Below are 57,671 nucleotides of genomic sequence, written 5' to 3'. Positions count from 1 at the left end.
CGACGAGCCCACCGGCGAACTCGACTCGCACACCGCGGAGCAGATCTTCGCCGCGTTCCGCACGGCCAACGAGGAACTCCGCACCACGATCGTCATCGTCACCCACGACAAGGCCGTCGCCACCGAGGTCCGCCGCACGGTCGCCATCCGCGACGGGCGCACCTCCACCGAGGTCCTGCGCCGCAGCGAGGTCGACGAGACCACCGGCCACGAGACGGTGGTGGCCCGCGAGTACGCCATGCTCGACCGGGCCGGACGGCTGCAACTGCCCGCCGAGTACACCAGGACGCTGGGCATGCGGGACCGGGTGGCGCTGGACCTGGAGGACGACCACATCACGGTGTGGCCGGACGACAGCGCGGGGTGAGAGGTCCGGGTCGGGTCAGCGGACGCTGAGGCCGAGCCCTGAGAGCCCCGACTGCTGCCGTACGGCGACGGACCCATAGGGGGTGCGCAGCCGCAGCCACGCGCCGGAGGCGAGCAGCGTCACCGGCACACCGGACCCCGGTCGCAGGAAGCCCAGCGACTGCGCCGCGTGCACGGCCCGTACGGGAAGCCCGGTGGTGCCGACCGTGCGGGACCAGATCTCCCGCCCGATCCGATCGAGTTCGGGGCGCGTACGCGCGTCGGGCGCCAACTCCTCCGTGCGCCCCCGGAACTCAGCGACGGCGCCCGCGACGAGCCCCCGCAGCTCCTGCGCTGCCGGCAACCCGCCCACCGCCTGCCACCCCCCGCGGGGCGGCAGCACACCGGCCCACGGCGGCCCGGTCACCGACCCCGGCACGGCGGCCGTCGCGCCCGCCTCGTCGACGGACTCCATCAGCTCACCGGCGGAGACGGTCACATCGAGGGTGGCGTCGAGTCCGTTCTCGTACGGCTTGGCGAGCCGGACCGCGCGGATCGCCAGCACCTCGAAGGACGGCGGCCGCCCGAAGACGGCCAGCGCGGTGCCGGCCGCCTGGAGACGTACCGCGGCTCCACGGTCGTAGTGGAGCAGCCGGGAGAGGAAGGCCGCGAGATCCGCCGCCTCCCCCTCGTCGGCGAGGTGGAGCACCGTCATGCGGCGACGGCCTCCTCCTCGTCGGCGGAGTCGTCCGTGTACTCCTGGAGGAACTCCCTCTCCTCCGCGGTGATCCGGCGCGGCCGCTGTGCCTCGAAGTCGAACGGCACTATCACCGTCGACGCACGGACGTACACCAGGTCGTCGTCCTTCACCTCGTAGGTGAGGGTGAAGGACGCGGCCCTGATCTGCGTGACCCACAGCTCGATGTCCACCGGGCGGTGCCGGTGGACGAGCTGCCGCTTGTAGTCGATCTCGTGGCGGGCCACCACCGACCCCTGCTGGAAGTCCTTGTCCGGGCGGAACAGGAAGTCGATACGTGCCTCCTCCAGATACCGGAGGAACACCACATTGTTGACGTGGCCGTACGCGTCCATGTCCGCCCAGCGCAGTGGGCAGCGGTAGATGTGCCGCAAGATCAGCCCCGGGTCAGCTTCTTGTAGGTGGCACGGTGCGGACGAGCGGCGTCCGCCCCCAGCCGCTCGATCTTGTTCTTCTCGTACGACTCGAAGTTGCCCTCGAACCAGAACCACTTCGACTCACCCTCGTAGGCGAGGATGTGCGTGGCGACACGGTCGAGGAACCACCGGTCGTGGGACACGACGACAGCGCACCCGGGGAACTCGAGAAGAGCGTTCTCGAGGGAGCTGAGCGTCTCGACGTCGAGGTCGTTGGTCGGCTCGTCGAGGAGCAGCAGGTTGCCGCCCTGCTTCAGGGTCAGCGCCAGGTTGAGCCGGTTGCGCTCACCGCCGGAGAGGATACCGGCCGGCTTCTGCTGGTCCGGCCCCTTGAACCCGAAGGCGGACACGTACGCCCGGCTCGGCATCTCGACCTGCCCGACGTTGATGTAGTCGAGCCCGTCGGACACGACCTCCCACAGCGTCTTCTTCGGGTCGATGTTCTCGCGGCTCTGGTCGACGTACGAGATCTTGACGGTGTCGCCGACCTTGATGTCGCCGGAGTCCGGCGTCTCCAGCCCCTGGATCATCTTGAAGAGGGTGGTCTTGCCGGCTCCGTTGGGCCCGATGACCCCGACGATGCCGTTGCGGGGCAGCGTGAAGCTGAGGTTGTCGACGAGGATCTTCTCCCCGAACGCCTTGTTGAGCTGGTCGACCTCGACGACGATGTTGCCGAGCCGCGGCCCCGGCGGGATCTGGATCTCCTCGAAGTCCAGCTTCCGCATCTTCTCGGCCTCGGCGGCCATCTCCTCGTACCGCGCCAGACGCGCCTTGGACTTGGCCTGCCGCCCCTTGGCGTTGGACCGCACCCACTCCAGCTCTTCCTTGAGCCGCTTCTGCCGCTTGGCGTCCTTCTGGCCCTCGACCTTGAGACGGGCCTGCTTGGTCTCCAGGTACGTGGAGTAGTTGCCCTGGTACGGGTAGGCACGCCCGCGGTCGAGCTCGAGGATCCACTCGGCCACGTTGTCGAGGAAGTACCGGTCGTGCGTGATGGCCACGACAGTCCCCGGGTACTTCGCCAGATGCTGCTCCAGCCAGTTCACCGACTCGGCGTCGAGGTGGTTGGTGGGCTCGTCGAGCAGCAGCAGGTCGGGCTGCTCCAGCAGCAGCTTGCAGAGCGCGACGCGGCGCTTCTCACCACCGGAGAGGTTGGTGACGGGCCAGTCGCCGGGCGGGCAGCCCAGCGCGTCCATGGCCTGCTCGAGCTGGGCGTCGAGGTCCCAGGCGTTCGCGTGGTCGAGCTCCTCCTGCAGCTTGCCCATCTCGTCGAGCAGCGCGTCGGAGTAGTCGGTCGCCATCAGCTCGGCGATCTCATTGAACCGGTCGAGCTTGCCCTTGATCTCGGCGACACCCTCCTGGACGTTCTCCAGGACGGTCTTCTCCTCGTTCAGCGGGGGCTCCTGCAGCAGGATGCCGACGCTGTACCCGGGCGACAGGAACGCGTCACCGTTGGAGGGCTGCTCGATGCCCGCCATGATCTTCAGAACGGTCGACTTACCGGCACCGTTCGGCCCGACGACGCCGATCTTCGCCCCCGGGAGGAAGTTCAGGGTGACGTCATCGAGGATCACCTTGTCGCCGTGCGCCTTGCGCGCCTTGCGCATGGTGTAAATGAACTCAGCCAAGAGAAACCGTCCGGCAGCTTGAAATCAGGCAGTGGGCAGATACACCCCATCTTGCCCGACGGCCACCCCCTGGCGGAAACCCGTTAGCTCCGGGGCCGCTGACCTGGGGTTTCGCTGGTGAGGCTGGGACTCGACGTCACTGCCGGTCGTCGGCGTGCGGCTTCGGGGACGTCGGGTGCCCCAGAGTCGATCACGAACCTTGTGCCTCGCTGTACCCCACCAGCCCCAGCCGCTCGCGCAAGCGCGGTGACGCCGGCGCTGTCGCGTGCAGGGTCATCTCCGGCGGAAGTAGGTCATGATCCGACCTATACCGCTCCTAGCGTGGCTGCCGTTCCCCCAAGTTCCACCAGGCCAACGGAAAGGCAGTGACCATGACCACGACCTCCGGAGAGACGCTCACCGGTGAGCGTGCCGATCTGCTGGGCACACTCGCCAAGCATCGGCGGATGCTGCGCGTCACCGTGCGGGAGCTCACGGATGAGCAGGCTGCGGCGCGTACCACGGACAGTGAGCTGTGCCTCGGCGGGATCGTCAAGCACGTCACCGCGGTGGAGCGGATGTGGTGTGACTTCATCTTCGACGGGCCTTCGGCGATCGGTGACTTCACCGCCATGACCGAGGAGGACAGGGCGCGTTGGGCCGACGAGTTCCGGATGCTGCCCGGGGAGACGCTGGCGGGTCTGCTCGACGCGTACGAGGAGGTCGCGCGCCGGACGGACTCGCTGGTCGTCTCGCTGCCGGACTTGGACGCCAGCCAGCCCCTGCCGAAGGCGCCCTGGTGGGAGCCGGGTGAGCGCTGGTCGGCGCGTCGTGTACTGCTGCACATGATCGGGGAGACCGCCCAGCACTCCGGGCACGCCGACATCATCCGCGAGAGCCTCGACGGCGCCCGGACGATGGGCTGAGTCAGCGGGGCGGGAAGGGCGCGAGGGCGCGGTCCCAGTCGTCCGCCGCGGCCCGCAGTGCGGCGCCGTCCAGAGTGATCTCGACGGACGGCTGGAAGATCTCCGGCTCGCCTGGAGGCGCCGCCTCCAGGGACAGGTGCACCCGAATCGTCGCGCCCTCCTCGCCGCGGTCCGCGAGGCTGAAGGCCAGAAGGGGTTCCAGGAAGGAGAGTTCGGGCGTGGTCACGGCCACCGTGCCCGCGGCGACTCCGCGCAGCCAGGTGGAGATGCGGCGGGCCTCGTCGGTCAGCAGACAGGGCTCGGTGAAGGACCAACTGCGCTCAGGTGTGGTCGCCGTGCCCTCGACGACCAGCCAGTTGTCGTCGTACTGGTCGCCGCGGGCCGCGGGGAACTCGTAGCGCAGCGGGCGGAGTGCCAGCTGGTGGGTGTGGTCGGTCAGGAGCATCTGCAGAGGGTGGATGACAGCGCTCAGTCGCGGGCCGCCGCCGTCTCCTTGCGGCGCCCCAGCACCAGCAGCACCGCCCCGCCGATGACCACCAGCCCGATCGCCGTGCCCGCGATCAGCGGGGTCGCGCTGGAGCTGCCCGTCTCCGCCAGGTTGGTGTCCACGGGGCCGCCCGCCGTCACCGGGGTCGGTTCGCTGAGCGTCTGGGTGGTCAGGCCGGTCGTGTCGGCCTGGATGCGGCAGTCGAGGACTCCGGTGAAGCGCTGCCCGGCGATCGTGAAGTCGTAAGACTGGTCCTCCTGGAGCGGGATGGTCACCGTGCGGGTCTCGTCGGCCGCGATGGCGTACTCGGCGCCCATCAGCTCGAAGGTGAAGACCTGGTCGCCCTTGTTGGCGACGGTGATGTCCAGGCCGCCGGCGGTGCAGTTCTTCCGTGCGGAGAGTGCCGGTACGGCGCCCTGGTCCGCCCAGCTCGCGGTCGCCGTCGCCGACACGGTCGAGGCGCTGGAGCCGGCCAGGATCTGCGTCTGGCTGCGGCTCACGGAGGTGAGGGCACGGCCGACCGGAACGGTCGTCGAGGCCAGCACCGTCAGTTCGGCCGACCCGGCGGGGGCGTCGGCGGGCACGTCGAAGAAGAGCCGGCTGCCGTTCGCCGCGGACGAGACCTCCTTGCCGGCCTGGTCCACGATGCGCACCCCGCTGGTGGCGGCGTCCACCGGCGGGACCACCGTGACGGCGCTCGCGTCGGTGCGTACGGTCACCGGGCCGAGCGGCTCGCCGGGGCGGCCCGAGACCGCGGTGGTGTCGAGGGTGAGGGACGCCTTCGGCTCGGGTACGTTCCGCGCGGCCTTCTCGAGGTAGTCCGCGAGCCGCTCCGCCTGCGGGTCCACCGCGTCGACGTCGGCGCCGTCGGAGTAGCGCCAGATCGCCACCTGGGTACCGGCCGCCGCGTCCTGCTCGGTGAGGCCGCCGGTGATGCCCGCCTTCTTCGCCAGCGAGGCGAGATCGTTGACCTGCGGGTAGGAGTTCTGCAGGATCCAGACGATCCGGCCCGCGTTGTCGTTGACGCTGAGCGAGGTGCCGCTCCACGCGGTCTCGTGGTACTTGGCGTCGCGCTGCGTGGGGTTGTGGAGGTCGACGCAGTACGTCTGCAGGGTGCCGCCGCCGTCGACGGACATCTCGAACAGGCCGGCCGAGATCTCATGGTCGCCGTTGGCGCCGTGGAGCACGGCGGCGCCGTATGTCTTCAGGGCGCCCATGGTGGCGATCGCCCCGCCCTGGCCCTGCGTCGTCCCGGCAGCCGCGGCCGGACCGGCGGCGGCCAGCGCGCCGACCGCGAGGAGTCCGGTCACCAGTGTCGCGGCGGCGCGGCCGGGGCCCGGACCTCGCCTGCGTGCGGACGGCGCAGAGAACCAAGAAAACACGCAATTCCCCTTCGAGCAGGACCCGTTGACGTGGGGGGCACGGTCCCACCAGCAGAATCAGAAGCCACAAGAGCTATGTCCGGCATCCTAGAGACGCGGCGCACCGCACTTCTCGGTCAGGTCATCCGATAACCGATCCGACTCGGAATCGTTATCGCCAAGATCGCCCGACGGCCCGCCCGAGCTGGGCTTATCGACAAATCCACCCGATCATTCCGCGGTGAATCCGTCGATAAGCCATGCAACGGCTCACGGGTGGACAGTTCCTGACGTCACGTCACAGCGGCGGCGGGCTCGGGGCGACGCTCGGGGGCGCGCTCCTGCTGCTGCTCCGTACCCTCCGAACTGGCCGCGGCAGTCTCCCAGTTGGGCTCCGGTGCCGCCGCACCCGCGCGGCGGAACATGTCCGTGCCGCGTGCCAGGTCGTGGCCGATCGCCACGGCGTCGATGTCGGCCGACGTCCAGGTCTGGCCCTCTCGCACCTCCGAGCGCACCTTCAGCCGGCCCTGCACGATCACCGGTTCGCCGACCGACACCGAGGCCGCGACATTGACGGCCAGCTGCCGATTGCCCCACACCGTGAAGAAGCTGGTGTGGCCGTCGACCCAGGTGTTCTTCTCGCGGTCCCAGTAGCGCGGGGTCGCCGCGAGCCGGAACCGCACCGACGGTCCCGACGCCGACTCCGAGTACACCGGCCGCGTCGCCACATTCCCCACCGCGCAGATCATCGTCTCGTTCATGGCGGTCCTGCGTCCTTCCCCCGCCCGGTCGTCCGACCCGGGCGGACGCACGTACGGGCCCGTCCCGTACGGCTTCGCCGCGACCGCGTCCGTCACGATCGCCGCGAAGCCAGACTGCCGCCGCGGCGCCGAACCCGCCGAGCGCTGTGGACGGAACCCCGCCCGTGGACAACTCCCTCACCCGAACGAGCGACCAGCCTCCCACCGACCCGACCCGACCCGACCCGTCCGACACGACCAGCCCCGGGCCACCCGACACGACCAGCCCCGTCCCGAAATCCACCTCAGCGCGCCCCTCCCCCCACCCCCACAACCCGCCCGTACTGCTCCCGCACCTCCCGGTACCGCAGCAGCTCCGCCGCCACCGGATCCAGCACCCGCGCCCGCCCACACCCGGCGGCCGCCTCCCGCAGCCGCCGCTCCGCGTCCTGTCCGTACCGCCGGGCCGGGCCGCGTGCCGCCAACCGGCAGCTCCAATCCACCAGCGGGCCCCCGACGATCCCGGCCAGCATCAGCAGCACCGGCACCCCCAGGTTCGGCGCCATGACCCCGACGATCTGCCCCACCAGCCACAGCCCGCCCAAGACCTGGAGGATGGTCATCGACGCCTGCACGAGCACGGCCATCGGCCACCACCCGGGCCGCGGCGGCCGTCCCGGGGGCAGCCCGGCCCGCGAGGCCAGGTCGTCCAGCGCCTCGGGCAGCCCCTGCGCCCCGCGTACGGCGGCCTCGCGCACCGCCTGCGCCCAGGGCGCGGGCAGTCCCGCCGAGGCCCGGTCGGCGACCGTGCGCACCGCCTGCTCCACGCGCTGGCGGGCCGTCGCCTCCTCGTTGGCCTGGGCGCAGGCGCGCAGCCGACCCGTGGGAGGGTCGCGCCGGTCCTGGTACCAGCGCCACAGCCGTAGCCACGGCGTCCCGCACGCGCGGTTGGCGTTGCGCAGCCAGGCACGCTCGGCGGCCTCGCCTGCCGCGGTGGCGCCGACCGCGTCCGCGAGTCGCGCCGCGAACTCGTCCCGGGCCTCCTCACTGAGCCCGGCGCGCCGCCCTGTCGTGTACACGGGCCACAGCCGGGCCGCCGCCGCGTCCACGTCGGCCGAGACCCGGCGGGCGGGGGCGCCGCGCTCGGCGACGAACTGGCCGAGCATTTCGCGCAGTTCACCGACGCCGTCACCGGTGAGGGCGGACAGCGCCAGGACGGTCGCGCCCGGTTCGCCGTACTCGCCGAGCGCGATGCCGTCCTCGTCGAGCAGGCGCCGCAGATCGTCGAGGACCAGGTCGGCGGCCTCGCCGGGCAGCCGGTCGACCTGGTTGAGGACGACGAACATGACCTCCGCGTGCCCGGCCATGGGCCTCAGATAGCGCTCGTGCAGGACGGCGTCGGCGTACTTCTCGGGGTCGACGACCCAGATGACGGCGTCGACGAGCGCCAGGATGCGGTCGACCTGCTCGCGGTGCTGCACGGCCGCCGAGTCGTGGTCGGGCAGGTCGATCAGGACGAGTCCGCGCAGCTGGGCCTCGGCCTCGGGGCTCTGCACCGGGCGCCGCCGCAGCCGTCCCGGGATGCCGAGCCGGTCGATGAGGCTCGCCGCGCCGTCGCTCCAGCTGCACGCGATCGGGGCGGCGGTGGTGGGCCGTCGTACGCCCGTCTCGGAGATCGTCACCCCGGCGAGTGTGTTGAACAGCTGGGACTTGCCGCTGCCCGTGGCCCCCGCGATGGCGACGACGGTGTGCTGCCCGGAGAGCCGCCGCCGGGCCACCGCCTCGTCCAGGACCCGCCCGGCCTCGGCCAGGGTCCGGCTGTCGACGCGGGTGCGGGAGAGCCCGACGAGTTCGCGCAGCGCGTCGAGCCGCGAGCGCAGAGGACCGTCGTACGCCAGCGTGTGCGCGGGCGGTGCCGCCGCGCCCCGGGACTCCACGGCCGGGGCGTGCTCGGCGGCGGTGCCCTCGTTCACCCGGCGGGCGATCAAGCCGTCGTCCCAGGCGCCGGTGGCGTCCGCGGGCGGGGCGACGGCGTCCGTGCGACGTGGGGGGTGGTCGTCGCCCGGTACGCGCGCGTGGGCGGTGTCGCCGTGCACGCGCGCGTGGCGCGCGCCGACCGGGGCGTGCGGCTGGTCGTCCGGTGCGGGGTCGGCGCCGGGCGGCGGTGTCTCGGCGGTGGTCGCCGCCTCCCCCTCCGAGGGCTCAGCGCCGGAACCGCGCTCCTGCGGGGAGTCGCCTTCTTCCCGGGGCTCGTTCTCGAGCGGCTGCTGTGTGTCAGCGGGTTGCCCGGCGCGCTCCGTCGAGCCGTGGTCGTGGTCCTGATCAGTGACGGCGGTCACCGGTCACCTCTCCTTCTGCAGTACGGACAGCGCGGCGATGAGTTCGGCCTGGGGCTCGGCGTGGACGTCGAGGGCGTCGAGCGGGCCGAGGCGGCGCTCGCGCTCGGCGGTCATCACCCGGTCCAGGTGCTCCTTGAGCAGCCGCCCGCCCCGGTCGCGCAGCCGCAGCGCGCCGTGGGCGCCGAGGCGCTCCGCGAGTCCCTCGCCCGCCGAGCGGCCCCGGCGGCCACCGAGCAGGGCGGTGGCGACGAGGGCGGCGACCGCCTCCGGGTCGGGCGCGGTGCCGCGCTCCAGCTCGCGCACCTCGTCCTCGGCGTACTCCTCCAGCTCGCGCCGCCACCGCCGTACGGCCAGCCCGATGCGGCGTTCGACGCCGTCGGGGGCGGCGTCGCGGTCGTCCAGCTCCGGCGCGGCGGCGGCCGGTTCGCGCCGCCACGCCTCGTCGACGCGTTCGTCGGCGGCCGTGACGGCGCACAGCAGGAGTGCGGCGAGGCTCTCCACGAGCGCGTCGAGGAGCTCTCCGGCGGTGCAGTCCAGGGGGAAGGCGCGCCACCGCTTGAGCGCGTCCCCGGCGAGGACGGCGCCGCCCTGGAGCCGGCCGCGCACGCGCGCGTACTCGCTGTCGTAGGCGTTGTCGACGGCGGCGGTGAGGCGCAGGGCGGCCGCGTACTGGGCCGCGGCGGCGCTGGCCAGCTCGGGCATGCGGGACTTGAGGGAGTCGAGGATGCCGTACGCGGTGCGCGCCATGGCGTGCTGGCGGGAGCCGGGGTCCTGGGCGTGGTGGACGAGCCAGGTGCGCAGGGACGCCACGGCGGTGGCGGGGAGCAGGCCGCCGCCCCAGGCGGACTCGGGCAGCTCGGGCACGGTGAAGCGGGGTACGTCGCCGAGGCCGGCCTTGGCGAGGAGGGCGCCGTACTGCCGGGAGACCTCGGAGACGACCTGGTGGGGGACGCGGTCGAGGACGGTGACGAGGGTGGCGTCGTACTCCTTGGCGGTGCGCAGCAGGTGCCAGGGGACGGCGTCGGCGTAGCGGGCGGCGGTGGTGACCATGACCCAGATGTCGGCGGCGCAGATCAACTCGGCGGCGAGGACGCGGTTGTCGGCGACGAGGGAGTCGACGTCGGGCGCGTCGAGGAGGGCGAGGCCGGGCGGGAGGGTGTCGGCGGTCTCGATGCGCAGGACCCGGCGGGGATCCTCGCCCGGCAACAGCAGATCATCGCCGGCGGTGTCCTGCTGGGGCATCCACACGCGCGTGAGGTCGGGCAGGACGCGCATGCCGCTGAACCAGTGGTGGTCCTCCGGGTGGCAGACCAGCACGGGGGTGCGGGTGGTCGGCCGCAGCACGCCGGCCTCGCTGACGCGGCGGCCCACGAGGGAGTTGACCAGCGTGGACTTGCCGGCGCCGGTCGAGCCGCCGACGACGGCCAGAAGCGGCGCTTCGGGCTGTCTGAGCCGGGGCACCAAGTAGTCGTCGAGCTGCGCGAGAAGCTCGTCGCGGTTGGCACGCGCGCGTGGGGCCCCCGCCAGGGGCAGCGGGAAGCGTGCGGCGGCGACACGGTCGCGCAGGGCGGAGAGTGCGTCGAGCAGTTGAGGCCGTACGTCCAAGGTCACCACATGCGAAGAATGCCCAATTTTAGGGGAATTATGAAGCATATGAGCATGCCTGCGCGCCGATAGGACACAAGGGACGGAAGGTACGAGCGGGACACCGGCACAGGCCAGGCATAACGAGTGCACAACACCCGTGGCGCCGGACGTCAAAAGCGGTGCACGATTCGTACCTGCCTGCGATTATCAGGACCGCTTCACCGAACCTCCACATCGAGCCACGGAGGCGAAGCAACAGGGACAAGGATGCGGGAGCCCTATCCTTGTCCCCGGCAACGTCACGGATCGGCCCACACCCGGGCACCACGTACGAGGCCACCACACCCGGCCCCCGTAGCTCAGTGGATAGAGCAGGCGCCTTCTAAGCGCTTGGCCGCAGGTTCGAGTCCTGCCGGGGGCGCAAACGCCCAGTGACCAGCGGAAACGCTGGTCTTTTCTCTTGCCTGGCTCGATGCACATCGCTACCACGCCAAGCGCCTTGACCGTCCATGTCGGCGCCGTGCACCGCGGACAGAGCCGGGGGCGCGCGCCCGCACTCATTCGTGCCCCTCGACGCGCCGGCGCTCGCTCCATCCGGCGAATTGCGTTCCCTACCTCTGGCCCGGATGCCACATGCCCGCTGCACTAGGCCCTGCGCACGACCCGCTCGCCTGCGGACGCAAAGCGCCGACAACAGAACAAAGATCATCACAACTGGCCGCAACCGGGTCCCATCAGACCCACAGGCGGCCATCCGACGGGACACTCGCGCAGCCTCCGCCTGCCACCGAACCGCCACGACCGGAGGCGCCGCGCCGAGGGCGTCCCGCGAACTCACCCGCACCCGTGGGACCTTGGAGGTTTTTGCTTTGGCATTGGCACACTGGACGAAAGCGCTGAGATGGCTGGCCGCCGCGGCGGAGAATCCCCGCGCCTGCCGGCACGACTGGCTGCACGGCAGTACGGGAATCCACCTACTGGCTGCCGGGCGCCTGTGGGACGCGCTGATCGTCCCCCAATGCCTCGGTCTGCGCGCCCTCGCCGTGCTGAACGACCTTCCCGGCGGTGCTCCGGGCCCGGTGCTGCTGGACGGCAGAGCCCGTCTCGCCGGCTTCCTCCTGCCGCCCGATCCCGCCGCCACCTGGGTCGGTGCCGGCACCCGGTACATCACTCGGGGTGGCTGGATCGCCGCGCCCGCGCCGCACTGCCGCTGGGGCGGCCTGCGCTGGCTCGTCCCACCCGACGGCAGCGGCACCCTGACCCTGCCCGCCCTCTTGGAGCTCGCCCTGCAACGTGCCTCGGAGGAACTGTTCCGCGCCCACGGCAGCCCGCAGCACCGGCCGCCGTACCGCCGCAGCAAGAAGAACCCGGCCTCGGTGGACCCGGACGGGACCCGGCCAAGTGGTTCTCGGAAGCGTCAGCCGTAAGTAAGCGCCGGACCACGCCCACCCCTTCCCGGGTACCGAGCACCCGTTCGGGCAGCTGGACCGAGCATGGAGCCAGACATGCGGAACGCATGGTGGAAGCACGGCATCGAGTGGCTCGCGGCGGCTGCCACGGATCCCCGGGCGTGCAAGCGGGAGGGGAACCAGGGAACGGGAACCGCGCTCCTCACAGCCGGCCGGTCATGGGACGTGCTCAGCGTGCCCGAGCACCTCGGCCTCGTCGCGCTGGACATCATGTGGCGCGCCCGACCCGGGGTGCCCGGGCCCACGTTGGCGGACTGCGCGGCCGGCCGGGTGGGCTTCTTCCTACCGCCCGACCCGGCCGGCCACTGGGTGGGGGCCGGAGTGCGTCACGCCGGCCGGGGCTCCTGGGTGGCCGTGCCGCCGCCGCACCGGGCCGGCGGCAGACTGGAATGGATCGTCCCTCCCAACGGGACCGGCGCGCTGCACGCCCCCGACAGGCTGGAGGGGGCCCTGTGCGAGGCCAACCGTGCGCTCGCCGTCGTCGCGCCCGTCGGCGAAGAGTGGGGAACCGCAGCTACGGGCTCGGGCTCCTCACGGTGCCCTGCGGCGATGGCCCACGAGTCGCCCTCGGCGGAGGCCGCGAAGGAAACCCACTGTGTTTCGGTTTGCTCCGGCAGGTACACGCTGGTCGGTTGAGCGTACGAAGGGGACGCGGTGTCGTTCCCGAGAAAGCACCGCGCTGTTTCAGTGCTGTCCATGTCGGTGGAACGTCCCTGCGCCCGTCAACGGTGCGGGGGCCCCGCCCTGGTCGCCCGTCGTCCACCGTATCGAGTGAACGCGTCCCCCACACGGAGGCATACACCAGCCCGAGGACAGTCACCGTCAGCGATCGCGACGCCGAGTCGGCCATGATCCTGGCGGCCCCGTCGATCCCGGTGGTTCGGCGGTGCGGCGACGCACAGGGGCCGGTCACTTTCCGCCTGTGAGGTCCGCACGGGCGGGCGTACCGGCCTCCTCCTGGTGGACCGAGGCGCGAGGTGAGGGGAGTTCGCCGTACTCGCCGTAGGCCCCGTAACGGTCGCCCTTGGGGGCCGGGGCCATGTTGAAGACGGTCCCGAGGATGTGGCCGCCCACGCGCTCCAGCGCATCGGCGGCTGTGCGGACCTGGTCACGGTTGGTCTTCGAGGCGCGTACGACGAGCAGCGCGCCCTGGGCGAGGGGAGCGAGTCCGACGGTGTCGGCGACCGGCAGCAGCGGGGCGGTGTCGACGATCACCACTTCGTAGGTGCTCGCGAGCTCACGCAGGACCTCACCCATGCGTGCGGAGGCGAGCAACTCGGTGGGGTTGGGCGGCACGGGGCCGCTGGCGAGCACCGAGAGCCGGCCGTCCGCCTGCTGCATCACTTCCGCGGCACGCGCCTGCCCGATGAGCACAGTGGTGAGTCCGGCGTCCTGGACGAGGCCGAAGGTCCTGGCCACGCAGGGCCGGCGCAGATCGCAGTCCACCAGGCAGACGGAGACACCCGCCTCGGCGAGGGAGAGCGCCAGGTTCACGGCGGTGTTGGTCTTGCCTTCGCCCGGCACCGAGCTGGTCACCATGATGATGCGCGGACGGTCGTCGACCTGTGCGAACTGCAGATTGGTGCGCAGTTTACGGAATGCCTCGGCGCGCCTGGAGTGCCCGGCGGCGGCGACCAGCGGCTGGCGGGGCGCGTTCCGGTCGTACGGGATGGATCCGAGGCTCGGCAGCCCGGTGAGCTCGCCGAGCGACTGGCTGGTCTTGAGGGTGGTGTCGAGGGTCTCACGCAGGACGACGAGTCCGGCGCCCAGCAGCAGTCCGCCGAACGCTCCGGCGACCATGTTGAGCAGCGGGCGCGGAGAGACGGGTTCGGCGGGCGCGACGGCCTCCTGGGTGAGTCCCAGGGAGACCGGGGAGACTGGTGCGTCCTCCGTGTCCGACGGGCCCGAGGCCGTGCGCGCGGGTGTCTCCAGCCGCTCTACGACAGCGCTGAAACGCCCGGCGACGGCATTGGCGATCCGGGCGGCACGCCGGGGTTCGGTGTCCCGGACGGTGATGTTGATGAGCACGGTGTTGAGCGGCGCCTCGGCGGTGATCCGGGACGCCAGCTCCTCCGGTGTGGTGCGCAGTTTCAGCCGCTGTACCACGGGCCCGGTCACCTGACGAGTCGTCACGATGGCGGCGTACGACTGCACGCGGGCCTGGGAGAAGGTCTGTCCCTGGCTCAGTTGAGTGGTGTCCTCGCTGGTACGGGTGGCGACGAAGAGCTGAGTCCTGGCCTCGTAGACGGGGGTGCTCAGGCTCGTGACGGCGAACGCCGCCCCGCACGCGAGAACCAGGCAGACGACGACGGTCGGCCAGCGTCTGGCAAGAGCCTTCAGGAATCCGTGGAGATCCAACCTGCACCCCTCATAGAACCGAGGAAACCGCCCGAAGAAGACGTTTTGTTCCCTATGTGCACTGCTGAACATAGGGCTTCCCTCACCTCAGTCCAGGTAGCCACCCCCATGTCGGCCCGGCAAACAGCCCGCGGAAGACCGGGCGCTAACCCATCCGGTGGCTTCCTGGCAACGCCGCACCGTTCCGCGGCCATGTGGGCCGACCGGCCGTGTATTCAGTCATGGTCAAGGGCCGACGCCGCTTCGGCCGGAGAAGCGACCCAGGAGAGTGAGGACGTTCATGACGGAGCGTCATATGCGTACGCGCGTCGCACGACGTCCCCCTTCGGCGCGGCAACGTACCCTCCGGAACACGCTGTTGGCCGTCGCCGCGCTCACCCTGGCCGGCGCCGCCTGGATCGGGGTCACGGGAATGCTCGCCCGCTCCGAACTGCTCATGGCCCAGAAGGAACTCCAAGCGCTGCGGCGGTCGGTCGCCCTCGCGCCGGCGTCCGATCAGGCATCCGGCACGTCGCGTGCGTCCGCCGGGGAGCAGGCGATCCGTTCCGCGGCCGCACATGCCGCGCGGGCGCATGCCCTCACCACGGGCCCGGCCTGGTACGCCGCCGCTCAACTGCCGTTCCTCGGCCGCCCGATCGAGACCGTGCGCGGCACCGCGCACGCGGCGGACCGGCTGACCGGCGATGTGCTGGCGCCGCTGGCGCGCGCTCTTCCCGCCGTCACGGCAAGCGGCTCCGGCAGCGTGTCCCAGGCTCTCCTGGCGCTGGAGGAGCACGCTCCGGAGCTGGAGCGGGCCTCACGCGTCGCCGCACAGGCGCGGGCCGACGTCGATCGGCTGCCGGGGTCCACCTGGCTGTCGGCGGCCGACCGGGCGCGTGAGGAGCTCTCGCGGCAGCTCGGCCGCGTCACCCCGGCCATGACCGACGCCGCCGTCGCGGCCAGGCTCCTGCCTCCGATGCTCGGGGAGCACGGAGAGCGGCAGTACTTCCTCGCGTTCCAGAACACCGCCGAGGCACGCGGCACCGGGGGCATCCCGGGGGCCTTCGCCGTGCTGCGGGCCGAGCACGGCCGTCTGGCCTTCACGCGTTTCGGCAACAACACCGAGATGGCCACCGTCCGCGCGGACGTGGATCTCGGAGCGGACTTCGCGGCCCAGTACGGCAGAAGCGCCCCCACGCGCGTCTGGGCCAACTCCAACATGAGCCCGCACTTTCCCTACGCGGCCCGCATCTGGACCGCGGCCTGGCGTCAGCACACCGGCGAGCAGGTCGACGGCGTCATCGCCGTCGATCCCGCCGTGCTGAGCCGGCTCCTGCGCGTCACCGGTGCGGCCCGCATGCCCGACGGCACCGTGCTCACCGCCGACAACGTCGTGGACATCACCGAGCGGGCGAGCTACGCGGCCCACGAGGACACCACCGAGCGCAAGGCGTTCTTCGTGGCGGCCGCCCGCGCCGCCGCCGGACGGCTGATGGATGCGACCGGGAACACGAGTCTGCTGCCCGCGATGCTCGGCGCCGCGTACGAGGCCCAGCGGGACGGGCATCTGAAGGTGTGGAGCGCCCACGCGGCCGAGCAGCGGCTCATCCGGTCACGTCCGTTCTCCGGCGTGGTCCCGGACGCTCCCGGTCCCTTCGCAGGGCTGGTCGTGAACAACGCGGCCGGCTCCAAGCTGGACTACTACCTCGACCGCAGCCTCGTCTGGGCGCCGGACGACTGCCCCGGTGCCCACCGGTCGGTCACCGCGACGGTGACGCTCACCAACCGGGCACCGGCTTCGGGCCTGCCCGACTATGTCACTCTGCGAGTGGACTCCCACGCCCATCGCCCTCGGCCGGGCGACAACAGGCTCCTCGTGTCCTATTACGCCGGCGTCGGCGCGAAGCTGGCCGGAGCCACCCTGGACGGCCGTCCGGTGCAGGTCTCCCCCGGTGTCGAACGCGGCCATCCGGTGTACACCCTCGATCTGGAGCTGCCCGCCCAGTCCCGTCGCACGCTGGTGCTGCGCCTGCTGGAGCCGCACGCGGACCGCGCCCCCGTCTTTCTGCGCCAACCGCTGGTGACACCGCTCAAGGCGACAGTGGGGCAGGGGGGTGTCTGCCGTGTCTGACCAGGTACGAGCCGCGGTGGCGGCCGTGCTGGCGGGGACACTGCTCACCTCGTGCGCGACGGGGGACGCTCCGGAGCACCCCTCGTCCGGCGCTGCCTCCGGGAGCCGGGCAGCGGCCGCCGAGCCGGCCTCCGCGGACGGTGTCCAGCAGTTGCGCGTCAAGGTGCTCGAGACTCTTCCGCACGATCCGCAGGCGTTCACCCAGGGGCTGGAGATGGCCGGCGGAACGCTGTACGAGGGCACCGGTCTGGCCGGGCGGTCCTCGGTGCGGTTCGGCCCGCCCGGCGGGCACCCGACGGTCAGCACGGCGCTGCCCGCGCCGTTGTTCGGCGAGGGAATCACCCTGGTGGGCCAGCGGCTCTGGCAGCTCACCTGGCGCAACCGGATCGCCATCGAACGCGACGCGAGCACGCTCGCGGAGGTGCGTCGTGTCCCGTATCCCGCCGACGGCTGGGGCGTGTGCCACCAGCGGTCCACGAACCGGCTGGTGACGAGCGACGGATCGTCCCGGCTGACGTTCCGGGACACAAGGACGCTCGCCGGGACGGGCGGCATCACCGTCACCCAGAACGGCCGGGAGGTGACGGCGCTGAACGAACTGGAGTGCGTCGGCGAGTCCGTCTACGCCAACGTCCTGCCCACCGACCGGATCGTGCGCGTCGACTCCGCCACCGGTGCGGTGACGGCGAGCATCGACGCCGGCGGCCTGCTCCGCGCGGACGAACGTGTGCAGGGTTCCGCCCTGAACGGCGTCGCCGCCGTCCCCGGTACCGACCAGTTCCTGATCACCGGTAAGTTCTGGCCGAAGACGTTCCGCGTCCGTTTCGTCCCCGCGTAGCGGACCCGCCCGGGGGTCCGGGCAATGCGTCCGACACGGGTCCACCGGTGCTGCTGATCGGGTGAGAGTTCACCGCGGCCCAGCGTCGCGGCCCGCTCCGGCGTCAACCTGCGTACACACTCGGCCTCGTCCCGTTGGAGCGGTTGGAGGGCGAATGTGGTTGTTCGGGGAGACTTTGCCACACACACGTGCGACAGAGCCTGCGCAGGAACGACTCGGCCGGGAGAGTCCACGGGCCCGGCGTCGAACGGTCAAGCCCGCCTGGTACGCGCCGGCCGCGATCGCCGCGGACGCGGTCAGCGCGGCACTGCCGGTATACCTGGCCTTCGGCCTGGCCGACGGAGCGGACCCCGCGGCCTGCGCGGCAGTGGCCACCGTCACTTGGCTGCTGGTGCGCGCCTCACGGGCACGCTACGGCGAGCACGTTCTCGGTGAGCGCGGCAACGCCCGACTCGCGCTGCAGGACTGGCTGGTGCTGGTCGGACTGCTCGCGGTGGTGCGGGCGGCCACGTATGAGGAGTCCCCGTTCCTCGTCGCGCTGGCCGGGCTCCTGCCCTGCGCCCCGATGAGCGCGGCGGGCCACGCACTGATCAGCCGTCACCTGCTCGCCCGACGCCGTCTCGGACGCACCGTCCGCCGGGCCCTGGTGATCGGCGAGGCGGGTGCCATCGACGGCCTGGTGGGCCACCTCGCGAAACGGACCGACCACGAGTTCGTCGTGGTGGGTATGTGCCCGATCGGCGACGAGAACCCCCAGTCGCTCGCCCCGGTCGTCGCCCGCCTCAGCCAGGAGGCACCGCCGCGCCCGTCGGCCGACGCCACCCCCGTGCTGGAGGCGGCCCGACGGCTCGACGTGAACGTGGTTCTCGTCGTACCGGGACTGCACATGACCGGCACCCGCCTGCGACGGCTGTCGTGGGCCGTGCACGGCGACGAGCGCCCGCTGGTGCTCGTGCCGGGCCTCACCGAGGTGGCGCAACGCCGCGTGGACGTCTCGTCGGTCGCCGGGCTCACGATGCTGAAAGTGGCCCCGCCCCTGCGTCGGGGCGCCGCGGCCCTGCTGAAGTCGGTGACGGACCGGCTGGGCGCGGCGCTGCTGATCCTGCTCCTCGCGCCGGTGTTCGCGACGGTGGCCCTCGCCGTGCGCCTGGACTCACCCGGACCCGTGCTGCACCGCCAGACCCGGGTCGGGCAGGGTGGCCAGACCTTCACCATGGCCAAGTTCCGCACCATGGTCGCGAACGCCGATCGGCTGAAGCACCAGCTCGCCGGGTTCAACGAGCACGACGGACGGATGTTCAAGATCCGCCGCGATCCGCGAGTCACCCGGGTCGGCAGGCTGCTGCGCCGCTGTTCCCTGGACGAACTCCCCCAGCTGTTCAATGTGCTGTGGGGGCACATGTCCCTCGTGGGTCCGAGGCCGCCTCTTCCCGACGAGGCCGCCGGTTACGACGAGATGGAGCGGCGCCGGCTGGCGGTCAAACCTGGCCTCACCGGCCTGTGGCAGGTCAGCGGCCGCTCCGACCTGTCGTGGGACGAGACCGTCGCCCTGGACCTGCGCTACGTCGACAACTGGTCCCCCTCCCTGGACCTCGGGGTGCTCTGCCGGACGGTCCGGGCCGTCGTCTCCGGCACCGGCGCCTACTGACACCTCCTCATGACGCCGCCCGGAGGCGTCCACGGACACCACGAGACATCCGGAGCTCCCATGCCGGCACGCCCTTCGGCGCCGCACGCCGCGGCGCGCACCCACGTCCCCATGACCCCGGACGCCGACACCGTACGGGCCATGGCAGACGATCTGTTCCAGTGGGCGGACGCCCGCGACTGGGCCGGTCCCGACCCCTACGACGGGCTCACCGGCCCGCTGGGGCGGCTGGCGGTGCATCGGGTCCTGCGACAGGTGCTGCTGCAGACCGTCAAGCGCAGCCCGATCGACCTGCGGCCGGGCCTGGGCATCCGTCCGATGCACACCGCCACGGCCACCGGGACGGCGGCCGGTGCCTGCGCCCGGCTCTCGGCCTCGCCCCTGTGGCGGGAGCGCGCCCTGCGCCTGGGACGACGGACCGCGGCCGAGCAGCTGACCGGACGCTACGCCGGCCTGTGGCGGTACGAGTTCGACGTACAGACCCGCTGGTCGTACTACCCCGCGTCGCTGCCGAACCTCGTGGCCACCACCTTCTGCGCGGACGGCTGCCTGGACACCGGGACGCTCGGTGACGAGGCCGTGCACTCACTTGCCCGCGGCCTTCTCGACCACCTGCACAACGGGGTGTTCTTCACCTACACCCCGACGAGCCGCGTCCTGATCCACAACGCCAACCTCATGGGTGCCTCGCTCGCCTCCCGCCTGGCCGACACCGAACGGCTGCCCGGTGACCTGACGCGCCGTCTCTCCGCCGCGGCCCACCGCGCGGTCGAGACGAGCCTGGGCGCTCAGCGCGCCGACGGCTCCTGGCCCTACGGGGAAGGCCCGCGACTGGGCTGGGTGGACGGCTTCCACACCGGGTACGTGCTGCTCCGCCTCGAACAGGCGGCGTCGCGGCTGGACCTGGACGTCCGGGCCCCTCTCGAACGAGGCGCACGCCACTACCTGCGGGCCCTGTTCGACGGCCCCCTGCCGCGGTACTTCGCCGAGGGCCGGACCAGGCGGGACCCGAACAACGACGCCACGGCGGTGCGGATGGCCGCGTGGGCGGCCGAACGCGGCTTCGCGCCGACCGACTTCGCCTGCGCCGTGCTGGCGGCCGTCACGGCCCGGTACCCCGGCCTCGGCACGAACACGCCGGCCGGTGCCGCCCCGGGCAACCGCGCCCTGTGGGAGTCGCCCCGGTGGAGCGTCGCCCCCCTGCTCGATGCGTTGACCGCCCTGCACTCGCTGCTGCCGGCCCGGGACACGGCGCCGGGTCCGCGCCACGCCCCGGCCGATCAGTCGGCGGCAGGGACCGCGTAACCGGACAGGACGTCCGCGGTCCGCCCCGGGCCGCCGGTGACGTTCCGCTCCCACCACACGGCCGCGCAGAACAGCCCGAACACGGCCAGTCCCCGGTCCCGCTCCCCCGTCAGATGCTCGGTCACGAACCGGTCGGCGGCCTGCCGGTGGAAGACGTCGTCGAACACCGGCGAGCGCCGCACCTGAGGCCACAACCGGGCACCGTGCTCGCGCAGCAGCGACCGCACCGGCGCTCCGAACCCGGTCTTGGGGCGCCGGGCGACGAACTCGGGAACCCCGGACGCGACCGCCGCCGCGCGGAAGCGCGCCTTGCCGTTGCCGAGACACAGCTGGTCCTCGGCGACGGCTCCGAGGCCGCAGGCCACCACCGGCTCACCGAGGAACGGCACGCGCAGCTCCACGCTCGCACGCATCGAGGCGCGGTCGCCGTAGAGCAGGTTCAGGCCCGGCAGGAACAGCCGCCGGTCGCATTCGGCGAGCGCGGCGAGGGGCGTCCCACCGTTGTCGAGCACGGTGCCCGCCACCTCGCGGTGCCGTTCGGTCACCGCTTCCAGCCCGACGAGGGGGGAGAGAGCCGCCCACTCCCGCCCGGAGTAGTACGCCTGCGTCGCCCAGGCCCAGTCGCGGGGACCGAGCTGGAGCAGCCGGTCGAACTTGTCGGCGCGTCCTCGATAGCGCCGCGGCCGGGGTACGACGGCGGTGGCGCCGAGGGCAGGGCGCGCCCAGGCGGGCAGGCGCTGCAGCAGCCGTACAGCCTGATAGCGCTCGTATCCGAGAAAGAGTTCCTCCACCCCGAGCCCCGACAGCAGCACGGTCGACCGGTCACGTGCGGCGCGGGAGAGTTGCATGAGGGCGAAGGCGGCGGGGTCACCGAACGGCAGCTCCATCGTGGTGACGAGTTCCGGGATCCGGCGCAGCACGTCGACGTCCAGGTCGACCCATGTCAGCGGCAGGTCCAGGCGGCGCGCGACCCTGGCGGCGTACGGGGCGTCGTCCTCGAACGGCTCGGCGGAGTTCGCCGCGCTCCGGCGCGGTCTGGCCGCGAAGGCGGGCCCGGTGAAGCCCTGCCTGGCCAGCTCCACGCCGAGCCAGGTGCTGTCCAGTCCTCCGCTGAGCAAGAGACCCACGGTGACGTCCGCGCGCACCTGGCGGGCGACCGACTCCCGGACGGCGGCGCCGATGTCCTCGACGGGCGCGGGGGAACCGGCCCGCCACCACACCGACGGGTGGTCATATCGCGGGGGACGGCAGGTCAGCGCGGTTCCGGCCGGGACCGCCCGCACCCGTTGCCAGCCCGTCCTGGGCGGCGGCGTCCACAGGAACATGGCACCTTGCGCCACCGCGACCGGGTCGGCGTCGCCCGCCAGACCCGCGGCACGCAACGGTTCGATCTCACTGGCCAGCGCCGCCAGCCGGCCGGCCCCGTCCGACGCCATGTACAGCGGCTTGACGCCCAGCCGGTCGCGCCCGTAGCGCAGCTCTCCGTCGGGGAGAACGAGAGCGAAGGCGAACATCCCGTCCACCTGGTCGAGCAGCTGTGCCGCATCCGGCTGCATCAGCAGTTCGTACAGGACCTCGGTGTCGCCCTCGGTCGTGAACGTCACCCGTCGCCCGCGCAGCGTCTCCCGCAGCTGCGGGACGTTGTAGATCTCGCCGTTGTAGACCAGGACGCCACGGTCCGGGGAGCCGAAGGGCTGGTCGCTCCTCGGATCGAGGTCCACGACGGCCAGGCGCCGGAAGTGCAGCGCCGTGTGCCAGCCCCACCCATGCAGATCCAGGTGGCCGCACGCGTCGGGGCCCCGGTGCGCGAGCGCCGCGCACGGGTCGGTGTGCGGCTGCGGTGAGGACAGTGCGCTCTGGTTGAGCAGGGCGACGAAGCCGCACATCAGAGCGTGGCCTCCGAGGAAGGGCCGCTGGACGGCTTCGGTACGGAGGGTACCTGGGCGGTACGGTGAACCGGCCGGCCCAGCGCCCTGGCCAGGGCGGGAGTGGCAGGGGCCGTCTCCACCGCGCGGTCGGCCGCGAGCGCGTCGGCGGCGCGGCAGGCCACCAGCGAACTCCACAGCGCCGAGGAGAAGTCCGTCCCGTGGGCGGCCTCCGCGTCGGCCGGCCGATTCCGGACCAGGCCGACCAGCGCGGTCATCTCGGCGGCGTGTCCCTTCTGCGCGCCGCGGTACTTCTTCGTGACGGGTCTGCCGCCCTGCCACGCGGTGAGCGAGTGGAAGTCCTCGATCCTGGCCGCGAGACCGTCGGTGGCCACCTCAAGGAGTTCCTTGGGCGCACCGGGCGGCGTCACCCCTCCGTACACGATGGACGCGGTCGAGCCGTCGTCGTAGGTGACGTGGAGGGTCACGCTCTGCGCGGTGACCGGGTTGCGGGCATCCACTCCGGTGGCCCGCACATCGAGCGGCCGTCCGGGAGCGAGGAAGCCCGCCGCGTCGATGAAGTGGCACATCTCGCCGAGCAGCCGACCGCCCTGCCGGGAGTCGAAGTACCAGTGGTCGGCCGGGAGGCGGCCCGCGAAGACCCGATAGGTGATCTGGAGGGGCGCCCCGGCCGGCAGCGCCGCACGGAGGTCACGCATCGCGGGGGCGAACCGCCGGTTGAACCCCGCCATCGCCGGGGCACCGCTCGTCAGCCAGGCGTCCGCGAGGTCCTCCAGCTCGGCCTCCGTCAGACCCAGCGGCTTCTCGCAGTACAGGGCCGCACCGCTGCGCAGGACCTGCGTCGCGTACCGGCCGTGGCTGTCGTGGCGGCTGAGCACCATCACGCAGTCGGCGTCGCCGGAGGCGAGGCCGACCTCGGCGCTGTCCACGACCGTACGGAAGCCCCAGCGCCTGCCCTGGTGCGCGGCCGACAGCCCGCGGCCGCTGGCGATCCACGAGAACTGGACGCCGGGCTCCCTCTTCAGCTGGGGGAAGAGCATCTTGGTGGCGAAGTTGCCCGCGCCGATGGCCGCGACCCGCAGCGTCTGCCGAGGGGCGGTCCAGCTGCGGGAGCGGACCGGCACCGAGGGAGGGGACGACAGCTGTGCGGTTCCGGCATAGCGCAGGAGCAGGGCCACGCTCCGTCCGGTGGCCGACGGCTCCAGCGCCCGGTAGGCGTCGGCCGCTTCCTCGATGGGGAAGACGCGGGGCTCCAGCGCCGCGAAGTCCACCGCGCCCGCCGCCAGCAGCCGGAGCACCTCGGCGAGGTTGCGCCGCTCGGTCCAGGGCACGTACCCCTCGGGGTAGGGGTGGCCGCTCTCCTCGAAGCGCGGATCGTAGCGGCCCGGACCGTAGGAGCGCGCGTAACGGATCGTCAGCTCCTTGTGGTAGTAGGACGACCGCGGCGGCAGGACGTGTACGTCGCCGACGACCACCACGGTGGCGCGGTCACGGGCGAGCCGGCCGGCGAACTCGACGGGATCGGAACTCGAGGTCGCCGCCGTGATGAGCACGGCGTCCGCGCCGGCGCCCGCCCAGCGCCGGGTCAGTCGCCCGGCCAGGTCGTCCGCCGCCCGTGAGTACGCCGTCAGCCCCGCCGACTCCGCGAGCCTCACCATGGCCGGGTCGGGGTCGATGCCGACGGCGTCGTAACCGTAGGCCCGCAGCAGGTGGAGCGTGATCTGGCCGACGAGTCCCAGGCCGATCACGGCGATCCGCGAGCCCGGCACCGCATCCGCCTGGTGGATGCCGTGGAGCGCGATCGCGCCGACCGTGGTGAAGGCGGCCCACCGGGTGTCGACGCCTTCCGGCACCGGCACCACGAGATTGCGCGGCACGGCGACGATCTCCGCGTGGGACGCGTAGCGCGCCCCGGCGGCGGCGACGCGCATGCCGGGGCGGATGTCGTCGACGCCCTCGCCCGTCTGGAGCACCGTTCCCGCGCAGGAGTATCCGAGCTGCATCGGTCTGTCCAGCCTGTCCTGGACCGTCCGGTAGGTGTCGGCGAGCCCGTTCTGCTTCAGGGCGTCCAGAACCTGCTTCACCTGCTCGGGACGCTGCTTCGCCTTGCCCACGAGGGACTGCGCACCGGTCGACACGGTGGCCCGCTCCGTACCCGCGCTGATGAGGGAATAGTCGTTGCGGATCAGCACCGTCCCGACGGCCGCTCCAGGTGCGGGGATTTCTCCCACCGTGATGGCCCCGGTACGCGGGGAAAGGAGCACTGTTTTCATTTCTAACCTTTTCAGAAAAGAGAGACAGGCGCGCGACACACTGTACGGAGGGAAATTCACCCGGCAACGGCTCACTGCCCGCCGGAAGACCCGGACGGATGAACATCTCCACGCGCATGGGCGAACACGGCACGGGCGTCACCGGAGTGCGCACAGAAAACCGCTTGGCTGATAACGGTCATGGCGGTGCGTCCTGAAGGAGAATCGGGTGAAGCAACGACTGATGGTCGTTTACGGGACAAGGCCGGAAGCCATCAAAATGGCCCCTGTCATCGAAGCGCTCCAGCGGTCCCCGCATTTCGATCCGGTGGTGACGGTAACCGCCCAGCACCGTGGTCTGCTCGACCAGGTGCACGCTCTCTTCAAAATTGTCCCACGGCACGACTTGGACATTCTGAGCGAGCGCCAGACGCTGTCCGACATCACCGTGCGCGCCCTCAACGGCCTTTGTCCTCTGCTGAGCCGTGAGCGTCCGGACGCGGTACTGGTGCAGGGCGACACGACGACCGCGTTCGCCGGAGCGCTCGCCGCCTTCTACCACCGCATCCCCGTCGTCCACCTGGAGGCGGGACTGCGGACCGACGACAGATACGCGCCCTTTCCCGAGGAGATCAACCGCCGGCTCGCGACCCAGCTGGCGAGCCTCCACCTGGCGCCCACCGGCCACGCGCGGGACAACCTGATCCGGGACGGCGTCGCCCCGTCCGCGGTCGTGGTGACCGGCAACACGGTCATCGACGCCCTGCGCTGGGCGGTCGACCAGAAGACTCCCTACGAGGATCCGGCGCTGGCCGACCTCGACGACTCGATGTACCGGGTCCTGCTGGTGACCGCCCACCGCCGGGAGTCATGGGGAAGCGGCATGCGGTCCATCGTCGAGGCGGTGGCCGACCTGGCCCGCGCCGAGCCCGACCTGATCACCGTGTTCCCGATGCATCCCAACCCGATCGTGCGGTCGGCGATCCTCCCGCACCTGGGCGGCATCGACAGCGTGCGCCTCACGGATCCCCTCCCGTACGGCGTCTTCGCCCGGCTGATGGACCGTTCCCACCTCATCCTCACCGACAGCGGCGGCATCCAGGAGGAGGGGCCCGGCCTGGGAAAGCCGGTTCTGGTCATGCGGGACACCACAGAGCGGCCGGAGGCCGTCCAGGCAGGCACGAGCCGCCTGGTCGGAACCGACCGCGAGAACATCGTGAAGCAGGTGCGCCGGCTCCTGCACGACCGGGATGCCTACGCCTCGATGGCGAGGGCGGTCAACCCGTACGGCGACGGACGGGCCGCCGACCGAGCCGTACGGGCGATCGGGCACTGGATGGGGCTGTGCGGACGCCCGGCCGAGTTCGGCTCGGGGTCAGTGCCAGAGCCCCCGCGTGTCGAACACGGCCTTGCCGCGCAGGGCGGTCCGTTTGACGGCGCGGAAGGCGTCGTGGTCGACGAGCAGCACGACGATGTCCGCGTCGCGCACGGCGGTCGTGACGTCGACGAGTTCGGCCGTGCCCGGGCCGGCGAGTGAGGCCGGCAGTTCGGTGATGTGCGGCTCGGCGACCAGCAGGCGGCCCACCCGGCGCTCGGCCAGCCGGGTCGTGATGTGCAGAGCGGGGCTCTCCCGCAGATCGTCGATGTTCGCCTTGAAGGCCAGTCCGAGGCAGGCGATCCGCGGGTCCTTGAACCGGGCCGCCGTCCGGACGACCTCTTCGATGACGTAGTCGGGCCTGCCGTCGTTGACTTCGCGGGCCAGCCGGATGAGGCGCGCCTGCTGCGGTGCCGTGCCCACGATGAACCAGGGGTCCACGGCGATGCAGTGACCGCCGACGCCCGGTCCCGGGCGCAGGATGTCGACGCGGGGGTGACGGTTGGCCAGGGCGATGACGTCGCCGGCGTCGATGCCGAGGTGGTCGCAGACCACGGACAGCTCGTTCGCGAAGGCGATGTTGACGTCCCGGAAGGCGTTTTCGCTGAGCTTGGCCATCTCCGCCGTCGTGGCGTCGGTGAGCAGGCACTCCCCCTTGGCGAACACCTCGTAGAGCGAGCGCGCCCGGTCGGCGCAGCCTTCGCCCACCCCTCCGACGACACGGTCGTTCGTCACGATCTCGATCATCGTGCGGCCCGGCAGGACGCGTTCGGGGCAGTGCGCGACCCGTACGTCGGGCACATCCCCGGCCTCGTGCGGGAAGGACAGATCGGGCCGTTCCTTGGCCAGCCACCGCGACAGCTCCACGGTCGTGCCGGGCGGCGAGGTCGACTCGAGGATGACGAGGTCACCCGCCTTGAGCACCTTCGCCACCGAGACCGCGGCACTGCGCACGTACGACAGGTCCGCCGTACGGTCCTCCTGGAGCGGGGTGGGTACGGCGATGATGAAGGCGTCGGCGGCCTCGGGCGCACCCGTGGCCCGCAGCCGCCCCATGGCCACGGCCCCGCTGACGGCCACCGCCAGATCGGGTTCGACGAAGGGCGCGCGGCCGGCGTTGATGAGCTCGACGGTGGCGGGGTTGACGTCGACACCGATGACGTCGATCCCGTTCGTGGCGAGGGCGGCGGCGGTGGGCAGGCCGATGTAGCCGAGGCCGACGACGCAGACGGTGGAGAACACGAGGAGGATTCCTTTCCGGACGTGCTGAGGTGGAGCCGACTGGCGGCGGTCCAGGACGACGGGCAGCCCGTCGGGACTCGCCGCGCATCAGGTCGGGCAAGGGTGTCCGGTGAGAAGCGACCCCGTTCGTCCATGGCGCTGCTCGCTCTCCAGCGGGAGACCGCGTGAACTGGGGTTCGCAGCCCCGGGAGTCTGGTACGTACCGCGGCCCAGCCCTTCAGCCCGCCGCTGTGCAGACGAGGACCTGTCCTTCGGCGAAGGCCGGCCGCAGGCGGGTCGCAACGTGGGAGATGGCGTCGTAGACGCGGGCCCTGGCGTTCCTGCCCGAGTGGACGTGATAGAAGAACCATCGGTTCGGGCGCAGCCCGCAGTCCGAGGCGAGGCGGGCCAGCGAGGCCGGCGTGAAGACGTAAACGTGGTCCGGATGGATGATCTCCAGGCCGGCCAGCGTGTTGACCATGCTCTTCGCGGCCAGACCATTGGGGGTCGAGAGGATCAGCTCGACTCCGTCGCCCGCTTCCCGCATGAGGTCCACGAGGCCACGCAGGAACGAGGCGGCGTCCCGTACGTGTTCGATGACGTCACCGGCCATGATGACCTCGGGCCTGAACTTGACCAGGTCACCTCTGTCCCGCGGATCCGCGACGTCGACCACCGAGTATTCACCGCCCAGGTGGTCACGCAGGAGCTCGACGCCGACGCGGTCGATGTCCACTCCGTGAACAGCGGACGCCTCGCGCAGGAGTTTGGCGTGCAGAAGCAATCCGGAGTTCAGTTTCTCGGCGGTCAAGGGGGAGTCGGCGCAGCCGACATGCAGGACCCGGCGTCCGGCACAGAGACTCAGCAGCAGTGTGTCGCGGTCTCTCATCACGGGCGCATTGACCAGTTGTTGCGAATAGAATCCCGATTTCGCCATGACACCTCTCCCTTTCGCCTGACCACTTCGCCCTGGAGAGTAGCGACGATTTCTCCTGCGGTCGGGAGCTGACACACCAGTGAAGTCAATTCTCCGCCCGGATTTTCCTGCCGCTTCCCCAGGGAGCCCCCTCTCTTTGCGCCGTCGAGGCACTGGAGGAGGTTTTATTAGTACGTGTAAACGCGACCCATGCGGTGAAGACGGCATAGCTCGTCGAGCAGGCGAGCGCCACAGCCATGACCCCTGAGGCGCCGACGAGAAATACGGCAGCGAATTCGATGGCGGCAGCGGCCAGAGCGATCAGGGCAAGGTTCATGCGCCGCTCGGGATCGCGCAGTTCGATCCCCTGAACCATCCGGCCGACGGCGAAGATCCCGGATGCCGGCACCAGGAGCAGGACGGCCGGCTGAGCCGCCTCGTACTCCGCACCGTAGAGAAACGGAAGTCCGAAGTAGGCAAGCGGGGTGACGGCAGCGACGCAGACGGCAAGCAGCAGGAGGAGTCTTCTCAACGGCACCGGCCGGTCGGGGCGCCCGCGAGAGAGCAACGGGTACAAGGCCGCGGGGAGATAACCGATGACCTCTGAAACATTCATGGCGACGGCGTAGAGTCCCAGAGTCCTGTCCGCCCCGAGCGCGGAAAGTGCCATCTGGTCGGAACGCTGCACCACGTACGTGCTTCCGCTGAGCACATGGAGATGCACGTTGCCGCGCCGCCAGACCAGGGCCATGGTGCGGTGTCGTGCCTTCCTGCCCTTCCACCAGCCGGTCGAACCCGTGATCGGTGACTCCACGGCCGATCGGGCCCGGACGAAGAGGAACGAGTTCAATGCCCCCTGTACGACGAAGGACAGCGTGGCCACCTGCAATGCCGAGGTGAGGCCCAACGAGAGGCACAGGAGACAACCGGGGATCGTTCCGCAGTTCGCGACGGTGCGCGCCAGGATCAGTCGGCGCAGTCCGCCGCTGTTCACCAGAATTCCCGCAGTCATTCTGGCCACCAGCCCTGAGTAGACCGCCGCGGTGGCGCAGAGGGGTACGAGCCACAGCGGCTGCAGCCAAGGAACTGCCGGACTCGCCGCTGCGGCGACGATGCCGACCGCGGCCGAGGACACGAGCGTCCAGTGCAGGTAGCCGGCGAGGAAGGACGCACCACCGTCCTCCGTGTCCGTGATCCCCCGCAGAACACCCACCTCACCGCCCATCTGCAGGCATGCGAGAGCGAGCATCGTGAACACGACGACCGTCGCATAGTGTCCGCGCTCGCTCGGTGAGAGGAACCGCGCCACCAGGAGTGATCCCACGAGGCCCGTGAAAGCCCCGCCCAACACGCCCAGCAGGGCCAGTGACGGTTCGCCGCGCAAGAGACCCGGGATCCGTGTTCGGAAAAACGCCCGTCCGAATGTCTGTTTCATCACTCGTCTCATGCCGTGGCAGGCGATGTCAGACCCACGTGCGCGCCACGGGTGAGGCAGGGAGAGGCCGCCGCGCTGCGGCCAGGGTCTTCCCCTGCCCGCCGTCCCGCCGGACCATTGGCCCCGACGCGTCCCTCCGCACTGTCTCCTCGCCCCGGGGAACTCCCACCCGCGCGTACGCACAGGCGATGACGAGCCACGAGGGAAGTCCCATGAAGGTGGTCTCCAGTGCCACGTTGGTGAACGCCGTGACACACACTCCGACAGTCGCTCCGAACCAGGAGGCGGCGGCCAGATGATGTCGTTCCCGCCAGGTGCGGCGCAGGGCGACAGCGGTGATCAGAATCATCGCGGCTCCAGCCGGCCAGCCGAGGTAATAGATGTATCCCACGAACGAGTTGTGCGGGCCTGACTTGGACTTGTCCAGTTGACTGCCCTGGAACACGACATCCAGCGGGCGTCCTGCCCCCGCCCCGAGGAACGGCTCCTCACTGACCGCGTCAAGCGCTTCGCGCCACATGGCGAACCGGATTTCCACATTGTTCGCCGACTCACTGTCAGGGTCGTTCGTGCTCGCCTCCACCCGGGACACCAGACCGCCCACCACCGGCGCTCCGGAGAGATGTTGGTTCGTCATGGCAAGTCCCAGGACACCCACGGCCGCGACGACGACGAGGACCCACGAAATGACCGGCTTACGCGGCAGGCTTCCCCGACTCGACCGGCTCGCGATCGTCGTCGCCACCAGTGCGGCGACGACGGCCAGGAGCGCACCCCGCTTACTGCCGAACGCGGTGAGCACGGCCGCCCCGACAAGTGTCCAGACGAGGGGCCTGCTGTCGCCGAGACGGTGCGACTGAACAGCGAAAGCACCGGTGATCGCCAGATAGAGCCCCGAGGCGCCGGGCGTCAGGGGAATGTCGAACACGTGAGCCAGAATGACTCCGGCGGCGGGCACGTACAGGACCCAGCGCCACCGTGTGAGTTCCTTTTCCGGCCGGGTCAGCAACCAGGTTGCCGCGAACCACCCCCACAGGGGGTACAGACCCAGGATTGCCCCTTTGAGCGGATCGGGGTGAGCCGCGGTGAGCCCGCGGTAGACAGCCGACACGGTCACGACCGCCAACAGGAGGGCGACTGCCCGAAATCCGCGCAGACGCGTTTCCGAGAAGGCACGGCGGCCCCAGACACCGATCGTCGCGAGCAACGCCAGCACGGCACAGAAGTCCGGGACGAAGACAGGATGGACGCCCACCATCGCGTAGTTCCGGCCGAGCAGGAAGAGTGGAACAAGGCAGGCGCCCCACAACATCCACACCACAACTCGCACACGACTCGCCAGCACAAGAAAAAGTGCCATACAGACCGCGCCGAAGAGTGTCAAGAGCAACAACTCGACGTCACCGGGCTTGATCACATCGCCTCCTTCCGGCCGCCTTCGGATTCTGGCACCGCGCACGCAGCGTTCCGGACTGACGTGCCGCGCAGACGTGCTGGATCAGGGTTGCCACAGGGCGTCCACGCCGACCGCGGCTGCGACGCTCTCCCGAAACCGGCGTACACGTCTGACGTGCACCGGCGGTGAGGTGGCGAAGTACGTATGCAATGCCTCCGGCACCCGCGACCGCGGGACGCCCAGACGGCCGGCGAGTTCTCCGACCATTCCCCGGGGATGCGTCAGTTCCCTGACGACTGTGGAGACGTCGGTCCAGCGCATGATCGCGCCCGCCTGCACGAGATAATGGACCAGATCCCGCAGGGGTTGGTCCGCGAACGTGGCCGTCTCCCAGTCGATGACACCGATCCCCCCGGGCGTCCGGAGTACGTTCCACGGTGCCAGATCACCGTGTACCAGAGGGCGGACACCTGTGCCTGCCGCTCCGAGGACCTCGGTGATGCCCAGCAACTCGCTCCGGGACAGCGGACCCGCGCGGCGTGCCTGCATCCACGCCCGAGTCACTACCACGCAGTGCTCACCCTGTGAGTCCGCGTACACCAGCTCTGGGACCTTGAACGGCAGCCTCATCCCGGAGACCTTCGTGAGGAACTCCCCTTCGTTGCGGAGCTGATGGTCGTCGGTGTTTCCGATCTTCAGCACGTAACTCGGTTTTCCGGCGGTGGAGAGAGCGATGACGCATCTTCCGGGCATGGACGAGTTCACGAATGCGGCGCCGTCCGCGTCGCGCAGGAACCGATGCAGGAACGGCTCCACGTCAGCCAGCGGGTCGGCGACTCTCGGACCGACTCTCATGCGTACGGCGATCTGGTCGAGCAGTGCGGCACAGCGGCCGATGCGCCGTGACGGCCGGTCGATGATGCGCGCCGCCGCCGCGGCGTCCCGTCCGCCCGTGGTTCTCAGCCCGACACGTCGTCCCAGGGGACCGCCGCGGAACAGGCCGAGCCGCCACTCGGGCGTCATGCTCACCGGGGTTGTCCCACAGCCCTGGCCACGTACAACTGCTCGATCATCAGCCTCCCCGCAAGCGCTCTGAGACCGGGCGAGGCGGCGACGGCGTCGGCTCGTCGCAGAACCGATGCCGGCACGTTGCGGTGGACCACGGCGGGAAACATGGAAAAGCCACAGCGGCGCTCGATCCTGAAACCCGAAGCGTCCAGGAGACCGACGATGTCCCGGTGCCGCAGTTCGTTGGGGTGACTGGGGCGAGGCCGCGGCACCCGGACGGCGAGTGAACGCAGACTGGGACTGTGGCCATGGTTGTTGAAGACCAGGAGGGCGCCCGGCTCCATGTGCTGTCTGATCTTGCGCAGGATCGGAAGTCTCACTTGCTGGGGCGCGTTCACGAAGAAGCGGAACACGGTGACGGCTTCGTACGGGCCCGACAGCACATCCTCGGTCAGCACACACCCGGTTCTGAGAGTGGCCCTGGGACACGCGGCGGCAGCACGCCGCGCCATCTCCGCGGAGATGTCCACGCCCGTCAGCTCGTCCGCCACGCCGTCCACCGCTTGAAGGATGCGGCCGGTCCCACAGGCGAAGTCCAACACCCGCAGACGACCGCGCCGTTCGCGCTCCCGCCTCAGTGCATCGACGACAACGGGACGCTCCAAGGCCCAGACGTAGTCGTCATAAGTTCCTTTGTCATACAGCCGAGTGTATGTCTCCACGCTCTCGTCGTCGACGAACCGTGTCCCATAGTCGCTCCAGCCTGAACGCATCATGCCAGGGGCCCCATCTCTTGTGGATTGCAGCGTGAAGTCGTTGTCTCGATGCGGACCGGCCTCATTTTCTTGGATCACCCATGTGGCCCGCGGTGACGTCTCGGCCGTTCATCTATTCTCCCCGCGTGGTCCGATCACAGCGGGGAGCCAGATGAGCCCACAGGTGCCAGCCCAGCGCCCTCGCACCCGGAAGTCCATGGACCGGTAGGGGCGGAGCGTGCATGAACCACTTTTCCATGCGCCTCACGGAAAAGTTCGGGAAATCATCACGTACGCGCCACCGGTCGTAAACACGTGAGTACGGGTTGTTCGGGCCGTCGGTGTTGTGGTGCAGGAACGTGGAGGGACGCAGGTACGGAAGAAGGCCGTAGCGTCGGGCGTTTTGCAGATGTGCGCCCAGTAGCCCGTCGGGCTGTGGCACGATCCCTGAACGGACAAGCGGGTAGGCCGCCAGCAGTGCCGCACGGCGGAGCAGGCGGATCGAGAGCAGGTAGTTCAGGGACCAACGAGCGTAGAGCATGACGACCAGTTCTCCGTCCGGCTTCAGAACACGATGGATCTCCCGCTGCGCCCGGTGGATGTCGGGCACATGGTGCAACACACCGTGGCTGAAGACGACGTCGAAGGAACGGTCGGGAAACGGGAGATCCAGGACGCTGGCCTGACGCAGGTCGTCGAACGGCAGTCCGCGCACGGCGAGCCGGGTTCCGGTGCGGTGGACCGCGGTCTCGGTGAGGTCAACCCCTGTCCACCTGGCGCCCCTGCGGATCAACAGCTCCGCCTCCGAACCCTGGCCGAGTCCGATTTCCAGCACACGTCGGCCGTCGACGTCGAGCTTGGCGAGGCATGCGGGAATGTGCTTCTCAAGCCGGTATTTGGCGGCGTCGTACCGGGAGAAGAACTCCTCGTAGTCCTGCCGCTGGTCCCCGCCCGGTCTCCCGAAGATGTTGTCGCCGCACGGATGGGCCGTCCAGAAGCTCTGAATATCTGGCTCCAGCACGAAGATTCTCCCGATGAGGTTGGCGCAACCGACGGACCCGATCTGCGGACTGTGTATCACGCTGACGCACAGTCATTCGGTCGACTGCACGGCGAGTCGCCCATCTGCAGCCCGATATACCTTCGAAAGGATGCTCCAGTGATGTGGTACTGGACTCCTCGCCTTCCAAGTGGTGCTGTGTCCTCCTTGTGTTTCACCTCTGCGAAACCGAGGCGACAGAAGGTCGGAGAATGCTTTCAAATGACTCGAGACGCCCTCGGCCATCCGTCCTCGCCCTGAGGCACAGCCGGGGGCTCGGCGGAATGGGAAGAGCTGCCGATTTCTTCACACCGCTGTTGGAGGACCACTGTCGCCTCTCAGCGGTGGTCTCGCTGTCGGCGGATCGCGCCGGTTCGGAGCGCTTCGAGGCATCCTGGTCCGCCAAGGCCGGTGCTGCGGCACGGGCTCTCGGGCAGTACGTGTACTGGTTGGCCAGGCGCCCACCGGATGCCGTATACCTGCCGATCTCGCAGTGGGGCCTGCCGCTCCTGCGTGATCTCCTCGTCGTCCTGCTCGCCAGGGCGTTCCGCTGCGTCCCCGTGGTACATCTGCACGGCGCTCAGCTGCCGGCCCGTCTGTCCTCCAGTCGCACGCTGCGGACCGCACTGGCCGGAGCCCGGTGGATGGTGCTGAGCGACGAAGTCGCGGCGGAACTACGAGCCAGTGGCTGCCGTACGGAGTCGGTCACCGTGATCCGGAATCCGGCACCACCGGCCATCGCCTCGCGCAGGTGCGGTTCCCCCGGCACCTTGCGAGTCGGCTGGCTCGGCACGATGTGCCGGGCCAAGGGGTTCGACGTACTGTGCGACGCGGTGCAGCGGCTGAAGAGCCAAGGCGTCGGCATCGATTTCCGGGTCGCCGGCATGCGCCTCGACGTGCCGGCCTCCGCCATGGCATGCGTCGACGAGGACCTCGGTGTCCTGGAGCCGGCCGAAGTCACCGGTTTCTGGGCGCAGGTCGATGTCTTCGCCCTCCCGTCCCGCTGGGTCGAAGGGCTCCCCTTCGTTCTGCTGGAGGGACTTCAGGCGGGCTGCGTCGTGGCGGCGACACCGTCTCCCGGCTGCGCCGAACTCTTCGCCCAGGGGTGTGCGGAGCCGATCGAGGCCACCGTGGACTCGGTGGCTGACTTCCTTTTCCTTACGGCGCGCGAAGGCGATCGGGAAGAGATCCGAAGCCGTCAGCGGAAGGCATGGGAGGAGTTGCGGTCTCTGTACGAACCGAAGTGCGTGGAGCAGTCGTTCGTGCGGTTCTGGCAGAACACGGACTTCCGACGGAAACCGTGAGGGAACGGAGGCAGAGCATGCGTATGACCGGACTTCCGGACGAGGAGGAGTCCGAGGAGGAGTCAACCGGGCCTGCGAGGGTGGGCCGGCCGGTGACGGTGTGCGGACTGCCCGTTCATCCGCTCACGTTCGACGAGTCGCTCGCCGCGGCGGAAGCGTTGATCGCGGACGGCGGTCCCCACCAGCATGTCGTGCTGAACGCGGCGAAGATCGTCCAGGCACACGACGATCCGGAGCTGGCACGGATCATCCGCACCTGCTCACTCGTCAACGCCGACGGCCAGGCCGTCGTATGGGCCGGTCGTCTGCTCGGCAGGCCGCTGCCCGAGCGGGTCGCCGGCATCGACTTCATGCTGGCACTCTGGCGCAGCGCAGCGCGCCGCGGATACCGCGTCTACTTGCTCGGCGCGGAACCCTCGGTGGTCGAGAGGACGGCACGCGTCGCCGCCGACCAAGGCGTCAAGGTCGTCGGGTACCGGGACGGTTACTGGGACGAGGCGCAGGAACAGCAGGTGATCGCGGCCATCCGGGAGGTCCGGCCGGACATCCTGTTCCTGGCCGTACCGAGTCCGCGCAAGGAGTATTTCCTCGCACGTCACCAGAAGGATCTGGGCTGCGCCCTCCTGGTCGGTGTCGGCGGGGCGTTCGACGTGGTGGCGGGCCTTCGCAGCCGGGCGCCCAAGTGGATGCGCCGGGCCGGACTGGAGTGGTTCCACCGCCTGCTCCAGGAGCCCCGCCGCATGTTCCGGCGCTACGCCGTGGGCAATACGCGGTTCGTCATGCTCACCGCCCGTTACTGGGCCCGGTCGTGGAACCGGAGCGGCTCGAAGGCCCAGTGACGGCAGGGCACCGCGGTGCGGACCGCGGTGCCCTGCCGAGGAGCCTGGTGGATGATGGCGGGTCAGAACGGGGACACGTTGAGGAGGCGCTCCTTGACGGCGTCTCCGTCCTGCGACGGCCACGACCAGTTGAGACTGCCCGCTGCCCGCAGAGCCGCCTTGACGGTTGCGGGCGACGCCGTCGGGTGGGTGGCCCGGTACAGTGCCGCGCCGCCCGCCACGTGCGGAGCGGCCATGGAGGTGCCGGACATGGTGGCGTAACCACCGTTGAGGTAGGTGGAGCGGATGCAGGTGCCAGGAGCGATCAGGTCGATGTCCGCGCCGTAATTGGAGAAGTCGGCGAACGTGTCGTCCTGGTCGGCGCGGCACGTCGGCCCACTCAGACCACCGGGCTTCCCGTCGAAGTCCGCCAGGGCACTGACGGTGATCACTTCGTCGTAGGCGGCCGGCACGGTGCTCCGGGCATCGGCGTGGGAGTTGCCGGCGGCCACGGCATAGGTGACGCCTCGGGCGACCGACGCGCAGATGGCCTGGTGCATGGCGTCCTGGTTGGTCCTGCCGCAGTTGCCGTCGTCGGTGCCGGCACCGCCCAGGCTCATGTTGGCGACGTCGATCCGGTCGGCGTTCCGGGTGACGTAGTCGATGCCGCACACGACACTCGAGGTGCTTCCGGTGCCCCACGGGCTGAGCACCTGCACCGGCCACAGCCGCGCGCCAGGTGCCACTCCGACGACCCCGGTGTTGTTGTCCAAGGCGCCGATGGTGCCCGCCACATGAGTGCCGTGGCCATGCCAGTCGGACGTCGGCAGGCCGGGCATCCAGCAGTTCGTCCCCCCGGCCCGGTACACGTTGAGGTCGGGGTGGCTCGGGTCGATCCCGGTGTCGAGGACGGCGACGTCCGCGTTGACCCGGGTGTCCCTGCCGTCGATGGCGGCGGTCGGGCTGCGGTCGGCGTCGACTCGGTCCACGCCGGTCGGGACCGACTGAGCCGTGGCACGGACCACTCGGTCCTGCTGCACCAACTGAACCGCGGGATCCTGTGCAAGCGTGGCCGCGGTGCGTGGACTCATCGTCGCCGCATATCCCTGGAGGGCATAGTGATAGACGTGGTGGACCACGGCGCCCTGGGCGGAGGCCCGCTCAACCGCCGCTCTCGTCACATCTTCGTCCGCGCCCTCCCTGGTGGCGGTCTCCTTGAGGATCACGATGTAGCGGCCGGGAATTCCGTCGGCCTGGGCATGCACTGTGGCTACGGACGAGGACTCGGCCGAGGGCGACGCGGCGGCAGTGCCTGGCACACCGGCCGCGAGCGCGAGCGCGAGGAGGGTCACGCCAATGGTTCTGGGCATCCCATACCTTTCTCGGAGACTTTTGGGGCACCGAACTGATTCAGGCTTCTTGCGTCGGACACCCGTTTTCCTGGGTCATCTAGAGCTAGCAGGTCTTCAGCGGTGAGCAGCGACCCCGCATTCGGCGATGCGGAATTCTTCGACGGTCTGTCAGCCATGTGGCCCCGTGGTCGGCTTGGCGAGCCCCTCTGGCACAGACAGCGGCCGACAGCAGGTACCCGACACCATGCCGTGAGGTCATGCGCCGGGAATTCCCCTGTTGTCGGCCGCCGGAACTGCTCCATGCCTCGCAGTTACGTCAGTCGCGCTTCAGTCGCCGGACGGCCATCATCGTCCCGCCGCCGAGCAGGACCAGGCCGGCCGCGGCGCCCAGGAGGACGGACGAGTTGTCGTCCTTACCGGTGTGGGCGAGGTGAGGCTTGTGCGAGCGTACGGTGATCTCGGCCGAGAGGACGAGATTCGATTCCTCTCCCTCGAGACGGAACGTGTGCTTGCCCGGGCGGGTCCACTTGGGGATCGTGACGGTCCCCTCGACCGTGCCGTTCGTGTCGGCGGTGAAGTGGCCCAACTTGATCTTCTTGGAGAGGAGGAATGCGTCCACCCCCTCTTCTGGGTTGAATCCGGTTCCGGTGAAGCCGAGGTCGTCTCCCGCGTCGACGACCTCGGCGCTGAGGGTCAGAGTCGGGGTTGGGGGTGGATAGGGCTGGGAGTGGGCGGGCTGGGCCCCTACGATTGGTACTGCGGCCAAGACAGCAGAGGCTGCCGTGGCCGCGAAGGCAGTACGCCATTTCGATGACGCCGTCATCGCTCTCACGCTCCTCAGTTGGAATCAGGCCGACGGCATGGTGCGACCCGCGAGTACGGTATGTGCATGGATGACGCCAAATAGCGCTGGCCAACCGTGGTCAGGAGATAAGACACCATATGGCGGACGAGAATCACCGGGCCGGCGTCATGGTGAATCCCCCACGACGCGGGCGCGGAATCAGCGCGGATTCGCTTGCTTTCCCTTGCTTGCCCTGTGGCGACTGGCTGTTGTGGCGACGGTCCTCCTCATGACGCGACGGCCACGAGACGCACGCCGGACCGGACCGCGGTCTGCTGATCGCCGCACCAGCAGTTCGACGGTCCGGTCGTGGTCCTTGGGGACGGCTACGGCGAGGATGGGCTGTCGCGGTGTCGAGGCATGGCCTTGTGGGGCGGCCGGGTCAGCGTGATCTGGCGTACCAGTTGATGGAAACAGGTCAGTGCCGCGATCGCCGGGAGTGCCGCAGCCGCGGCGGCGGGAAAGGTTCTCGGCGCCTCGACGACGCACAGCGCCACGGCCACGGCGGAGAAGAACAGCACGGAACACCATGCGTGCGCGGCACGCCGCCGATGGAGAGCGGCTCGCAGGATCGACAGGGACGCGACCATCCAGGGCCCGTAGATCAGCAGCGGCCACCAGCGGTCCACACTGGAGCGGGAGAGGTTGCCGGTCGCCACGTCGCACAAGGGGTCGTACGCGACGATCCCGCTGAACACGCTGACCATGGCCACGACGATGCTGGCCACGGCGGCGACGAGGAAGCTGGAGGTCCGCATCGAGGACGCCAGCTTTCCGGGCCTACGGACCCGGCGGTGCCGCGAGGGACCCGGGGGCATGGTCACCGCCCCGGCGGCAGGGGCCATCTCGGTCACCGAGAAGAGAGGGCCGTCGCCCAGGTACGGCCCGACCCAGCGTTCCTTGGCGCTTTCGGAACGCAGCAGATGAGCCAGCTCCTCGGCGGGGTCCCAGTGCTCTGGAACGTGCAGGTCTCCCGTGCCCAGTGACTCGCCGCCGGCGGCCACAGGGGAGCCGTAACGGGTCGAGTTCACCCACGTGTCGTACAGGTTCTCGCCCATGTGGCCGGTGGGCGAGACCCGGGGAGACAGTCCGTCATGCATGGATGCCTGCCCACCGTTCCTGCGTCCCGTGCGCGGCGGAGAGTTCGGCGGCGTCCGACAGACGGACGAATTCGCTCTGGATCCGGCTCATTGCTGCCAGGAAGTCCTTGAGTGGCACCGCGGAGTACCTCAGCTCTACGCGTTCGCCACCGCGCTGGAGAACAGCGAACGCGCCTGGAGCCAAGGATTCCGGAGCCGGCATGAACGTCCACTCGCCCATCTGCGCTGCGAGGGTCCTCATACCGTCTGCATAAACGTCCGCAGGTGCCGTGCGGAGCTGCATGGTCGACATACACCACCCAACGAATTCAGTTGTGACCCAGATGCGGGGCATCCGTGTAAAGCATGGGTGTTCGAGGCGGAGCGGCGCACTGAAGTGGTGAAATTCTATTCATCGGGCGGAATTCAAAGTTGTTGTGTGACCATGCGGCAGTGCGTTGAGAGGCCACCCCGCTCCGTAGATGCGTTAATAGCTGATGTAACGGTCCGTTTTTGCACCGCTCGCACTATCCGATGAGAACCGCCGCGGCGATCCGTTCCACTGCCTCCTCGATCCGCGCCAGGCACTCCCGCACCTGTTGCGGAGGCGCACCCAGAGGGTCCTCGACGTCGTCATCCGCGCGCACCCCCGCGGCACCACGCCGAGCGGCCGCGCCCTGAACGAGAGCCGCGAAGCGTGCCGCAGGGTCGACCACGCCTGCGGCATCCTCTGTTCGCATCAGCCGGACGAACTCACCGAGGGTGAAGGCGCGGGACAACGCCCGTACGGGCGAAAGCCGCACAGCTGCTTCACGATGCTCGGTCGCGGCCCCCAGCACCAGATCGGATCCGTCGACCAGTTCCTTGGTCAGTCGGTGGGAGCCCGTGCCGGAGGGAGGCGCGCCGCGTCCGAGAAGGAAGGATTCGATCGTGGCCGCCATCGGCTTGCCGGGGAGTGCGCGGGTGCCCGCGCTGCTCAGCCGGATCACCCGCCGGGCTTCACGGAGCCGGTGCCTGAGCAGGCACTCGGCGAGCGGGGAGCGGTAGAGATTGCCGGTGCACACGACGAGTACACGAAACCCGGGCACCGGCGCGCCGGAAGGCGAGAGAGAATCGCATCCGAAATCGTATGACATGGCGTCAGTATTCATGCCACATTCACATTGCCCGGAATGACCCGGGCAGCCACGACATCACATCGCCGTTTCGAGTGGCAAGTCACCCTGTCAATTCGCCCAAAAGTCCTACGAATGCGTGAGGATGAGCGGATCTTCGAGGCTGGACAATGCCTGGTCGCTGTCGCCGACTTCCGTTTCTGCGATCAACTGCGCAGGCTGCGGGCCGCGATGACGACGTGCGCCGCGGACTTCAGTGTCTCCTCGGCGCCGGCGAAGGCGGCCAGCGTCTGCGGATCCACCGGCTTGCCGGGCCGGCCCTCGGGCCAGGGGCGCGTGGTGAACACCAAGTGGGCGCTCCCGCGTTCAGCGACGGCCGCGAACCACTCAGGCGGCGGCGTGCACTGGGCACTGAGGTTCGGCATGCTGACGACGGCCTGGCCGGCCTCGACGAGCAGACTGATCGGCAGGCTCGGCCTGGCGGTGTCTGCGACGAACTCGTCGCCGATACGCAGTCCGCTGCCGAGCAGCAGTTGCTCGATGGCGGCGGCCGAGGCGTCCGGGCCGCCTCGGCCGTCGCCCAGGGAGTAGGCGAGCAGATAGGGCATGTCGCCGTCCGGTGTTTCACCGCTCCAGGCGATCATGACGAGCGTGCCCAGGTCAGCGGGGTGCGGAGGACGCGGTTGGCGTGTGGCTGAGGTCACCGTGGAACCTTATCGACGCTCCGGAACGCGCCCGGTCCCGCTCTCACCCGAGCAGGCGATTCCTTGGAAGTGTCCACCTGAACGGGGGACCTGGGCAGAGCGGCAGGGCGGTCATCACCACAGCGCCCTGTCACGCGCACCGGCCGCCCTCCCCAGGCGGGAGGGCGGCCGGTGGAAGAGACCGCGCTGGAATCAGTCGCTGACGCAGGTGTTTGCCGAATTCCGGAGCGGTGCCGGACCGACGCCCTAGCGACGCCGCGTGGCCGGGCGCCGTCGGTACAGGATGGCGGTTCCACCGACGATCAGCGCGGCACTGGCGACCGCGGCCGCGGCCATGTTCGCACTGCCGGTCTCGGCCAGGGTGTGCCGGCTCCAGGCGCTCACGGGCTCAGCGGCGGTGCTGTACGGATCCACCTCGTCCGTGTCCAGCTCGGTCGTCCGCACAGACTCACCGGACGGTGACGTGCCAGACGGCACCGAGGCAAATACGGGCTGCTCGGCGTCCTGCTCGTTTCGCGACACCGACGACGTGTCACCACCGTCACCGGGCACCACCGACGTCGTGTCACCACCGTCACCAGGCACCACCGACGTCGTGTCATCACCATCGCCGGGCACCACCGACGACGTGTCACCACCGTCACCAGGCACCGCCGACGACGTGTCATCACTGTCACCGGACGAGGCGGCCGAGTCTTCGTCGGGGGCGCCGGGCTGGCTCGGGATGTTGATCAGCGCCTCGTCCTCGGTGCCGTTGCCGGCACAGGAGTTGCCGACCGTGGGGTTGTGCGCACCCACCACGTCCGCGGAGTTCCCGCACACGTTCACCGGAACACTCACCGGCACCTGAAGGTTGTTGCCCGACGCGACACCGGGCGAGTCCGTCGAGCCGGCAGCCCCTGACTGGCTCGGGGTGCTGCTCTGCGCGACGGCACCCGAACCGCCATCGGCACAGGAGTTGCCGAACGCGGGGTTGAGGAGGCCCACCACGTTCGCGGAGTTCCCGCACACGTTCACCGGGACACTCACCGGCACCTGAAGGTTGTTGCCCGACAGGACACCGGGCGAGCCACTGGCGGCTCCGTCCGCTTCGGAGTCGGCGAGGGCGGCGCTGCCGCACAGGGACAGGAGGCTCGTCGCGGCGGCGGCCACGACCGTTCCCCTACTCAGGGTCTGTCGCACGTTCGTTGTCTTCCTGCTTTGGATGAGGTGGGAAAAGCCGGCCCCGGAACCGTTTTGAGGGCTTCCAGGGCCGGCTGTGACGCAGCCGGGACGTCAGTCGGTGACGCAGTTGTTGCCGAACGACGGGTTCAGCAGGCCGATGAGGTCGGCGGTGTTGCCGCAGAGGTTGACCGGGACATGGACCGGAACCTGGAGGACGTTGCCCGACAGCGTGCCCGGGGAATTCAAGGCGGAGCCGGCGGTGTCGGCGTCGGCGAAGGCCGGAGCAGCCGCCCCCAGGGCCATGACCGCCCCCGCGACGACAGCAGCGCTCTTCTTCATGAAACTTCCCTTCTCTCTGCGGTCATGTCCCTTTGTCGGCAGACAGCCGAGCGAGCACAGCACGGACAGCTCGCACCATGACCTACAGGCTGTAAACGAGGAATAGACGTCCGGAGCAACTGCGGAACGTGATTCCCGCGGAAATTCACTCGAATGCCTCGAGTGACAGAGGAATGAATCATGGAAAGGCTCGGGCAGCCCACGCGGGGAAGGGACGGGGCGGCCCGAGCAGTCTGGAATCCTCTGGCCACGGGGCTGCTGAATGCATACTTGACACCCTTTCCGCTCGCGGACACCGGGATCGCCACGGCTCACTCCGATTTTTCACCCGAAGAGCTCGTCACACGATCCTGTCGCGGCGGGCCGGCCGGTGTGACCAGTACGACGATTCCCCCGCAGAAAGCATTCACCGCCGGAAAGTTCTTGGCATCTCTCGGTATTCGTCCGTCGAAGGTGCCGCTCGGTGTAGGTCATCGGGGTGAACGGGAGCAACCATCCGCGGCAGCGGCCGTTGACCAGAGGGCTCCGGTGGACGGAGTTTTCCAGAAGGGACTTGCAAGTGATCAAGAAGGTAATGGCTGCCGCGGCAGTCGCTGTCTCCGTCGCCGGTGCCTCCGCCGCCGCTGCTCCGCAGGCACTGGCGATCACCGACGACGGTGGCACGACGTCCACCAGCGGCACCGGTGCCCTCCAGCAGTTCGGCAACTCGTCCACGAGCGGCAGCATGAGCCCTCAGATGGCACTCATCCAGGGTTCGCTGAACAAGCCGTGCGTCGGGCTGCCGGCCAAGGCGAACCTCGGCTCCGTCGTCGGTGTCGTTCCGGTCGCGGCCCAGGACATCCCGGTTCTGTCGGCCCCGCAGAACCAGCAGTGCGTCGAGAACTCCACCCAGGTCAAGGGCGACGAACCGCTCTCGCACATCCTGGACGACATCCCGGTCCTGTCCGGCAACGGCACGAACAACAGCTGAGCCCGGGCGCGCGCTCGGCCTCACGAGCGGTGCTTTCGGTGTGGCTCGCCGGGCCGGTCCACCCGGTTGATGATCAGGCGACTCCTCTCACGTATCACGTATTCCGCTTTCGAAAGGAACGACCATGAAGAAGCTGTGGGCAACCGCGGCCATCGCCGCTTCCGTCGTCGGCGCCTCTGCCGCGGCTGCCCCTCAGGCCCTGGCACTGACCGATGACGGCGGCACCACGTCCTCCAGTGGCGACTACGCCTCGCAGGACTTCGGGAACTCCAGCACGTCCGGTGAGATGAGCCCCCAGATGGCGCTCCTCCAGGGTTCGCTGAACAAGCCGTGCGTCGGGCTGCCGGCCAAGGCGAACCTCGGCTCCGTCGTCGGTGTCGTTCCGGTCGCCGCCGAGGACATCCCGGTTCTGTCGGCCCCGCAGAACCAGCAGTGCGTCGAGAACTCCACCCAGGTCAAGGGCGACGAGCCGCTCTCGCACATCCTGGACGACGTCCCGGTCCTGTCCGGCAACGGCACGAACAACGGCTGAGTCCCGGCTCCTCCACGGCGGGTCACCGGTTCTTCCGGTGACCCGCCGCTTGCGTGTGTGGCCCCTTGCTTCTGGCGCCACACCCCTGGGTCACTTCCGGTAGAGCTCCTCGATCCGCTCCCCGTACGCCGCCGTCACCGCGTGCCGTTTGAGCTTCAGTGACGGGGTCAGCAGGCCGTTCTCCTCGTTGAACTCCCCCTCGACCAGCGCGAAGGCGCGGATCGACTCGGCCCGGGAGACGGCCTGGTTGGCGTAGTCGACGGCGGCCTGCACCTCGGCGCGCAGGCGCGGGTCGTGGACCAGCTCGGACATCGGGGTGTCGGCGGGCAGTTCACGTACGGCGAGCCAGTGGGCGACCGCCTCGGGGTCGAGGGTGATCAGGGCGGCGACGAAGGGACGGTTGTCGCCGACGACCAGGCACTGGCCGACGAGGGGGCGGCTGCGCAGCCGGTCCTCCAGGACGGCCGGGGAGACGTTCTTGCCGCCGGAGGTGACGATGAGGTCCTTCTTGCGGCCGGTGATGGTGAGATAGCCGTCCTCGTCGAGGGCGCCGAGGTCGCCGGTCGCGAACCAGCCGTCGGTGAGGACCCCATCGGTGGCGGCCGGGTTGTTCCAGTAGGAGCCGAAGACGACTCCGCCCTTGAGCAGCACCTCTCCGTCGTCGGCGATGCGGACCGCGGTGCCGGGGACGGGGCGGCCGACGGTGCCGGGGCGGGGTTTCAGGGGCGGGACGAGGGTGGCGGCGGCCGTGGTCTCGGTGAGGCCGTAGCCTTCGTAGACGAGGATGCCGGCCGCGTAGAAGAACAGGTTGAGGGTGCGGTCGAGCGGGGAGCCGCCGCTGATGGCGTAGCGCAGCCGGCCGCCCAGTTCCTTGCGGATACGGCGGTAGACCAGCAGGTCGTACAGCGCCCAGGCGGCGTAGAGGCCAGGGCCGGGGCCCTTGCCGGTGCCGAGGTACTTGTTCAGGTACGCCTCGCCGAAGCGGACCGCGATGCGTTCGGCGCGGTCGAAGGAGGAGCCGCGGCCGATCTTCTCGGCGGTGGCGCGGCCGGCGTCGTGGATGCGCTCGAAGAGGTAGGGGACGCCGACGATGAAGGTGGGGCGGAACTCCTTGAGGGCGGGGCGGAGTTCGTCGGGTTTCACGCTGGGGAAGTGGCCGGTCTCGATGCGGCCCATCAGGCAGGAGATCTGCAGGGTGCGGCCCATGATGTGGGCGAGCGGCAGGAAGAGGAGGGTCGAGGCGGTCTGGTCGGTGACCTCCTTGAAGACGGGGTGGAGGAGTTCGAGGACGTTGGCGGACTCGGCGTGCAGGTTGGCGTGGGTGAGGACGCAGCCCTTGGGGCGGCCGGTGGTGCCGGAGGTGTAGCAGATGGTGGCGATCGTGTCTGGGGTGAGAGCGGCGCGGCGCTTGGTGACCTCCTCGTCCGGGATGTCGCTGCCGAGTGCGCTGAGTTCGGCGAGGGCGCCCGCGTCGAGCTCCCACAGTCGCGGGGGTTCGGGGTGCGCGGCCGTCCCTTCCCTGACCGTGGCGGTGTTCCCGGGGGTCTCGGTGATCGCGTGGCGGGCGCCGGAGTCGCGGACGATCCACTCGACCTGTTCGGCGGAGGAGGTGGCGTAGACGGGGACGGTCTGGCCGCCGGCCGACCAGATCGCGAAGTCCAGGACCGTCCACTCGTAGCGGGTACGGGACATCAGCGCGACCCGGCCGCCCGGTTCCAGGCCGGCGGCGATCAGGCCCTTGGCGGCGGCGGTGACATCGGCGGCGAACGCGGCGGCCGTCACCGGCCGCCAGGTGCCGTCGGGCGCGCGGCGGCGCAGCAGCACCTCGTCGGGCGTCTCGGCGGCGTGCGTGAAGGGCAGGTCGGCGATGCTGCCGGTGGTGATGCGGGGGGCCAGCGGGGCGGCGCGCACCTCACGCACCACCCCGTGCTCGTCCCGCACGATCTCGACCTCGGCTCGCGCCATGAGGTCGGTGCGCCTTCGTGCCCGATTCAGATCCCTGCGTACGCCCATGGCGGCTCCCGGTGGACTGGCAAGCGGTGCAGGCAACTTACTCACTGGTAAGGATCTGCGCTAGCCCCCGAGCGCGGCTGCCCGGTCGATCGTGGCGGCGAGTTCGCGTACGGCCTTGTCCTCGGTCCTGCGGGCCAGGGTGTCGGCGCGTTCGCGGAGTTCGGTCAGGGTCGGGGCGTCGGGCAGGGGAGGCCGCTCGTGGCCGCGGCGCAGGGCGTCGGCGAAGTAGGCGGCGGTGACGGCGATCTGGAAGCCGGTGGATGCCTCGGCCGGGCTGGAGTGCAGGGCGTCGGCCTCCAGTTGGGCCGACCTCTCGTGCGGGGTGCGGTCCTTGGGGTCCTGCCAGCGGACGGTGGCGGTGGCGAGGTGGCCCTTGGCGCCGGGCTTGGTGCGGACGGCGTACAGGGCGGTGACGGTGTGGCCGGGGCCGACCTCGCCGCCGTCGACGCGGTCGTCGCGGAAGTCGTCGTCGGCGATCTGCCGGTTGTCGTAGCCGATGAGGCGGTGCTCGGCGACCGTCTCCGGGTCGAAGGCGACCTGGGCCTTGGCGTCGCGGGCGGTGAGGTCGACATGGCGCGGGAGCTGCTCGCTGAACACCTCGGCGGCCTCGCTCTCACTGGACACGTAGGTGGTGTGGCCGTCGCCCTTGTCGGCGAGGCGTTCCATGAGGGCGTCGCCGTACTCGCTGCCGACGCCGACGCCGAAGAGGGTGATGCCGTGCTCGCGGCGGGCGGAGTCGATGTGTCCGAGGATGGCGTCGGCGCTGGTGTCGCCGTCGTTGGCGAGGGCGTCGGAGATCAGGACGACCCGGTTGGTGGCACCCTTGCGCAGGCCCTCGACGGCGGTGGCGTAGCCGGTGCGGACGCCCGCGCCGAGGTCGGTGGAGTAGGTGGGCTCCAGGCCGTCGACGACTGTGTGGATCCGGCCGCGGTTGCCGTCGAGGCGGGTCATCGGCAGGACGGTCTCGGCCCGGTCGCTGAAGGTGACGATGGCGACGGAGTCGTCGTCGCGCAGCCGGTCGGTCATGGTGTTCAGGGATTTCTGGGCGAGGTCCAGACGGCCGGGTTCGGCCATCGAGCCGGAGACGTCGAGGACGAAGGTGAGCGCGGCGGGCGGGCGTTCGCGCGGGTCGGCCGCGCGCGTGGCGAGGCCGACGCGGACCAGGGACCAGGTGCCGTCGCCGGTGCGGGCGCCGTCGACGGTGACCGAGAAGCCGTTGCCGTCGGGGCGTTCGTAGTCCTGGCGGAAGCTGTTGACGAACTCCTCGGGGCGGATGGTGGCGGGGTCGGGGAGCTGTCCGTCGGCGAGGGCGCGGCGGGCGTAGCCGTAGGAGGCGGTGTCGACGTCGAGGGCGAAGGTGGAGAGGTGGTCCTGTTTCTCGCCGTCGCGCTTTCCGTACGGTCCGGCGGTCGGCTCCGGCCGGTCCGGCGCCGGGAAGCCGCCCTTGTGGTCCGCGCGGTCGGCCGAGGCGCGGTCGGAGTCGCCCGCGCCGCAGGCCGTGAGCAGCAGTCCGGTGGCCGCGGTGAGCGCGATCAGCGCGGCGCGCGCTCGTCGTGTCCGTTGCGTGTCCATGTCCGGTGCCCCCTGTGCGCGTGGGTGTCGACTTCTGTGACTGTGACGCGGCAGGAGGCCGGAACGTGCGTGACGAAGCGTTGCGGATCCGTCTCGAAGAGGGCACGGAGACGGGCCGTCGAGACCGGTAGGTGATCTTCCGTTGACCTAGGAGACCACGTCCTTGCGGGCGAAACCCCGGAAGGCCAGGGCGAACAGCACCAGCGCGTACGTTACGGAGACGGCGGTGCCCTGGATCATGCCGGACCACTCGGGAGTGGGCTGGACGGCGTCCGCCCAGGCGAACTGCCAGTGCGCGGGCAGGAAGTCGCGCCAGTCGCCGAGGGCGGTGACGGCGTCCAGGACGTTGCCGACGATCGTCAGGCCGACCGCCCCGCCGACCGCGCCGAGCGGGGCGTCGGTCTTCGTCGACAGCCAGAACGCGAGTCCGGCGGTGACCAGTTGGGAGACGAAGATGAACGCCACGACCACGACCAGTCGCTGCGCGGCCGTGCCCGGGGAGAGCGAGCCGCCGGTGGGCAGCTCCAGCGGGCCCCAGCCGTAGGCGGCCGTGCCGACGGCGAGCGAGACGACCGGCAGCAGGATCATCGCGGCGAGGCTGAGCGTCAGTCCGATCGCGAGCTTCGACCACAGCAGCCGGGCGCGCGGCACGGGCGCCGCCAGCAGATAGCGCAGCGAGGACCAGCCGGCCTCGCTCGCGACCGTGTCTCCGCAGAACAGGGCGACCGGGATGACCAGCAGGAAGCCCGCGGAGACGAACAGGTTCACCGCGGCGAAGTTGGCGCCCGACGCGGTGGCCGTGTCCATCAGGGTGATCTGGTTGTTGCGGCTGCCCGGTTCGCCGCCGATCGCGAAGGCGATCAGCAGCACGAAGGGCAGCGCGGCCAGGATGCCGCCCATGACCAGCGTGCGGCGGCGCTTGAGCTGGCGGGCCAGTTCGACGCGCAGCGGCAGGGTGCGGCTCGCCCGGTAGCCGGAGGCGACCTCGGTGAGGGTGCTCATGCGGAGCCTCCGATCAGGGTGAGGAAGGCGTCTTCCAGGCGGCGGTGCGGGCCGACGGACGCCACGGGCACGTCGAGGCGGACCAGTTCGACGACGAGTCGCTGTGCCGAGCCGTCGGTGTCGAGGCGGACGAGGAGTCCGTCGTCGGTGCGGACGGCGGAGGCGATGCCGGGCAGCGCGGCCACCTTCTCCACGACCGGGTCCTCCACGGGCGTGGCGGTGCCGACCAGGAGCGTGTCGCCGGAGCCGACGATCTCGTGGACCGGGCCCGCCTGGACCAGCCGGCCCCGGTCCATGACCACGAGGTGGGTGCAGGACTGCTCGACCTCGGCCAGCAGATGGCTGGACACGATCACCGTGCGGCCCCCGGCCGCGTACCGGATCATCACCTCGCGCATCTCGCGGATCTGGGGCGGGTCGAGACCGTTGGTCGGCTCGTCGAGGATCAGCAGGTCCGGCAGGCCCAGCATGGCCTGGGCGATGGCCAGGCGCTGGCGCATGCCCTGCGAGTACGTGCGCACGGCGCGGGCCAGCGCGTCACCGAGGCCGGCGATCTCCAGCGCCTCGTCCAGGTGGGCGTCCTCGGGCGGGCGGCCGGTGGCCCGCCAGTACAGCTCCAGGTTCTCCCGGCCGGACAGATGCGGCAGGAAGCCCGCTCCCTCGACGAAGGAGCCCACCCGGGACAGCACCGGCGCGCCCGGGCGGATCGCGTGTCCGAAGACGCGGATCTCGCCGCCGTCGGGCCTGATCAGGCCCATCAGCATGCGCAGGGTCGTGGTCTTGCCGGCGCCGTTCGGCCCGAGCAGACCGAGGACCTGGCCCTTCTCGACGCGGAAGGAGAGGTCGCGGACGCTGTAGCGGTCGCCGTTCCTGTACTTCTTGCTGAGGTCGGTGATCTGGAGCGGCACGTCCGCCAGCTCCGGGTCCGGGGCCGCCGGCGCGGCGGTGCGGCGGCGGGCCGTCAGCAGCAGCGCCAGGGCGATGACCGCGCCGGTCAGGGGCAGCCACCAGACCCAGGACGGGAGCGGGGCGGCGGCGGTGGCCACGCCGGGGGCGGTGGGGACCGCCAGGTCACCCTTCAGGGACAGGGTGTACGTCGCCGGAGCCGCCGGGGAGGCGTAGCCGAGGTCGGTGGAGGCGACGACCAGGCGCAGCCGGTGCCCCTTGTCGACCTCGTGGTCGATCGCCGGGAGGGTGAGCGTGACGTCCTTGCCCTCCTCGGCGCCCTCGACGCGCACCGGGGCGACCAGTTGGGAGGGCAGCATCTGCTGGGCGCCGTCGGCGCCGACGTCGTAGAGCTTGGCGAAGAGGACGGCGTCATCGGACGTCGACCTCACGCGCACGGTGACCGTCGGGGAGCCGGTGATCCGCAGGTCGTCGGCGACGGGGGCGGAGTCGAAGGCGGCGAACTGGCCGGGGAAGTCGAGGGAGACGCCGACGCCGAGGGAGGACAGCTGGGCCAGGCCGCCGGTGCCGCCGAGGCCGGGCAGGGCGGAGACGGCGGGCGGACTGGCGCCGGGCGGGTTGGCGAAGGTCTGCTCGTCGCCGGTGAGCGCGATCGAGCGGTCGCCGCTGTCCAGGCCGGGGTAACTGTCCGCGCTCGCCCCGCGCAGCTGGGCGGCGCCGTCGGTGGAGTCGATGCCTCCGGTGCGGGTGACACGGAAGGCGGGGCCGGTGTCGGCGCCCTTGTCGCCCTTGAGGTAGCGGTCGAACCAGGCTGTCACGCGTGCCTGGACGCGGTCGGTCTCCGGGTCGCCGCCGTCATGGCCGCCCGCGATCCAGTCGACGTCGACGGGGGCGCCGTTCGCGCGGATCGCCCGCGCGGCCGCGTCGGACTGGGCGAGGGTGAACAGGGAGTCGGTCTGGCCCTGCACCAGCAGGGTGGGCACCTTGATGCGGTCGGCCACGGCGGACGGGGAGCGTTCCTCCAGCACCTCACGTGCCTGCGCGTCGGGCGTGCCGGACTCGGCGACCCGTTCGTACATCGCGCACAGTTCGGGCTCGAACTTGGCGCAGCCGCCGCCGCTGTTGAAGAAGATGCCGGTCCACAGCTTCTTGAACACGCCGCCTGGGAACAGGGCGTCGGCGAGGTTCCAGTAGGTGACGGCCGGGGCGATGGCGTCGACCCGTTCGTCGTGGCCGGCGGCGAGCAGGGCGATTGCGCCGCCGTAGGAGCCGCCGGCCACGCCCACGCGCGGGTCGCCCGCCTTGTCCAGCTGCACCTGCGGCTGCTCGGCGAGCCAGTCGATGAGCTGCGAGACGTCGGCGACCTCGCCCTTGGGGTCGTTGAGGCCGATCCTGCCGGTCGACTTGCCGAAGCCGCGCGCCGACCAGGTCAGCACCGCGTAGCCGTCGCGGGCCAGGTCCTCGGCCTGCTCGCGGACGTCGTCCTTGCTGCCGCCGAAGCCGTGCCCCAGCAGGACGGCGGGGCGGCGGCCGGAGTCGCCGGCGGTGAAGTACGAGGTGTCCAGCCGCACCCCGTCGACGGCCATGACCCGGTCGGTGCGATGGACCGGGGGCGCGTCGTCCGAGGCGACGGCCGTCCAGGTGCCGGCACCGGCGAGCACGGCCACGGCGGCCACGGCGGCGGCCAGCCGCGTCGGACGCCCGGGCAGTCGAAGATCCATGGCTCAACGGTACGGGCTTGAACTGTCGGCGAGATGTCGACCGGAGGCCGAACTCCGCACCTCCCGTAGGCGTACGGGATGCCGTCGGCGTACACCAGGCGCGGTACGGCGGCAGCCGTTGTAGTACAGCGGCAGGGAAAGCGGGCGGAAGAGTGCCCGCACCCGGCATCCAGCGGTGTCAGTGGCGGCGTCTACAGTCGTGGGCACAGACGGCACACAGAATTTCGGGTGGGGACAGGCATGAAGCTGAACAACCGGGTTGCCTGGGTGGGGCTCACGGCGGCGGTCATGGTCGCGACGGCCGCGTGCGGCGGGGGTTCCGCGTCGGACACCGCCAAGGAGGCCGGGAAGAAGGCGGGCGAGGTCGCCGACAAGGGCGCCGCGCAGATCAAGGCGGCGCTCAGCCGTGCCACCGACCGGACCGAACAGCTCGGCTCGGCCGAGGTCAGAATGACGACCACCCTGGGCAACGGCACGTCGGTCGCCACGGACGGGACGTACTCCTGGGGTGACGGCTTCGCGTTCGACCTCCAGATGGACACCGCTGCGGCCCAGATGCAGACGCTGCAGGACGACCCGACGATGCGCATGCTGTTCGTCGACGGCGCCTACTACTACGACATCGACCCCCAGGAATCCGGCCCGCTCGCGGGCAAGGAGTGGATGAGGATCGACGGCTCCGCCCTGTTCGGCGAGAAGGGCGCCCAGGCCCTGAGCGGCAGCAACGGCAGCCCGTCGGCGTCCATGAAGGGCCTGAAGTACGCCGATGACGTCGAGGACCTCGGCACCGCGACCGTGAACGGCAAGGCCACCACCCACTACCGGGCCGTGGTCGGCCCCGAGCAGATGGGCAAGTTCAAGGATGCCTTCAGCGGCGAGGACTCGCTGGTGAACGAGATGACCGGCGGCAGCGACTCGATCACCATGGAGATCTGGGTCGGCGACGACGACCTGCCGGTCCGCCTGATCCAGGAGCTCGGCACCATGAAGGTCACCATGGACTTCGAGAAGTTCGGCAGGACGGCCGAGGTGACGGCCCCGCCCGCTTCCGAGACCGCCGACATGACCGACGAGTTCAAGAAGGCCCAGCAGCAGGGCTGAGCACGCCGGTGCCCCGCCTCCCCTCGGTCAGGGGCTGCGGGGCACCGGCGTACGGCGTCAGTGGTTGCGCGGGAAGCCCAGGTCCACGCCCGCCGGGGCGTCGGCCGGGTCGGGCCAGCGGGTGGTGACGACCTTGCCTCGGGTGTAGAAGTGCGTGCCGTCGTTGCCGTAGATGTGGTGGTCGCCGAAGAGGGAGTCCTTCCAGCCGCCGAAGGAGTGGTAGCCGACGGGGACCGGGATCGGGACGTTCACGCCGACCATCCCGGCCTCGATCTCCAGCTGGAAGCGGCGGGCGGCGCCGCCGTCCCGGGTGAAGATCGCGGTTCCGTTGCCGAACGGGGAGCTGTTGATGAGGGCCACGCCCTCGTCGTACGTGTCGACACGCAGGACGCACAGCACCGGGCCGAAGATCTCGTCCTGGTACGCCTTGGCGGACGTGGGCACCTTGTCGAGGAGCGAGATGCCGATCCAGTGGCCGTCCTCGAAACCCTCCACCGTGTAGCCGGTGCCGTCGAGGACGACCTCGCAGCCCTCGGCCGCCGCGCCCTCGACGTAGGACGCCACCTTGTCGCGGTGGACCTTGGTGATCAGGGGGCCCATCTCGGACGTCGGGTCGTTGCCCGGGCCGATCTTGATCTTCTCGGCGCGCTCGCGGATCTTCTCCACCAGTTCGTCGCCGATGGCGCCGACCGCGACGACGGCGGAGATGGCCATGCAGCGCTCGCCGGCGGAGCCGTAGGCGGCGGAGACCGCCGCGTCGGCGGCGGCGTCGAGGTCGGCGTCCGGCAGGACCAGCATGTGGTTCTTGGCGCCACCCAGGGCCTGGACGCGCTTGCCGACCGCGGAAGCGGTGGTGTGGATGTAGCGGGCGATCGGCGTGGAGCCGACGAAGGACACCGCCTTGACGTCCGGGTGCTCCAGAAGGCGGTCCACGGCCACCTTGTCACCGTGGACGACGTTGAAGACGCCGTCGGGCAGACCGGCCTCGGCCAGCAGCTCGGCGAGCTTCAGGGAGGCCGACGGGTCCTTCTCGGACGGCTTCAGCACGAAGGTGTTGCCGCACGCGATGGCGATCGGGAACATCCACATCGGCACCATCGCCGGGAAGTTGAACGGCGTGATGCCCGCGACGACACCGAGGGGCTGCCGGATGGCCGCCACATCGACACGGCTGGCGACCTGCGTCGACAGCTCGCCCTTCAGCTGCACGTTGATCCCGCACGCCAGGTCCACGATCTCCAGACCACGGGCCACCTCGCCGAGCGCGTCGGAGTGCACCTTGCCGTGCTCGGCGGTGATCAGCTCGGCGATCTCGTCGCGGTGCGCGTCCAGCAGCGCGCGGAACTTGAAAAGGATGGACGTGCGCTGGGCCAGCGAGGACTGGCCCCAGGTCAGGTAGGCGTCCTTGGCCGCCGCGACCGCCGCGTCGACCTCCTCGACGGAGGCGAACGCGACCTTCGTGGTGACCGCGCCGGTCGCCGGGTCGGTGACCGGCCCGTACGTGCCCGACGCGCCCTCGACGGTCTTGCCGCCGATCCAGTGGTTGACGATCTTCGTCATGCCCGGTTACTCCTTCACAGATGGCGGCGTCGGGTAGAGACGTGCCGTTCGTACAGCTCACGTGCCTTGACCGCGGAGGGGCGGGTCGCGGTCTCGGCCACAGGAACATCCCACCAGGCTTGCGCCGGAGGCGCGCCCGACACTGTGTCTGCCGTTTCGGTCTCGACGTAGACACAAGTGGGAGTGTCGGCGGCCCGCGCCTCGGCGAGCGCCTCACGCAGGTCGCGGACCGTCTTGGCGCGCAGGACGCGCATGCCGAGGCTGGCGGCGTTGGCGGCCAGGTCGACGGGGAGCGGGGCGCCCGTGTACGTACCGTCGTCCGCCTGGAAGCGGTACGCGGTGCCGAAGCGCTCGCCGCCCACCGACTCCGACAGGCCGCCGATGGACGCGTACCCGTGGTTCTGCACGAGCAGCATCTTGATCGCGACGCCCTCCTGCACGGCCGTGACGATCTCCGTCGGCATCATCAGGTACGTGCCGTCGCCGACCAGCGCCCACACGTTGCGCTCGGGTGCGGCCAGCTTCACACCGATCGCGGCGGGGATCTCGTAGCCCATGCAGGAGTAGCCGTACTCCAGGTGGTACTGGTCCCGGGAGCGCGCCCGCCACAGCTTGTGCAGATCGCCGGGGAGCGAACCGGCCGCGTTGATGATCACGTCCGACTCGTCGACGATCGCGTCCAGGGCGCCGAGCACCTGCGGCTGGGTGGGGCGTACGTCGATCTCGTCTGCCTCGTAGCAGGCGTCGACGCGCTGCTCCCAGCGCTCCTTGTCCTCGGTGTACTCGGTGACGTACGCCGGGCTGACCCGGTGGTCGTGGATCTCCAGCGCCTCGGTGAGCTCCTCCAGGCCGCTGCGGGCGTCCGCGACCAGCGGCATCCCGGCGAGCTTGTGGCCGTCGTAGGGCGCGATGTTGAGGTTGAGGAAGCGGACGTCGGGGCCCGCGAAGAGGGTGCCGGAGGCGGTGGTGAAGTCGGTGTACCTCGTCCCCACGCCGATCACCAGGTCAGCCGTGCGGGCGAGTTCGTCGGCGGTCGAGGTGCCGGTGTGGCCGACGCCGCCGACGTCCTGCGGGTGGTCGTACCGCAGGGAGCCCTTGCCGGCCTGGGTGGAGGCGACCGGGATGCCGGTGGCCTCGGCGAACTCGGCGAGGGCCTCCTCGGCGCGGCTGTGGTGGACCCCGCCGCCCGCGATGACCAGCGGGCGCTTGGCGGCGCGGATCGCCTGGACGGCCTCGGCGAGTTCGGTCGGGTCGGCGCCCGGGCGTCGTACGACCCAGGTGCGCTCGGCGAAGAACTCGTCCGGCCAGTCGTACGCCTCCGCCTGGACGTCCTGCGGGAGGGCGAGGGTGACCGCGCCCGTCTCGACCGGGTCGGTGAGGACGCGCATCGCCTGGAGGGCGGCCGGGATCAGGGCCTCGGGGCGGGTGACCCGGTCGAAGTACTTCGACACCGGACGCAGGCTGTCGTTGACCGAGATGTCACCCGCGTACGGCACCTCGAGCTGCTGGAGCACCGGGTCGGCCGGGCGGGTGGCGAAGGTGTCGCCGGGCAGGAGGAGGACCGGGAGGTGGTTGATGGTCGCGAGGGCCGCGCCGGTGACCAGGTTGGTGGCGCCGGGGCCGATCGACGTCGTCACCGCGTGCGTGGACAGGCGGTTGGACTGGCGGGCGTAGCCGACGGCGGCGTGCACCATGGACTGCTCGTTGCGGCCCTGGTGGTACGGCATCACATCGCCGTACTCGATGAGCGCCTGGCCGAGGCCGGCCACGTTGCCGTGGCCGAAGATGCCCCAGGTCGCGCCGATCAGCCGCTGCCGTACGCCGTCGCGTTCCGTGTACTGGGCGGCGAGGAAGCGGACGAGCGCCTGGCCGACCGTGAGCCTCGTCGTCGAGGTCTTCACCGTCATCGGTAACCCCCTGTCCTTTCTGCGTGGTCGGGGTGGAAGCAGATCCGCCACTCACGTGTGGCGCCGGGGCCCGCCATGACGTTCAGGTAGTACATGTCGTGGCCGGGCTGGGCGATGGACGGGCCGTGCCAGCCGTCGGGGACGAGGACGGCGTCGCCGGAGCGGACCTCGGCGAGGACGTCCGCGCCGCCCTCGCGGGAGGGGAACACGCGCTGGTAGCCGAGGCCGTTCGGGCCGTCGATCTCGAAGTAGTAGATCTCCTCCAGCTGCGATTCCTCGCCCGGGCGGTGCTCGTCGTGCTTGTGCGGCGGGTACGAGGACCAGTTGCCGCCGGGTGTGATCACCTCTACGGCGATCAGCTTGTCGCACTCGAAGCTGTCGGCGGAGGCGAAGTTGCGCACGTGGCGGGTGCAGGTGCCGCTGCCGCGCGTCTCGACGGGGACCTCCGGCGCGGGGCCGTAGCGGGCGGGGAGTCGTCGCTCGCACTTCGCTCCTGCCAGGGCGAAGCGGCCTCCCGCGCCGGAGGCGATCTGGACCTGGGTGTCCCGGGGCACGTACGCGAAGTCGGAGACCGACGCGAACACGCTTTCCCGGCCCAGGAGTTGGAACTCGTTTCCCTCTGCTTGCACGGTACATCCGCCCTGCAGCGGAAGCACGATCCATTCGCTGTCACCGGTGGCGAAGGTGTGCGTGCCGCCGCCCGGCTCCAGCTCGACGATGCGCAGACTGCTGTGGGTCCAGCCGGCCCGCTCGGGGTCGATGGCGAGGACGTGCTCCCCCTCGGTGGTGCTGCCCTTGGGCAGATACAGGTCATGGCTCATGCGGCGGCCCTCACAACAGTCCTACGGCGGTGTCCACGGCGGCGGCGACGTCCCCGTCCGCCGGGTAGAGCAGCGAGCGGCCGACCACCAGGCCCCGCACGGTGGGGAGTCGAAGCGCGCTTCGCCACTTCTCGTACGCGCCGTCCTGGTCGTCGCCGACCTCCCCGCCCAGCAGTACGGCCGGGAGCGTGGAGGTCTCCATGACCTCGGCCATGTCGTCGGGGTCGTCGGTGACCGGCAGCTTCAGCCAGGTGTAGGCGGACGTGCCGCCCAGGCCGGAGGCGATGGCGATGGACCTGGTGACGGCCTCGGCGGACAGGTCGTTGCGCAGCCGGCCGTCGGGCGTGCGCCGGCTGATGAACGGCTCGACGAACAGGGGGAGTCCGCGCGCGGCCATGTCGTCGATGGCGCGTGCGGTGGACTCCAGGGTGGTCAGGGAGCCCGGGTCGTCGTAGTCGATACGCAGGAGCAGCTTGCCGGCGTCGAAGCGGAGGCGCTCGATGTCCTCGGCGCGGTGCCCGGTGAACCGGTCGTCGAGCTCGAAGCTGGCGCCCTGCAGCCCGCCCCGGTTCATCGACCCCATGACGACCTTGCCGTCCAGCACGCCGAGCAGGAGGAGGTCCTCCAGGATGTCGGCGGTGGCGAGGACACCGTCCACACCGGGGCGGGACAGCGCCAGACAGAGCCGCTCCAGCAGATCGGCCCGGTTGGCCATGGCAAGCCTGCGCCCCCCGACCCCGAGCGCGCCCCGCGCCGGGTGATCGGCGGCAACGATCATCAACCGCCCGGACTCCCCGACCAACGGCCGCCGCATCCGCCGGGCAGCGGCCTCCGCGATGGCCTCGGGGTGCTGGGCGCGCAGGCGGACCAGTTCCCGGACATCGACGGAGAGAAGGGGGCGGGGACTACGGGGAAGCGCTTGCTCGGTGGACAGGCGGGGGTGGGGGGAGACGGGGGCGGGGGCCGTCCGGCTGGAGACCGAGGCGGACGCCGGGGCCTGCGGGGGCGCACCATCGACACCCGACACACCCACCGAAGCCTCCCAGGGCCCGCCCGCGCCACCCGGGACGCCCGCCGGGGCCTCCGCGGGCACGCCCGTAGCGCCCGGCAGGGCCTCCGAGGCTGCACCCGCGCCACCCGGCACACCCGCCGGGGCCTCCGCGGGCACGCCCGTAGCGCCCGCCAGGGCCTCCGAGGGCACGCCCGCGCCATGCGAGACACCCGCCGACGCGCCCGAAACCACGCCTGCACCGCCCGACACACCCGCCGGAACC

46 protein-coding genes, 1 tRNA gene and 2 pseudogenes (1 of these 49 running past the window's edge) are annotated in these 57,671 nt (G+C 70.4%); 15 read left to right on the top strand and 34 right to left on the bottom strand.

Annotated elements, in window-relative coordinates; genetic code table 11:
• On the top strand, nt 1-367 hold the end of the coding sequence (locus tag ACH5AC_RS10165; protein ID WP_398861268.1) for an ABC transporter ATP-binding protein. The gene continues 584 nt to the left of window position 1, outside the view; the window shows 367 of its 951 coding nt (coding positions 585-951); the start codon falls outside the window, past its left edge; the stop codon is at nt 365-367.
• 15 nt (nt 368-382) lie between these two features.
• Here ACH5AC_RS10165 and ACH5AC_RS10160 read toward each other — a convergent pair whose 3' ends face one another.
• Genes ACH5AC_RS10160 through ettA form a run of 3 tightly spaced genes read right to left on the bottom strand, consistent with a single transcriptional unit; the run spans nt 383 to nt 3,143 of the window.
• A complete protein-coding gene (locus tag ACH5AC_RS10160) occupies nt 383-1,060 on the bottom strand; it encodes a hypothetical protein (RefSeq protein ID WP_398861267.1) in 678 nt (225 codons plus the stop codon).
• The gene (locus ACH5AC_RS10155) at nt 1,057-1,476 is read right to left on the bottom strand and encodes an acyl-CoA thioesterase (protein WP_398861266.1); all 420 of its coding nucleotides are present in this window, start codon (nt 1,474-1,476) and stop codon (nt 1,057-1,059) included. Before ACH5AC_RS10155 ends, ACH5AC_RS10160 begins: the two co-directional genes overlap by 4 nt.
• A 2-nt stretch (nt 1,477-1,478) precedes the next feature.
• Nucleotides 1,479-3,143, bottom strand: coding sequence for an energy-dependent translational throttle protein EttA (gene ettA / locus ACH5AC_RS10150; RefSeq protein WP_398861265.1), 1,665 nt, complete (start codon nt 3,141-3,143; stop codon nt 1,479-1,481).
• 371 nt (nt 3,144-3,514) lie between these two features.
• Between ettA and ACH5AC_RS10145 the strand changes: the two genes are divergently transcribed.
• Nucleotides 3,515-4,048, top strand: a complete 534-nt coding sequence (locus tag ACH5AC_RS10145; RefSeq protein ID WP_398861264.1) for a DinB family protein — start codon at nt 3,515-3,517, stop codon at nt 4,046-4,048.
• 1 nt (nt 4,049) lies between these two features.
• Here the strand turns inward: ACH5AC_RS10145 and ACH5AC_RS10140 are convergent, their stop codons facing one another.
• From ACH5AC_RS10140 to ACH5AC_RS10120, 5 genes are all read right to left on the bottom strand, one after another.
• Nucleotides 4,050-4,493: a hypothetical protein gene (locus ACH5AC_RS10140; protein ID WP_398861263.1), complete on the bottom strand. Its 444-nt coding sequence runs from the start codon at nt 4,491-4,493 to the stop codon at nt 4,050-4,052.
• Nucleotides 4,494-4,516: 23 nt separating this feature from the next.
• Nucleotides 4,517-5,917: a TQXA domain-containing protein gene (locus ACH5AC_RS10135; protein WP_398861262.1), complete on the bottom strand. Its 1,401-nt coding sequence runs from the start codon at nt 5,915-5,917 to the stop codon at nt 4,517-4,519.
• A 272-nt stretch (nt 5,918-6,189) separates the two neighbouring features.
• Nucleotides 6,190-6,657, bottom strand: coding sequence for a single-stranded DNA-binding protein (locus ACH5AC_RS10130; RefSeq protein WP_398861261.1), 468 nt, complete (start codon nt 6,655-6,657; stop codon nt 6,190-6,192).
• A 284-nt stretch (nt 6,658-6,941) separates the two neighbouring features.
• Nucleotides 6,942-8,975 carry a GTPase gene (locus ACH5AC_RS10125; protein ID WP_398861260.1) on the bottom strand — a complete coding sequence of 678 codons (2,034 nt, stop codon included), beginning with the start codon at nt 8,973-8,975 and terminating at the stop codon, nt 6,942-6,944.
• Between the two features lie 3 nt (nt 8,976-8,978).
• Nucleotides 8,979-10,589, bottom strand: coding sequence for a dynamin family protein (locus tag ACH5AC_RS10120; protein ID WP_398861259.1), 1,611 nt, complete (start codon nt 10,587-10,589; stop codon nt 8,979-8,981).
• Nucleotides 10,590-10,910: 321 nt separating this feature from the next.
• Between ACH5AC_RS10120 and ACH5AC_RS10115 the strand changes: the two genes are divergently transcribed.
• The 3 genes and pseudogenes from ACH5AC_RS10115 to ACH5AC_RS10105 all read left to right on the top strand — a co-directional run.
• Nucleotides 10,911-10,983: transfer RNA gene (locus ACH5AC_RS10115), tRNA-Arg, on the top strand.
• A 454-nt stretch (nt 10,984-11,437) separates the two neighbouring features.
• Entirely contained in the window at nt 11,438-11,989 is a 552-nt protein-coding gene (locus ACH5AC_RS10110; protein WP_398861258.1) for a hypothetical protein, read from the top strand.
• Nucleotides 11,990-12,067: 78 nt separating this feature from the next.
• Nucleotides 12,068-12,532 (top strand): annotated as a pseudogene (locus ACH5AC_RS10105) (hypothetical protein); the annotation flags it as partial.
• Nucleotides 12,533-12,940: 408 nt separating this feature from the next.
• Here ACH5AC_RS10105 and ACH5AC_RS10100 read toward each other — a convergent pair.
• Nucleotides 12,941-14,389 carry a polysaccharide biosynthesis tyrosine autokinase gene (locus ACH5AC_RS10100; RefSeq protein ID WP_398861257.1) on the bottom strand — a complete coding sequence of 483 codons (1,449 nt, stop codon included), beginning with the start codon at nt 14,387-14,389 and terminating at the stop codon, nt 12,941-12,943.
• Nucleotides 14,390-14,747: 358 nt separating this feature from the next.
• Here ACH5AC_RS10100 and ACH5AC_RS10095 point away from each other — a divergent pair, with 358 nt between their 5' ends.
• From ACH5AC_RS10095 to ACH5AC_RS10080, 4 genes are all read left to right on the top strand, one after another.
• A complete protein-coding gene (locus tag ACH5AC_RS10095; protein ID WP_398861256.1) occupies nt 14,748-16,499 on the top strand; it encodes a DUF4012 domain-containing protein in 1,752 nt (583 codons plus the stop codon).
• A complete protein-coding gene (locus tag ACH5AC_RS10090; RefSeq protein ID WP_398861255.1) occupies nt 16,492-17,337 on the top strand; it encodes a glutaminyl-peptide cyclotransferase in 846 nt (281 codons plus the stop codon). Before ACH5AC_RS10095 ends, ACH5AC_RS10090 begins: the two co-directional genes overlap by 8 nt.
• A 154-nt stretch (nt 17,338-17,491) precedes the next feature.
• Nucleotides 17,492-18,985 carry a sugar transferase gene (locus ACH5AC_RS10085; protein ID WP_398861254.1) on the top strand — a complete coding sequence of 498 codons (1,494 nt, stop codon included), beginning with the start codon at nt 17,492-17,494 and terminating at the stop codon, nt 18,983-18,985.
• Between the two features lie 141 nt (nt 18,986-19,126).
• The gene (locus ACH5AC_RS10080; RefSeq protein WP_398861253.1) at nt 19,127-20,290 is read left to right on the top strand and encodes a hypothetical protein; all 1,164 of its coding nucleotides are present in this window, start codon (nt 19,127-19,129) and stop codon (nt 20,288-20,290) included.
• Here ACH5AC_RS10080 and ACH5AC_RS10075 read toward each other — a convergent pair.
• Both ACH5AC_RS10075 and ACH5AC_RS10070 read right to left on the bottom strand, forming a co-directional pair.
• Nucleotides 20,266-22,176, bottom strand: coding sequence for an asparagine synthetase B family protein (locus ACH5AC_RS10075; protein ID WP_398861252.1), 1,911 nt, complete (start codon nt 22,174-22,176; stop codon nt 20,266-20,268). The two genes, ACH5AC_RS10080 and ACH5AC_RS10075, sit on opposite strands and share 25 nt — an antisense overlap.
• Nucleotides 22,176-24,449, bottom strand: coding sequence for a bi-domain-containing oxidoreductase (locus ACH5AC_RS10070; protein WP_398861251.1), 2,274 nt, complete (start codon nt 24,447-24,449; stop codon nt 22,176-22,178). The genes ACH5AC_RS10075 and ACH5AC_RS10070 overlap by 1 nt, the downstream gene beginning before the upstream one ends.
• A gap of 208 nt (nt 24,450-24,657) precedes the next feature.
• Here ACH5AC_RS10070 and wecB point away from each other — a divergent pair, with 208 nt between their 5' ends.
• The gene (gene wecB / locus ACH5AC_RS10065; protein ID WP_398861250.1) at nt 24,658-25,965 is read left to right on the top strand and encodes a non-hydrolyzing UDP-N-acetylglucosamine 2-epimerase; all 1,308 of its coding nucleotides are present in this window, start codon (nt 24,658-24,660) and stop codon (nt 25,963-25,965) included.
• On the opposite strand, the pseudogene wecC reads toward wecB, so the two are convergent.
• The 7 genes and pseudogenes from wecC to ACH5AC_RS10030 all read right to left on the bottom strand — a co-directional run.
• Nucleotides 25,870-27,045: pseudogene (wecC, locus tag ACH5AC_RS10060) on the bottom strand (UDP-N-acetyl-D-mannosamine dehydrogenase); the annotation flags it as partial. The gene wecB and the pseudogene wecC sit on opposite strands and share 96 nt — an antisense overlap.
• A gap of 217 nt (nt 27,046-27,262) precedes the next feature.
• On the bottom strand, nt 27,263-27,913 hold the full coding sequence (locus tag ACH5AC_RS10055; protein ID WP_398861249.1) for a class I SAM-dependent methyltransferase: 651 nt from the start codon (nt 27,911-27,913) through the stop codon (nt 27,263-27,265).
• A gap of 133 nt (nt 27,914-28,046) precedes the next feature.
• On the bottom strand, nt 28,047-29,375 hold the full coding sequence (locus ACH5AC_RS10050; protein WP_398861248.1) for a hypothetical protein: 1,329 nt from the start codon (nt 29,373-29,375) through the stop codon (nt 28,047-28,049).
• Between the two features lie 28 nt (nt 29,376-29,403).
• Nucleotides 29,404-30,792, bottom strand: a complete 1,389-nt coding sequence (locus ACH5AC_RS10045; RefSeq protein ID WP_398861247.1) for an O-antigen ligase family protein — start codon at nt 30,790-30,792, stop codon at nt 29,404-29,406.
• Nucleotides 30,793-30,873: 81 nt separating this feature from the next.
• Nucleotides 30,874-31,794, bottom strand: a complete 921-nt coding sequence (locus ACH5AC_RS10040) for a phosphotransferase (protein WP_398861630.1) — start codon at nt 31,792-31,794, stop codon at nt 30,874-30,876.
• Between the two features lie 2 nt (nt 31,795-31,796).
• Nucleotides 31,797-32,555 carry a methyltransferase domain-containing protein gene (locus ACH5AC_RS10035; protein ID WP_398861246.1) on the bottom strand — a complete coding sequence of 253 codons (759 nt, stop codon included), beginning with the start codon at nt 32,553-32,555 and terminating at the stop codon, nt 31,797-31,799.
• A gap of 112 nt (nt 32,556-32,667) precedes the next feature.
• On the bottom strand, nt 32,668-33,555 hold the full coding sequence (locus ACH5AC_RS10030) for a class I SAM-dependent methyltransferase (RefSeq protein ID WP_398861245.1): 888 nt from the start codon (nt 33,553-33,555) through the stop codon (nt 32,668-32,670).
• Nucleotides 33,556-33,917: 362 nt separating this feature from the next.
• On the opposite strand from ACH5AC_RS10030, the gene ACH5AC_RS10025 reads away from it, so the two are divergent.
• Together ACH5AC_RS10025 and ACH5AC_RS10020 are read left to right on the top strand one after the other, a co-directional pair.
• Nucleotides 33,918-34,877, top strand: coding sequence for a glycosyltransferase family 4 protein (locus ACH5AC_RS10025; protein WP_398861244.1), 960 nt, complete (start codon nt 33,918-33,920; stop codon nt 34,875-34,877).
• 23 nt (nt 34,878-34,900) lie between these two features.
• Nucleotides 34,901-35,716 (top strand): WecB/TagA/CpsF family glycosyltransferase, encoded by an 816-nt coding sequence (locus ACH5AC_RS10020; protein WP_398861243.1) that lies wholly within the window; start codon nt 34,901-34,903, stop codon nt 35,714-35,716.
• Between the two features lie 62 nt (nt 35,717-35,778).
• Here ACH5AC_RS10020 and ACH5AC_RS10015 read toward each other — a convergent pair whose 3' ends face one another.
• From ACH5AC_RS10015 to ACH5AC_RS09980, 8 genes are all read right to left on the bottom strand, one after another.
• Complete coding sequence (locus ACH5AC_RS10015; RefSeq protein WP_398861242.1) at nt 35,779-37,065, bottom strand: S8 family peptidase; 1,287 nt, start codon at nt 37,063-37,065, stop codon at nt 35,779-35,781.
• A gap of 298 nt (nt 37,066-37,363) precedes the next feature.
• Nucleotides 37,364-37,813, bottom strand: coding sequence for an LPXTG cell wall anchor domain-containing protein (locus ACH5AC_RS10010; protein WP_398861241.1), 450 nt, complete (start codon nt 37,811-37,813; stop codon nt 37,364-37,366).
• A 404-nt stretch (nt 37,814-38,217) separates the two neighbouring features.
• Nucleotides 38,218-38,991, bottom strand: coding sequence for a hypothetical protein (locus ACH5AC_RS10005; protein WP_398861240.1), 774 nt, complete (start codon nt 38,989-38,991; stop codon nt 38,218-38,220).
• On the bottom strand, nt 38,984-39,109 hold the full coding sequence (locus ACH5AC_RS10000) for a hypothetical protein (protein WP_398861239.1): 126 nt from the start codon (nt 39,107-39,109) through the stop codon (nt 38,984-38,986). The genes ACH5AC_RS10005 and ACH5AC_RS10000 overlap by 8 nt, the downstream gene beginning before the upstream one ends.
• Before the next feature lie 388 nt (nt 39,110-39,497).
• Nucleotides 39,498-40,106 carry a low molecular weight phosphatase family protein gene (locus ACH5AC_RS09995; protein ID WP_398861238.1) on the bottom strand — a complete coding sequence of 203 codons (609 nt, stop codon included), beginning with the start codon at nt 40,104-40,106 and terminating at the stop codon, nt 39,498-39,500.
• 185 nt (nt 40,107-40,291) lie between these two features.
• The gene (locus ACH5AC_RS09990) at nt 40,292-40,789 is read right to left on the bottom strand and encodes a DUF5949 family protein (protein WP_398861237.1); all 498 of its coding nucleotides are present in this window, start codon (nt 40,787-40,789) and stop codon (nt 40,292-40,294) included.
• 246 nt (nt 40,790-41,035) lie between these two features.
• Nucleotides 41,036-41,971: a chaplin gene (locus ACH5AC_RS09985; RefSeq protein WP_398861236.1), complete on the bottom strand. Its 936-nt coding sequence runs from the start codon at nt 41,969-41,971 to the stop codon at nt 41,036-41,038.
• Between the two features lie 93 nt (nt 41,972-42,064).
• Nucleotides 42,065-42,292 (bottom strand): chaplin, encoded by a 228-nt coding sequence (locus ACH5AC_RS09980; protein ID WP_398861235.1) that lies wholly within the window; start codon nt 42,290-42,292, stop codon nt 42,065-42,067.
• 559 nt (nt 42,293-42,851) lie between these two features.
• Here ACH5AC_RS09980 and ACH5AC_RS09975 point away from each other — a divergent pair.
• Nucleotides 42,852-43,262 carry a rodlin gene (locus ACH5AC_RS09975; protein WP_398861234.1) on the top strand — a complete coding sequence of 137 codons (411 nt, stop codon included), beginning with the start codon at nt 42,852-42,854 and terminating at the stop codon, nt 43,260-43,262.
• 124 nt (nt 43,263-43,386) lie between these two features.
• The gene (locus ACH5AC_RS09970) at nt 43,387-43,794 is read left to right on the top strand and encodes a rodlin (RefSeq protein WP_398861233.1); all 408 of its coding nucleotides are present in this window, start codon (nt 43,387-43,389) and stop codon (nt 43,792-43,794) included.
• A gap of 90 nt (nt 43,795-43,884) precedes the next feature.
• Here ACH5AC_RS09970 and ACH5AC_RS09965 read toward each other — a convergent pair whose 3' ends face one another.
• The 4 genes from ACH5AC_RS09965 to ACH5AC_RS09950 form a co-directional block, all read right to left on the bottom strand.
• Complete coding sequence (locus tag ACH5AC_RS09965; RefSeq protein ID WP_398861231.1) at nt 43,885-45,807, bottom strand: AMP-dependent synthetase/ligase; 1,923 nt, start codon at nt 45,805-45,807, stop codon at nt 43,885-43,887.
• 60 nt (nt 45,808-45,867) lie between these two features.
• Nucleotides 45,868-47,379 (bottom strand): von Willebrand factor type A domain-containing protein, encoded by a 1,512-nt coding sequence (locus tag ACH5AC_RS09960; protein ID WP_398861230.1) that lies wholly within the window; start codon nt 47,377-47,379, stop codon nt 45,868-45,870.
• Nucleotides 47,380-47,526: 147 nt separating this feature from the next.
• A complete protein-coding gene (locus tag ACH5AC_RS09955) occupies nt 47,527-48,381 on the bottom strand; it encodes an ABC transporter permease (RefSeq protein WP_398861229.1) in 855 nt (284 codons plus the stop codon).
• Nucleotides 48,378-51,008, bottom strand: a complete 2,631-nt coding sequence (locus ACH5AC_RS09950; protein ID WP_398861228.1) for an alpha/beta fold hydrolase — start codon at nt 51,006-51,008, stop codon at nt 48,378-48,380. The genes ACH5AC_RS09955 and ACH5AC_RS09950 overlap by 4 nt, the downstream gene beginning before the upstream one ends.
• A gap of 240 nt (nt 51,009-51,248) precedes the next feature.
• Between ACH5AC_RS09950 and ACH5AC_RS09945 the strand changes: the two genes are divergently transcribed.
• The gene (locus ACH5AC_RS09945; protein ID WP_398861227.1) at nt 51,249-52,109 is read left to right on the top strand and encodes a hypothetical protein; all 861 of its coding nucleotides are present in this window, start codon (nt 51,249-51,251) and stop codon (nt 52,107-52,109) included.
• Between the two features lie 57 nt (nt 52,110-52,166).
• Here ACH5AC_RS09945 and mmsA read toward each other — a convergent pair whose 3' ends face one another.
• Genes mmsA through ACH5AC_RS09925 form a run of 4 tightly spaced genes read right to left on the bottom strand, consistent with a single transcriptional unit; the run spans nt 52,167 to nt 57,331 of the window.
• Nucleotides 52,167-53,669: a CoA-acylating methylmalonate-semialdehyde dehydrogenase gene (mmsA, locus tag ACH5AC_RS09940; RefSeq protein ID WP_398861226.1), complete on the bottom strand. Its 1,503-nt coding sequence runs from the start codon at nt 53,667-53,669 to the stop codon at nt 52,167-52,169.
• A 14-nt stretch (nt 53,670-53,683) separates the two neighbouring features.
• On the bottom strand, nt 53,684-55,576 hold the full coding sequence (gene iolD, locus ACH5AC_RS09935; RefSeq protein WP_398861225.1) for a 3D-(3,5/4)-trihydroxycyclohexane-1,2-dione acylhydrolase (decyclizing): 1,893 nt from the start codon (nt 55,574-55,576) through the stop codon (nt 53,684-53,686).
• The gene (gene iolB / locus ACH5AC_RS09930; protein WP_398861224.1) at nt 55,573-56,397 is read right to left on the bottom strand and encodes a 5-deoxy-glucuronate isomerase; all 825 of its coding nucleotides are present in this window, start codon (nt 56,395-56,397) and stop codon (nt 55,573-55,575) included. The genes iolD and iolB overlap by 4 nt, the downstream gene beginning before the upstream one ends.
• A 10-nt stretch (nt 56,398-56,407) precedes the next feature.
• The gene (locus tag ACH5AC_RS09925) at nt 56,408-57,331 is read right to left on the bottom strand and encodes a deoxyribose-phosphate aldolase (protein WP_398861629.1); all 924 of its coding nucleotides are present in this window, start codon (nt 57,329-57,331) and stop codon (nt 56,408-56,410) included.
• Between the last annotated feature and the right edge of the window lie 340 nt (nt 57,332-57,671).

This window comes from Streptomyces sp. NPDC018693, from assembly GCF_044391385.1.
Lineage (GTDB): Bacteria > Actinomycetota > Actinomycetes > Streptomycetales > Streptomycetaceae > Streptomyces.
The sequence above is the reverse complement of the archived record's forward strand: the minus strand, read 5'-3'. Positions and strand labels throughout refer to the sequence as shown.

Excerpts from the sequence above, each read along its gene's own strand:
- ACH5AC_RS10160 (WP_398861267.1), bottom strand. The coding sequence starts at position 1,060 with ATGACGGTGCTCCACCTCGCCGACGAGGGGGAGGCGGCGGATCTCGCG.
- ACH5AC_RS10145 (WP_398861264.1), top strand. The coding sequence starts at position 3,515 with ATGACCACGACCTCCGGAGAGACGCTCACCGGTGAGCGTGCCGATCTG.
- ACH5AC_RS10140 (WP_398861263.1), bottom strand. The coding sequence starts at position 4,493 with ATGCTCCTGACCGACCACACCCACCAGCTGGCACTCCGCCCGCTGCGC.
- ACH5AC_RS10130 (WP_398861261.1), bottom strand. The coding sequence starts at position 6,657 with ATGAACGAGACGATGATCTGCGCGGTGGGGAATGTGGCGACGCGGCCG.
- ACH5AC_RS10085 (WP_398861254.1), top strand. The coding sequence starts at position 17,492 with ATGTGGTTGTTCGGGGAGACTTTGCCACACACACGTGCGACAGAGCCT.
- ACH5AC_RS10080 (WP_398861253.1), top strand. The coding sequence starts at position 19,127 with ATGGCAGACGATCTGTTCCAGTGGGCGGACGCCCGCGACTGGGCCGGT.
- ACH5AC_RS10075 (WP_398861252.1), bottom strand. The coding sequence starts at position 22,176 with ATGTGCGGCTTCGTCGCCCTGCTCAACCAGAGCGCACTGTCCTCACCG.
- ACH5AC_RS10070 (WP_398861251.1), bottom strand. The coding sequence starts at position 24,449 with ATGAAAACAGTGCTCCTTTCCCCGCGTACCGGGGCCATCACGGTGGGA.
- ACH5AC_RS10055 (WP_398861249.1), bottom strand. The coding sequence starts at position 27,913 with ATGAGAGACCGCGACACACTGCTGCTGAGTCTCTGTGCCGGACGCCGG.
- ACH5AC_RS10050 (WP_398861248.1), bottom strand. The coding sequence starts at position 29,375 with ATGAAACAGACATTCGGACGGGCGTTTTTCCGAACACGGATCCCGGGT.
- ACH5AC_RS10040 (WP_398861630.1), bottom strand. The coding sequence starts at position 31,794 with ATGACGCCCGAGTGGCGGCTCGGCCTGTTCCGCGGCGGTCCCCTGGGA.
- ACH5AC_RS10035 (WP_398861246.1), bottom strand. The coding sequence starts at position 32,555 with ATGATGCGTTCAGGCTGGAGCGACTATGGGACACGGTTCGTCGACGAC.
- ACH5AC_RS10020 (WP_398861243.1), top strand. The coding sequence starts at position 34,901 with ATGACCGGACTTCCGGACGAGGAGGAGTCCGAGGAGGAGTCAACCGGG.
- ACH5AC_RS10015 (WP_398861242.1), bottom strand. The coding sequence starts at position 37,065 with ATGCCCAGAACCATTGGCGTGACCCTCCTCGCGCTCGCGCTCGCGGCC.
- ACH5AC_RS10005 (WP_398861240.1), bottom strand. The coding sequence starts at position 38,991 with ATGCATGACGGACTGTCTCCCCGGGTCTCGCCCACCGGCCACATGGGC.
- ACH5AC_RS09995 (WP_398861238.1), bottom strand. The coding sequence starts at position 40,106 with ATGTCATACGATTTCGGATGCGATTCTCTCTCGCCTTCCGGCGCGCCG.
- ACH5AC_RS09980 (WP_398861235.1), bottom strand. The coding sequence starts at position 42,292 with ATGAAGAAGAGCGCTGCTGTCGTCGCGGGGGCGGTCATGGCCCTGGGG.
- ACH5AC_RS09970 (WP_398861233.1), top strand. The coding sequence starts at position 43,387 with ATGAAGAAGCTGTGGGCAACCGCGGCCATCGCCGCTTCCGTCGTCGGC.
- ACH5AC_RS09965 (WP_398861231.1), bottom strand. The coding sequence starts at position 45,807 with ATGGGCGTACGCAGGGATCTGAATCGGGCACGAAGGCGCACCGACCTC.
- ACH5AC_RS09960 (WP_398861230.1), bottom strand. The coding sequence starts at position 47,379 with ATGGACACGCAACGGACACGACGAGCGCGCGCCGCGCTGATCGCGCTC.
- ACH5AC_RS09955 (WP_398861229.1), bottom strand. The coding sequence starts at position 48,381 with ATGAGCACCCTCACCGAGGTCGCCTCCGGCTACCGGGCGAGCCGCACC.
- ACH5AC_RS09950 (WP_398861228.1), bottom strand. The coding sequence starts at position 51,008 with ATGGATCTTCGACTGCCCGGGCGTCCGACGCGGCTGGCCGCCGCCGTG.
- ACH5AC_RS09945 (WP_398861227.1), top strand. The coding sequence starts at position 51,249 with ATGAAGCTGAACAACCGGGTTGCCTGGGTGGGGCTCACGGCGGCGGTC.
- mmsA (WP_398861226.1), bottom strand. The coding sequence starts at position 53,669 with ATGACGAAGATCGTCAACCACTGGATCGGCGGCAAGACCGTCGAGGGC.
- iolD (WP_398861225.1), bottom strand. The coding sequence starts at position 55,576 with ATGACGGTGAAGACCTCGACGACGAGGCTCACGGTCGGCCAGGCGCTC.
- iolB (WP_398861224.1), bottom strand. The coding sequence starts at position 56,397 with ATGAGCCATGACCTGTATCTGCCCAAGGGCAGCACCACCGAGGGGGAG.